Below are 51,749 nucleotides of genomic sequence, written 5' to 3' on the forward strand. Positions count from 1 at the left end.
GCACAACCTCTTTCTTGTTTCTGCGCGAAGACCTCTGTCATGCTTTGGTTTTCCAGACGTAGCGGGTCTTCGGACGGCCGGCGCGGCCGTAATCCGAACGGCGGGTTACCAATCCGTCGTCGGCCAGTTTCTCCAGGTAGCGCCATGCGGTGATCCGGGAGACCCCGATCGTGCTCGCGGTGTCCGCGGCGGTGATGCCCTCGGGGGCGGCTCGGACGGTGCGCGAGATTTCGTCGAGGGTTTGCGGCGCAACACCTTTGGGGGTGGTGGCGCGCTGGTCGGGGGTGCGGAGCGCGCTGAGGGCGCGGTCGATGTCGTGCTGGGAGACGGCGGTTTCGCCCGCCGGGAGGGCGGTGCGGAATTCGCGATAGCGGTCGAGTTTGTCGCGAAAAGCGGCGAAGGTGAACGGCTTCAAGAGATAGAGGACAACGCCGTGCGAGACGGCGGTGCGCACCATGGCCAGATCGCGGGCCGAGGTGATGGCGATGACGTCGGGCCGGGGCGCGAGGCCGGTCAGCGCCGCCGCGACATCGAGGCCGCTGGCATCGGGTAACCCGATGTCCATCAGCACCAGGTCGATCGGCGTGCCCTCGGCCGCGGCGTCGGCGGCGGCCCGCATCGCCTCGCGACCGGTGTGCGCCACCCCGACGGGCGTGAAGCCCTCGATGCGGTCCACATAGGCGCGGTGTGCCTCGGCGATGAGTGGTTCGTCCTCGACGATCAGCACTCGGATCACTGTGCGTCCTTTCGCGGAATCGTCACGGTTACCGCGCTTTCCGGATCTAGGTCGGTACGGATGGTCCCCCCGTGCCGGGCCACCAGCCGGTGGACCAGGGCGAGGCCGAGCCCGTGATGGTCGGCCTTGGTCGAATAACCCCGCTGCGACGCCCGCGCGAATGTCTGCTCCGACATCCCGGGCCCGCTGTCGGCGACGCGAACATACAACGCCGAATGTTGTTCCGCCGAAACAGCTTCGGCGTTTTCCCCGGCCGGCTCACCCTGGTGCCGCACGGTGACCTCCACCCAGCCCGACGGGCTGTCGGCGGCGGCGTCGATGGCGTTGTCGATCAGGTTGCCCACCAGCGTGACCGTCTCCTGCGGGGTGAGCGGCTCGATCGAGTCGAGCGCGGTGTCCTCGGTGATGGTCAACTCGATGCTGCGCTCGGCCGCCTGGTTCACCTTGCCGAGCAGCAGCGCGGCCAGCGCGGGCGAGCCGACCGCGCCGAGCAGCCGATCGATGAGTGCTTGGGACAGTTGCAGTTCCGAGGTGGCGAAGTCGACCGCCTCCGCGTAGCGGCCCAGCTCGACCATGGTGATCACGGTGTGCAGCCGGTTGGCCGACTCGTGCGCCTGCGCGTGCAGCGATTCGGCGAAGCTGCGCACCGAGTCGAGTTCGCCCATCACCGCCCGCAATTCGGTGTGGTCGCGGATGGTCATCACGGTGCCGATCGGCCGTCCCTCCCAGGTGACGATGTCCTGGTTGATGAGCAGGATCCGGTCACCGGTCACGTGCATCTCGTCGCGGACCACGCCCCAGCTCATCTGCCGCATCGAGGCAGGCAGGTCGCCGCGGCGCACCTCGCCGTCGGGCAGTTCGAGCAGCCTGCGCGCCTCGTCGTTGACCACCTCGGCGCGTTCGCCCGCCATGCCGAAGACCACGAGTCCCTCGTGAATCGAGTGCAGCACCGCGTCGTGCTGTTCGTACATGGCCCGCAACTCGTCGGGCGCGAGCCCGTGCGTCTGTCGGCGCAGCCTGCGGCTCAGCAGGAACGACCCGCTGCCCGAGACCATCAGGCCCGCCGCGGCGACACCGAGGATCAACGGCAGCTGGGTGGCGACCTGATCGCCGATCTTGGCCCTGGTCACCCCGGCGGACACCAGCGCGACCACCCGCCCACCGTCATAGACCGGCGTCACCGCGCGGATGGACGGGCCGAGGGTGCCGGTGAAGGTTTCGGTGAACGTCTCCCCGGCCAGCGCGCGGTCGATGTTCCCGCTGAACGGCTGCCCGATCATCGCCGTGTTGGTGTGCGTGTAGCGGGTGCGGTTCGGCGCCATGACGACGATGAAGTCCATACCGGTCGCGAGGCGGATCCGCTCGGTCACCGGTTGCAGTTGCGCCGTCGGATCGGTGGTGTAGATGGCACTCAGGGTGGACCGCGCCTCAGCCACGCTCACCGCGACATCCCGTACCTCGCGGGTGGTGGTCACGTCGCTGTGATGCCGTGCGTCGAGCACCGCCAGCACCGCGCCGACAGCGACCATCAGCGTCAACACGATCAGCTGTAGCGCGAAGGCCTGACCGGCCAGGGATAGCCGACCGCGTCTCACTGGCTGCCTTCCTCCGCTGAACGTAATGCACCAAACCGTGACCGGCGTCACCCGGACCGTCATCATTCTGCCTGGAAGGCGTGGGGCACCTCACGTCGGCACCACTTCGGAGGACATCACCACTTATGAGCGAAGCAACACCGGAAGCACCACCGCGCAAGCGTGACCGCACCCACTGGCTGTACCTGGCCGTCATCGTCGCGGTCATCGCGGGCATTCTCGTGGGGTGGCTCGCGCCCGGGTTCGGGCAATCCGTTGCTCCGCTCGGCACCATTTTCGTCAACCTGATCAAGATGATGATCGCGCCGGTCATCTTCTGCACCATCGTGCTCGGCATCGGGTCGATCCGGTCGGCGGCCACCGTCGGCAAGGTCGGCGGGCTCACCATTGCGTACTTCATGGTCATGTCGACCGTCGCGTTGGTTATCGGGCTTGTTGTAGGCAATCTGATTTCGCCCGGCACCGGGTTGAACCTCGGCAAGACGGTCAATGCGGGTAAGGATCTCGCGAAGACCGCGCACAGCGCTGGCGGCACCTGGGACTTCCTCACCAGCATCGTGCCGACGACCATGCTGTCGTCGTTGACGGCGGGCAGCACGCTGCAGGCGCTGTTCGTCGCGCTGCTGGTCGGTTTCGCGGTGCAGGCCATGGGCAAGACCGGCGAGCCGATCGTGCGTGGCGTCGCGTTGATCCAGAAGCTCGTGTTCCGGGTGCTGGTGATGATTCTGTGGCTGGCGCCGATCGGTGCGTTCGGCGCGATCGCCAATCTGGTCGGTAAGAGTGGTCTGGATGCCGTGCTGAAGTTGGCAACGTTGATGATCGCGTTCTACCTGACTTGCTTGATATTCGTGTTCGGCGTGCTCGGCGTGATGATGTGGGCCATCGCCCGGGTGTCGGTGTTCAAGCTGGTCCGCTATCTGGCCCGCGAGTACCTGTTGATCCTCGCGACCTCGTCGTCCGAGTCGGCACTGCCTCGGTTGATCGCGAAGATGGAACACCTGGGCGTCGAGCGGACGACCGTGGGTGTGGTTGTGCCGACCGGATATTCGTTCAATCTGGATGGCACAGCAATTTACCTGACAATGGCGTCGTTGTTCATCGCCGATGCGATGGGTAAGCCGCTCAACATCGGCGAGCAGATCGGCCTGCTGCTGTTCATGATCGTGGCATCCAAGGGCGCGGCCGGTGTCACCGGTGCCGGCCTGGCCACGCTGGCGGGCGGGCTGGAGAGTCATCGCCCCGAATTGCTGGACGGCGTCGGCCTGATCGTCGGCATCGACCGCTTCATGTCCGAGGCTCGCGCCCTCACCAACTTCTCCGGCAACGCGGTCGCCACCGTGCTCATCGGCACCTGGACGAAAACCATCGACGTCGACCGCACCCGCGAAGTGCTCGACCGCAAACTCCCCTTCGACGAACAAACCATGGTCGACAACGACCACGCCGCGCAGCCGCAGCAGGGGCCCGACACCAAGGACCTGGTCTCGGCCTAGCTGCCCTGTGAAACACGAAGGGCCCGCAGGATCTGCGGGCCCTTCGCGCTGTCCGGGGTCAGGCGCTGACGCCGACCCCGATGCGCTGCGGGGCGGCCTTGGTGGCCTGGCGGTGTTCGCGCAGGAGCACGCCGCCGGTGAGGAAGACGAGGGCGGCGGTGAGGCCGTGGATGCCGAAGGCGGCGGCGGGGGAGCCGTGCCAGCTGAGCACGGTGAGCATGTCGCCGACCGGGACCAGGCCGATGACCAGAGTGACGATGCCGAGGGCGTAGCGCTGCTTGGCGGCGAGCAGGACCAGGATGAGCAGGCCGAGGACGGTGTCGCGCACGCCCTTCAGATTCAGGAACGCGACGGCGTCGCCGGTGGGCCAGGCGGGCAGACCGAAACCGGGCGCGGTGCTTTCGGGGGTGAGCAGGTAGTTGAGGCCGATGTAGAGGATGAAGGCCGCGCCGATGAGGGAGAGGGCGGTGGCGATGCGCGAGGTGGTCATGGTGGCTGCTCCTTGGTGCGGTTTCTAGCGGTGCTAGGTTCACGAGCAACCATAATGGAGCTTCGATAGTTTGTCTAGCGCTGCTAGTATTTGGGCATGAGCCCCCAGACTCGCAAGGAACGCGAACGAGCCGAGCGTCACCAGCAGATCATCGATACCGCGCGTGAACTGGCGGAAACCCAGGGCTGGGAGGCGGTGACCGTGCGCAAGCTGGCCGAGCGGATCGAGTACAGCCAGCCGGTGCTGTACAGCCACTTCGCGGGCAAGTCGGCGATCGTCACAGCGGTGGCCCTGCAGGGCATCGCCGACCTGGCCGCCGTGCTGCATCAGGGGCACGAGGAGGCGAAGAGCCCGGCCGACGCGCTGTACCGCGTCACCCGCGCCTATCTGGATTTCGCAGCCGCGAACCCGGCCCGCTACGAGGCGATGTTCATGATGAACGTCGACCTCGTCTGGGGCCTCGACGCGCCGCAGCCGCTGGTCGACTGCTTCGCGGAACTGGAGGCCCTGTTTCGTCCGTTCGTCGACCCGGCTGACCTCGGCGCCCGGACCGAGGTGGCCTGGAGCGCGATGCACGGCCTCGCCACCCTCGACAGCCATGGCCGGCTCCGGCCGGAATTGCGCGAGCAGCGCATCGACATCCTGGTCGCCGAGTGGCTGGCCGCGGTCGGCGCGGATTCCGCCTGACCGCGCACCGCGGGCGAATCCTGTTCGCACGGACCGAATCGACCTCGGGTTGTCAGTGCGGGCCCGGTGTGATCGAACGCGCATTTCCCGAGCCGCGCAGTGCGGATCGGTAGCGTGGGGATATGCCTGATGTTGTGGTCGTCGGTTCCGGGCCGAATGGTCTCGCCGCCGCGGTGATCCTGGCGAAGGCCGGGCTCTCGGTGGAGGTGTACGAGGCCGAGTTCACGGCGGGCGGCGGTTCGCGCACGGCCGAACTGACCTTGCCGGGTTTCCAGCACGACGTGTGTGCCGGTGCGCATCCGATGGCGTTGGCATCCCCGTTCTTCCGTGCGTTCGATCTCGCGACGCACGGCGTCGAGTTGCTCACGCCGGAGGCGTCTTACGGTCATCCGATGGACGGCGGTACCGCCGGGATCGCCTGGCGCGACCTGGACCGGACCGTCGAGGGACTCGGCCGCGACGGTGCCACCTGGCGCTCCCTGTTCGAACCACTGGTGCGGCACTGGGAGTCGGTGGTCGACCTCGCGATGTCGGACCTGCGCCGCCCGCCCAAGGACCTGCTCACCGCCATCAGGTTCGGGCTGCGGACGCTCGAACAGGGATCGCCGTTGTGGAACACCAGGTTTCGCGACGACGCTGCGGCCGCCTTGCTCACCGGCGTGGCCACCCACGCGATCACCCCGCCGCGCCGGGTGCCCGCCGCGGGCGCCGGCCTGATGCTCGGCACGCTGGCGCACGCGGGCGGCTGGGTGATCCCACGGGGCGGCAGCCAGGCGATCCCGAACGCGCTGATCGCCGAGCTGGAACGGCTCGGCGGCCGGGTGCACACCGGCCACCGCATCGACTCGCTCGGGCAGTTCGACGACGCCCGCGCGGTCGTGCTCGATCTCGCGCCCGCGGAATTGCTCCGCATCGCGGGCCATCGGCTCCCGGACCGATATACCAAGCGGCTCAGCGCTTTCCGCTACGGTGGCGCCGCGTGCAAGGTCGACTTCGCGCTCTCCGGCCCGGTGCCCTGGCAGGCCGACGGCCTCGATCGTGCCGGAACCCTGCACCTGGTCGGCACCCGCGCCGAGGCGATGGCCGCCGAACGTGCCGTCGCCGCAGGTCAACACGCGGAGCGTCCGTACGTGCTGTCCATCCAGCCCGGCGTGGTCGACCCGACCCGTGCCCCGGCGGGGCAGCACACCTTCTACACCTACGCACACGTGCCGAACGGTTCCTCCCGCGACATCAGCGAGACGATCATCACTCAGGTCGAGCGCTTCGCTCCCGGCTTCCGCGACCTGATCCTCGCCAAGCACGTCTACACCGCCGCTGAAATGCCCGCGCACAACGCCAATTACATCGGCGGCGACATCTCGGCGGGCGCGATGACCCTGCGCCAGTTCGCCTTCCGCCCCACCGCGCGCTGGAACCCTTACGCCACACCGCTTCCCGGCGTGTACCTGTGCTCCTCGTCGACCCCACCCGGCCCCGGCGTGCACGGCATGTCCGGCCTGCACGCCGCCCGCCACGTGCTGCGCCAGCGGTTCGGCGTCACCGCCGACCCCCTGGAATTGCTGCGCAAGCCCTAGACGGACTCGGTGCGGTAGAGATCGGGTTCGAGGTACATGACCCGCGCCGCGGGCACTGCGGCCCGAACACGCGCTTCCGCGTCATCGATGGCTTCGGCCAGCTGAGCGACATCGAGACCGGGCACCGCGCCGATCTTGGCGGCCACCAAAAGCTCTTCGGGACCGAGGTATTGGGTCTTGAGGTGGATCACCCGATCGATGCGATCACCGTCGACCAGGTTCTCCCGGATGAGCCGGTCCTCGTCGGGGGTAGCGCCTTCGCCGATGAGTAAGCTCTGCATCTCCACGATCAGCACGATGGCGATGACGCCGAGCAGCAGGCCGATGGCGATGGTGCCGATGCCGTCCCACACCGCGTTGCCGGTGAGCATGGTCAGCCCGACGCCTGCGAAGGCGAACACCAGGCCGATCAGCGCGCCGGTATCCTCCAGCAGCACCACCGGCAGCTCCGGGCTGCGCGAGTTACGGATGAACCGCCACCAGCTCGCGTCGCCCTTGAGCGGCGCGGATTCCCGCATCGCGGTCCGGAAGCTGTAGGACTCCAGTGCGATCGCGATGAACAGGATGACGATCGCCACGATCGGCGAGCTCAGCTCCTCCGGGTGCTGGACCTTGTGCACGCCCTCGTAGAGCGCGTATCCGGAGCCGAGGGTGAACAACACCAGCGCGACGATGAACGAGTAGAAGTAGCGATTGCGCGCATACCCGAACGGGTGCAGCGCGTCGGCCTCCTGCGACGCGCGCTGCTGGCCGAGCAGCAGCAGGGCCTGGTTGCCGGTGTCGGCGACCGAGTGCACCGCCTCGGCGAGCATCGACCCGGAACCGGTGATCAGCGCACCGGCGAACTTCGCCACGGCGATCCCCGCGTTCGCCGACAACGCGGCGAGAATCGCCTTTTTGCCACCACCAGCCGACATGCCCTGGACGTCCTCTCTCCGAATTGCCCGATCCTGGCTAACTTAGCGTGTGCCGGCACCCGGAGGCCCGATGCCCGACCGATCACCGCGGTGGCGCGAATGCGCGCCGAATCAGACCTTGCCGACGCAGGCGCAGAACAGCTGGGCCGCGCCGTCGAGCGCGCGGGCGCGAATGTCGGTGTCGGCGGCCGAGATCCATGCGGCGGCGCCGCGCTCCAGCGTCAATTCGGACTCGTCCTGCAGTAGCCGCACCGACCCGGCCGTGCACAGCACGATGCCGGGACCCGCCGCGGTGAGCGGGACCTGGGCCGAACCCGCGGTGAGGTCGAAGCGGCGTAGCTGGAATTCCGGGGCGGGCGTGCGGTAGCGCACCGAGCCGTCGCCCGCCGGTTCGGGCAGCACGACGGGCAGGTTGATCGGCTCGAAGTCGAGCACCCGCAACAGTTCTGGCACGTCGACGTGTTTGGGGGTGAGGCCGCCGCGCAGCACGTTGTCGGAGTTGGCCATGATCTCCACGCCGAGTCCGCGCAGGTAGGCGTGCAGATTGCCGGCCGCGAGGAACAGGCCCTGGCCGGGTTCCAGCGTCAGCCGGTTCAGCAGCAGCGCCGCCAGCACACCGGCGTCGCCGGGGTAGGCCTCGGCGAGTTCGAGCGTGGTGCGCGCCTCAGGGGTGAACTCGCGCTTGCCTTTTCCGGACAGGTAGCGCACGCAGCCGTCGAGCACTTCGGGCAGCAGCGTGGCGAGCACGTGCTGGGGCAGCGTGATCCAGGTGGTGAACAGGGTGCGCAGCCCGTCGGAATCCGGTTGCGCGGCAAGCAGGTCGGCGAACGACCGGAGACCGTCGACCTGCAGTGCGCGCAGTAGTTCGACGGTGCGGTGCGGGTCGCGGAATCCGGCGAGCGCCTCGAATCGGTCCAGCGCGACAACGAGTTCCGGCTTGTGGTTGTCGTCGCGGTAGTTGCGCATCGGCGAGTCCAACGGCACCTTGGTGCGGTTCTCCCGCTCGAAACCGGCCCGCGCCTGCGCCGTGCTCGGGTGCGCCTGCAACGAGAGCGGCTCCTCGGCGGCCAGGATCTTCAGCAGGAACGGCAGCTTGCCGCCGAATTCCCGTGCGGCGGGGCCCAATTCGCGCTGCGGATCCTCGGCGACGAAGTCGAGCAGCGATCGGGAGTCGCCGTCGATCAGGACGTGCGCGGGATCGGCGGGATGCGCGCCGAACCACAGTTCGGCCTCCGGATGGGCGGACGGAACGGGTCGGCCGCACAGCTGAGCGAGCGCGGTGCGCGAGCCCCAGGCATACGAGCGCAGCGCACCAACGAGTTCGTGCACTAGTAACTTCCCCCGAACTGCCCTTGGTTGTCGGTCGCGGTGCCGCGGGTTCCGATCAGCCGTAGGTAGGCGGCGGCCATTTCCAGCCGCACCGCGAGCACGGCGAGCTGTTCGAGTTCACCGCCGGTACCGGGAGCGGGCTCCTCGGGACGCGGCGGGGCGGGTACGGACGGATCGATGAGCCCGGTGTGCAGCAGGTCGAGCTCGGCGTTCACCAGGTCGGCGTCGACCAGGCTGGAGCCGGTGCCGCCGAACACGGCGATCCGGCGCCGCGCGGCCGCCTGGTCGGCATCGGCACTGAGCACGAACACCCGGATGCGCTCCACCTGCACCGGTCCGTCGAGTTCCTCGTCGTGGAACAGCGGATCGAAGCCGGGCGCGGATTCGCCTGCGGCCTCGACCATTCGAGACTTGGCGGCCACCGCTTCGGCCAGATCCACCGCGGTGGCGACCCGGCCCGCCGACTGCAGCAGCACCTCGGCGCCGTGCTCGGCCAGCTCGGCCGCGGCGGGTGAGTCGCCGGCCAGCACGACCCCGCGCTGATGCATCCGCGAGGCGAGCGTCTTGGCCGGATTGCGGAAGACCTCGTTGGTCGGCCCGGCCCGCAACGCCTCGGCGTCGAGCACATCGGCCAGGTCGGTGAGGTCGGGCACGAACGCGCCGCTGCGTTGCGGGTCGACCGCGCGCAGCACGGCGATGCCGGCGGCCAGGAAGCGCAGCAGCCGGTTGTGGTCAAGCACTTGGACCCGAGGGGCCAGCACGGCGGCCCGGCCCGCCGCGACGGCGCGCATCGGTCCTTCGATGGGGGCGGCGACGACGACCTCGGCGCCGCGGCGCAGCGCGCGATCGACCGCGTCGGTCAGGCGTGGATCGCCCGCGTCGTCACCGGCGACCAGGACGACGTCGAGCGGGCCGACCCAGGGCGGCAATGCGGTGACGGGTACGACGGGCAGACCCGCGCGATCACCGAGCGCGGCGACGAGCAGGCCAGCGGCGCGCGCGGCCCGGCCGGAGCCGGAGACGAGCACCAAGCTGCGCGGTCGCAGTCCGTCCAGGCGCGCGAGCGCGTCCTCGCCGACGGCTGCCGCGGTGGCACGGACCTGAGCGCCGCCGGAGGCGGCCGAGCGCAGGGCGCCGCCGGTATCGGCCGCCTCCAGCGAAGCAGCGTCATCGAGGTCGAGTACAGGTGTTCCAGCGATCATCGGGCGTCCCACCTCCCCTCATCGCGCTGAGTCGTTTCCGCCCTCGCTCGCTCCCGGGTCAGCTGCCACGCCGGGCCCGAGTCGGGCGAATCCAAGGCCTGTGATTCCACTATTCCAGTCAGGAGCGGACGATGCTCAGAATCTCGGTTACGAGTGCGTCTACTTCCTCCGGCGATCGGGCTTCGACGTTCAGCCTGAGCAGCGGTTCGGTATTCGACGCGCGCAGATTGAACCAGGCGTCGTCGGCCAGCTGGATGGTCACGCCGTCCAGCCTATCCACCGAGACCGTCCGATCCCCGAATGCCTCCACCACAGCCATCGTCCGCTCCTTTGCGTCCGGCACTGTTGAATTGATCTCTCCGGAGGCCGCATACGTTTCATAGGCCGCCATCAGCTCCGACACCGGCCGGTCCTTCTCGCCGAGCGCGGCGAGCACGTGCAGCGCCGCGAGCATGCCGGAGTCGGCGCCCCAGAAGTCGCGGAAGTAGTAGTGCGCGGAGTGCTCGCCGCCGAACACCGCACCGGTCGAGGCCATCTGCTGCTTGATGAACGAGTGGCCGACCCTGGTGCGCACCGGGGTGCCGCCGAGCGCGGTGACCAGCTCGGGCACCGCGTGCGAGGTGATCAGGTTGTGGATGATGACCGCGCCCGGCTCCTTGACCAGCTCGCGCTCGGCCACCAGCGCGGTGATGGTGGACGGCGAGACCGGGTCGCCCTTCTCGTCCACCACGAAGCAGCGGTCGGCATCGCCGTCGAAGGCGAGTCCGATATCGGCGCCCGACTTCACCACCAGGTCTTGCAGATCGACCAGGTTCTTCGGATCGAGCGGGTTGGCCTCGTGGTTGGGGAACGAGCCGTCGAGCTCGAAGTACAGCGGGACGATGGTCACCTGCGGCAGCGCGTCGAACACGGCGGGCACGGTGTGGCCGCCCATGCCGTTGCCCGCGTCCACCGCGATGGTGAGCGGGCGGACCGCGGACAGGTCGACCAGGTTGCGCAGGAACGTCGCGTAGTCGGCGAGCAGGTCGACGGTGGTCGCGCTGCCCGCCGGTCCGTCGTAGCCGGGCACGCCCTCGGCGACCTCGGTCTTGATGGTGGCCAGACCCGTGTCTTGGCCTACCGGAATGGCTTTGGCGCGGCACATCTTGATGCCGTTGTAGCGGGCCGGGTTGTGGCTCGCGGTGAACATGGCGCCGGGGCAGTTCAGGCTGCCGGAGGCGAAGTACAGCTGGTCGGTGGACGCGAGCCCGATGTGCACCACGTCGAGGCCCTGGGCGAGCACGCCGTCGGCGAAGGCGTTGGACAGCTCGGGGGAGGAGTCGCGCATGTCGTGTCCGATGACGGCCCTCGTCGCGCCCTCGGCGCGCATCAGCCGCGCGAACGATGCGCCGATGTCCCTGACGAATTCGGCGTCGATCTGTTCACCGACCACACCGCGAACGTCGTAAGCCTTGATCACCGCGTTTACGAATTCGGCAGAGCGGGCGACTGTCATGCCCACCACCCTAATGGGTACCCGGCGCGGGTTTGACCCGGTCCTTGCTTTGTTCAGGAAGGCGGGTCGGGCAGTACCCGCAGATGACCACGGCGGCCGGTGCGGGTGGTGCGCTGCGGCGGCGGCGCGTAGTCGCGATAGCCGCGCTGGTCTTGTTCCGGCGGGCGGCGGCGCAGGCCTGCCTCGCGGACCGCTTCGGCGAGCGCGGTCAGGTCGTCGTCATCCGGTGTGCTGGAGGAGAATCCGCCTTCGTGGCGAACCATTTCCCAGCCCTTCGGGGCGGTGATGCGGGAGCCGTGTGTTTCGCAGAGATCCCAGGAGTGTGGTTCGGCGACGGTCGCGAGCGGTCCGACAACGGCGGTCGAGTCCGAGTACACATAGGTGAGCGTCGCGACGGCCGGATTCTTGCAACCTGGACGGCAGCAACGACGCATGGGGATCACGCCGATGAGAGTAACCCTCCCGGCGTGCCGATGTGGCTAGACACGCTCAGGATTCGGGCAAAAACTCCCGTCACGCGGCGGCTGCCGCGGGCCGGGCGAAGGGCCTCGGACCGGGGAATGGCACCCGAGGCCGGGTCGGTGCGCGGTCTGCGGGCCGCGCACGCGGTGTCGGTAATCAGTTATCGCTGCTCGCAACAACATTCGTTACCGAGGTGCGCGCGGCTTGGTGGATTTCTACTCGGGTTCGGGATCGATGATGTCCGGATCGACGCCGAGGTAGGTGGCGATCTGCTGGACCAGCACCTCGCGCAGCAGGTCGACCAGATCGTCGGGATCGCTGGCGCGCAACTCGAGTGGCTTGCGGAACAGCACCACCCGGGCGCGGGTCGCCGTGCCGTGCCGGTCGACGCCCGCCGGGATGAGCCGGGACAGCGGCACCGGTCCGTCGGCGACCACCTCGTCCGGCCAGGTGACCGAATCGGGGTGCAGCGGACGGATTTTCGGCACATCGTCGACCGCGATATCGAGTTTGGTGAGCCGGTCGTGCCAGCGAGTGTCCAGTGGCGCGAACGCCTCCAGCACCAGCCGGTCGAACTTCTGCCCCCGGGTGCGCCAGGCGGGCACCGTGGGCGGCAACATCGGCCCACGTACCCCGCGACCACGGCGGATCACCGACCGTGCGGTCGGCGGACGACGATTCCGGGAACGTGCCATGAGTAAAACCTAGTCAGCCCGCCCGGGGCCTGCGCACCCAGTGCTGCCCCAGTCGGTCGCGGTGCCTGCCGACGGACTGCGGGCGGGGGCTCGGGCGTACCCCCGGAGCTACCCGTGTCTCGCGAGAATCGTTGTCGCCGTGGCGACTTGTCGCGCTTGCGGATAACTCGGGGGCCAACCCAAGTCTTTTCTAGCCGATGCCACGCTTCAGGCGGCGGCGCTCGCGTTCGGAGAGGCCACCCCAGATGCCGAAGCGCTCATCGTGGGCGAGTGCGTATTCCAGGCACTCGTCGCGCACCTCGCAGCCCATGCAGATCCGTTTCGCCTCGCGAGTCGAGCCGCCCTTCTCTGGGAAGAACGCCTCCGGATCGGTCTGCGCGCACAGGGCACGCTCTTGCCACTGCTCTTCGATGGATTCGAACATCTCGTCGAAGCCCGTGACGACCAGGCTGAGGCGGGGCGTCGACGTTTCGTCGCCCGTGCTGTGCCCGGGCGTCAAGACTTCGTCACCCCCCTCACGTTCAATCCAGCCGTTGTCTGCGCAGACGCCACGTGCTGCGCCTGCTGTGGAATCGGTCGGCGAGACCATCTCGTTGGCCATCGCTCCGCCTCCTCACTGTGTGTTAGCGCAGAATGATTCGATCCGTCGGACCAACACGCTTACCGACGGCCATACCCCGCGACGTTGTCCCGCGGACGTCCCCGAGCTCGTCATCTCGATGCGAACATCTGTTCGAAAAGCCGTTCGCGCCTTGCACTCTCGCGCGAACCCGAAATGACATGACTGTGATTAGACACGCCGGACGTGTCGATGGTCAAGCGGCCGTCGCTATTCCGTTACTATCCGCGAACGCTTTCGAAGATGATCTTGAGTCGGAGTAGGGCAAATGACCAGCAACTATGGCCCGAACATCGCCCGGTCCGACAGCGCATAGGCTGTGCGGATGTGACTTCCCTTCAAGCGGACACCGAACCCGTCGGCGGGCCACGGATTGCCGTCCTGGTCGGGGGTGTCGGCGGCGCCCGCTTTCTCCAGGGCGTCCGGGAACTGCTGCCCGATGCCGATGTCTCCGCGATCGTGAACGTCGGTGACGACGTCTGGATGCATGGCCTCCGGATCTGTCCTGACCTTGATACCTGCATGTACACCCTTGGTGGCGGCATCGATACCGAGCGCGGCTGGGGCAGGCCCGCCGAGACCTGGCACGCCAAGGAAGAGCTGGCGAAGTACAACGCGCAGCCGGACTGGTTCGGCCTCGGCGATCGCGACCTCGCCACGCACCTGGTTCGAAGTGAAATGTTGCGTGCCGGGTACCCGCTGTCCGCAGTGACCGAGGCGCTCTGCAACCGGTGGCAGCCGGGCGTGAAACTGATCCCGGCAACCGACGATCGGTGTGAAACGCATGTGGTTGTGAGCGACCCGGACAACCCTGGCGAACGTAAGGCGATCCATTTCCAAGAGTGGTGGGTTCGCTATCGCGCGAACATCGAGACCCATGGATTCGCCACAATTGGGGCAGAGGACGCCAAACCCGGCCCAAATGTGATCGAGATCATAGAGTCGGCGGATGTGGTCTTGCTCGCTCCCTCGAACCCCGTGGTGAGCATCGGCGCGATCCTGGCGGTGCCCGGTATTCGCGGTGCGTTGCGTACCACCGCCGCCAAGGTGATCGGGATTTCGGGGGTGATCGACGGAAAACCGCTGCGCGGGATGGCCGACGAATGCCTGTCGGTGATCGGCGTAGAGACGACCGCCGAGGCGATCGGCCGTTACTACGGGGCCCGCTCGGCCACCGGCATTCTGGATGGTTGGCTTATCCACACCACCGATACCGCGGACGTGCCCGGTGTCGAAGTACGCAGCGTGCCGCTGCTGATGACCGATCCGCCGACCACCGCCGAGATGGTGCGGGAGGCGCTGGACCTCGCGGGAGTGAAACCGTAAATGACCATCGATCACGCGGCAGGCGAGCTGCGCATCCTGCCGATCACCGGACTACCCGAGTTCCGGCCCGGCGACGATCTCGCCCAGCACATCGCCGACCGCGCGCCCTGGCTGGCCGCCGGCGACGTGCTCGTGGTGACGAGCAAGATCGTCGCCAAGGTCGAGGGGCGCATCGTCGAGGCGCCGTTGGACCCGGAGGAGCGCGACACGATGCGCCGCGCGCTGGTCGAGCAGGAGGCGGTGCGGGTGCTCGCGCGCAAGGGCCGCACCCTGATCACCGAGAACAAGCTCGGCATCGTGCAGGCTGCGTCCGGCATCGACGGCTCCAATGTCGAACAGGGCGAACTGGTTTTGCTGCCCGCCGACCCCGACGCCAGCGCGAAGGCGTTGCGTTCGGCGCTGGCCGAGCGGCTCGGCATCCAGGTCGCCGTGGTCATCACCGACACCATGGGCCGGGCTTGGCGAAATGGCCAGACCGACACCGCGATCGGCTCCTCGGGCCTGCGCGTGCTGCACGACTACGCGGGCGCGGTGGACGGGCAGGGCAACGAGCTGCACGTCACCCAGGTGGCGATCGCGGACGAGCTGGCCGCCGCGGCGGATCTGGTGAAGGGCAAGCTCGGCGGCGTGCCGGTCGCGGTGGTGCGCGGGCTGCCGATCGCCGACGACGGGTCGAGCGCCGCGGATCTCTTGCGCGGCGGCGTCGACGACCTGTTCTGGCTCGGCACCGCCGAGGCGATCGAGCAGGGACGGCGCGAGGCGGTGCTGCTGCGCCGCTCGATCCGCCAGTTCGCCGACGCCCCGGTCGATCCCGAGCGCATCCGTGCCGCGGTCGCGGTGGCACTGACCGCGCCGGCGCCGCACCACACCCGTCCGGTGCGTTTCGTGTGGCTGCGCAAGACGGGCCTGCGTACTCGGCTGCTCGAGGCGATGGCGGACAAGTGGCGCGTCGATCTCACCGCCGACGGGCTCGAGCCCGAGCGGGTGGAGCGCCGAATCGCCCGTGGCCGAATCCTTTTCGACGCACCCGAGGTGATCATCCCGTTCTGTGTGCCGGACGGCGCGCACGACTATCCGGACGAGCGGCGGCGCGCGAACGAGCGCACCATGTTCAACGTCGCGGTCGGCGCGGCGGTGCAGGGTCTGCTCGTCGCGCTGGCCACCGAGGGGCTCGGCAGCTGCTGGATCGGCTCGACCATCTTCGCGCCGGAGATCACCCGCGACGTGCTCGGCCTCGATGATGATTGGAATCCGTTGGGCGCCATTGCCATCGGCCATCCGCTCGAGGAGCTCACGCCACGTCCGGTGCCCGGCTCGGGTTTCGGCCTGGTCGAATTGTGACCGCGGATTCGCTGCACGCGTCGGCCACGGTATTGCTCGAAACCTGGTCTCCTGCCGAAGGTTCCGACCAATCGCTGCGGCAGGCGATGCTCGCCTTCCTCGGGTCGGCGCCGCGCGGCTGCCTGCGCGAGCACGTGCCGGGGCACATCACCGCCTCGGCGGTGGTCTTCTCGCACGACGCGCGCGAGGTGCTGCTGACCCTGCATCCTCGGGTCGGCAGCTGGGTCCAGCTCGGCGGCCACTGCGAGGAGGGCGACGACACGGTGGCCGGGGCCGCGCTGCGCGAGGCGACCGAGGAGTCCGGCATCGACGGGCTCCGGCTGGAGCCGGAACTGTATGGCGCGCAGGCGCATCCGATCACCTGCTCGCTGGGCGTGCCGACCAGGCATCTCGATCTGCTGTTCCGGATCACCGCGCCCGCGGGCGCCGTCCCGGTGCGTAGCGCGGAGTCCACCGACCTGCGCTGGTGGCCGGTCGGCGCGCTGCCCGCGAACGCCGACGTGCTGCTGCGGTAACACCCCTCGACAACCGACACCCCGGTCCGGCGCTGCGCCGACCGGGGTGTTTGCGTCTGCGCCGCTCATATCGCTTTACAAATGAGCAGATTTGTCTAGACAAACGACAAATCGATCTCTATCGTCCATTTCAGAGGTAATGCACGTCACACGCGACGTGCCGCTTTTGGATTGGAGACAACGATGTCGACAGCAGCCGACACGTCCGCGCAGCCGGTGTCCACCCCGGACTGGCGCGATCGCAAGCGTTATATGTGGCTGTGGGGATTGTTCGCCCCGACCGGCCTTTTCACGATCGGCATCCCACTGATCCTGGCGCTCAACGCTATTGGCTGGCATCGGCTGGCCCAGGTGCCGTTCTGGCTCGGGCCTATTCTGGTGTACATCCTGATTCCGTTGGCGGACATCTTCTTTGGTCCCGACGGTGACAATCCACCGGACGAGGTGATGGAGTACCTGGAGCAGGACAGGTACTATCGCTATCTCACCTATCTGTATTTGCCGTTCCAGTACGCCTCGCTGATCATGGCCTGCTATTTGATCACCGCCGACCAGGTGAGCTGGCTGGGCTTCGACGGCGGCCTGCACTTGGTCGACAAGATCGGCCTGGCGATCACCGTCGGCATGCTCGGCGGCATCGGCATCAATACCGCACATGAATTGGGGCACAAGAAGGTTCAGCTGGAGCGCTGGCTGTCCCGGATCGCGCTGGCCCAGTCCTTCTACGGGCATTTCTATATCGAGCACAATCGCGGCCATCACGTACGCGTCGCGACGCCGGAGGATCCGGCGAGTTCTCGTGTCGGCGAAAGCTTCTGGGCCTTCTGGCCGCGCACCGTGTGGGGCAGCCTGACGTCATCGTTGCGGTTGGAGAAGACGCGCCTTGCGCGGCTGGACAAGAAATGGTGGAGTCCGAAAAATGAGGTGCTGAGCGCGTGGCTGATGTCGGCGGTGCTGTACGCGGTTCTGATCGCGGTATTCGGGATCGCCCTGCTGCCATACCTGGTGCTGCAGGCGGTGATCGGCTTCAGCCTGCTAGAGGCGGTCAACTACCTGGAGCACTACGGTCTTGTCCGGCAACGCACTTCGTCGGGCCGGTACGAGCGGCCCGCCCCGGTGCACAGCTGGAACAGTGACCACATCGTTACCAACATCTTCCTGTACCACCTGCAGCGGCACAGCGACCACCACGCCTACCCGACCCGGCGTTACCAGACGCTGCGCAGCTGGGACGGTGCGCCGAACCTGCCGAGCGGCTACGCCAGCATGATCCTGCTCGCCTACTTCCCGCCGCTGTGGCGCCGGGTGATGGACAAGCGGGTGCTCGCGCACTATCACGGGGACATCACGCGTGCGAACATCCACCCGGCCAAGCGGGACAAGGTCATTGCCCGCTACCGAGGCGGTGTCGTGACCGGCGAGGTGCAGGCATGAATAAGTTTCGCTGCCCCGTCTGTGATTACGTCTACGACGAGGCCAAAGGTGCGCCGCACGAGGGATTTCCCGCCGGAACGCCGTGGACGGAAATTCCGGACGACTGGGCCTGTCCGGACTGTGGTGTCCGGGAAAAGATCGACTTCGATCAGGTGGAAGCTGTCAAATGAAGAACGACTTCAAACTTTTTCAGTGTATTCAATGCGGTTTCGAATACGACGAGGCCAAGGGCTGGCCGGAGGACGGGATCGTGGCGGGTACCCGCTGGGACGATATCCCCGACGACTGGACCTGTCCGGACTGCGGCGCGGCCAAGGCCGACTTCTACATGGTCGAAATAGAACGGTCGTGAGGTTTTGACTGCGGGAACCGCCCGTGACAGTCTCGCCGGTATGCCGCGCTCCGGAACCCGCATCCCCTATCAGGAGGCGGCGCGTGAACTCTTGCGCGCCTCCGTCCTCGGGGCGATGCGCGACCTGCTCACCGAACGGGACTGGTCCAAGATCACCCTCGGTGATGTGGCGGCCAAGGCCGGGGTCAGCAGGCAAACGCTCTACAACGAGTTCGGTTCCCGCAGTGGCCTCGCGCAGTCCTACGCGCTGCGCCTGGCCGACGATCTGGTCGATCACGTGGACGCGGCCATCACCGGCAATGTCGGTGATGTGCGCGCGGCGTTCCGTGAGGGAATGACCAATTTCTTTGTTGACGCCGCCGCCGATCCCCTGGTGCAATCACTGCTCGCCGGTGAGGTGAAATTGGATCTGCTGCGGCTCATCACCCTCGATGCTGGGCCGTTGCTCGACCAAGCGACCGCTCGACTGTCACTGGCTTTTCAGCACAGCTGGGTGTCGGCGACCGCGGCCGAATCGGATGTCATCGCGCACGCGCTCGTCCGCATCGCGATGAGCTACATCCCCACGCCGCCGGATCCGGGACGCGACGCACCGGGTGACTTGAGTGCGTTGCTGAGTCCGTACGTCGAGGCGATTCTGGCGGCCCGGATCGATCACTGATCGAACTCCCAAGAAGGCCAGTCTGTTTGCACTAAGTAAGCCAGTACTTCAAGCACATGTGAGCCCGCTTAAAAACCAACTGCCATGGATGTAACCCTCATCACGTTTCGGCCTCCAAGTTCTGCGAATCGGCCGTACAGTCTGGAACTATTCTCGTACATCGGAGTTAGGGTTCCTATTTAGCGGGGCAAACGTGCAAACGGTTGGCAAACCGGCGGTATCTACAGATCCCAAACGTCACTTATGGGTTTTCGGCTTGATCGCTCCACTGAGCGCTCTCTTGCCCTCGCAACTCGTGTTGCAAACGGGCGCAAAGGTGTTCTGGTGGATCGGTCCGATCATCGTGTTGATCGTCATCCCGGTCCTGGACTGGGTTGTCGGCGAGGACGGCACCAATCCGCGCGATGAGGATTACGAGTTGCTGAGCAACGACCGGTACTACCGGTGGTGCACTTATCTTTTCCTTCCTGTTCAACTGCTCGGCCTGCTCATCGCCTGCGCCATGTGGGCCGGGCACGAGCTGAGCATCGTCGACAAGCTGGGCTTGGCGGCCACGCTCGGCTTCGTCAGCGGCATCGGCATCAACGCCGCGCACGAGCTCGGCCATCGCGTCGAGCATGCGGAGCGCTGGCTGGCCAAGGTCGCGCTGGCGCAGTCGTTCTATGGACATTTCTTCGTAGAGCACAACCGCGGACATCACGTGCGGGTGGCGACTCCGGAGGACCCGGCCAGCGGCCGGCTCGGCGAGACGCTGTGGGAGTTCCTGCCGCGCAGTGTGTTCGGCAGCTTCCGCTCGGCCATCGAGCTGGAGCGGGTGCGGCTGGAGCGAAAAGGCCTGCGCTGGTTCAGCGTGCACAACCACATCCTGCAGGCGTGGTCGATGAGCATCGTGCTGTTCGGCACGATGATGGCGATCTTCGGTATCAGCATCCTGCCCTGGCTGATACTGCAGGCCGTGATCGGCGCCTCGCTGCTGGAGACGGTGAACTTCATCGAGCACTACGGCTTGCTGCGGGCCAAGCGCCCGAACGGGAACTACGCGCGCTGCTCGCCGCGGGACAGCTGGAACAGCGATCGGTTGGTCACCAACATCTTCCTGTTCCATCTGCAGCGGCACAGCGATCACCACGCCAATCCCGGCCGCAGGTACCAGACGCTGCGCAGTTCGATGCAGGCGCCGCAGTTGCCCGCCGGGTACGCGACGATGATCCTGTTCGCGATCGTGCCGCCGGTGTGGCGGGCGATCATGGACCATCGGGTGCTCGAGCACTACGACGGCGATATCACCAAGGCGAATATCCATCCGCGCAAGCGCCGCCGCCTGCTGGAGCAGTACGGCACCGTCGCGACGCTGACGGCTGCGGCCCAGGCGAATGCGGCGCAGGCGAATGCGGCGCAGGCGGGTTCGGCCACCGCGCAGCACAATTCGGCCACAGCGCAGCAGGATTCGGCGGAGTCCGACGTGCCGGAGTCCGGCGCCGCGTAGCTCCCCGGCTGCCCCGGCTCAGCGGTGGTAGGCAGGAGGCAGGGGCAAACCCTTCTCCTGCAATACCTCCCGCATGCGGTCGGGGTAGTCGGTGATCACGCCGTCCACGCCGGCATCCAGCTGCGCGGCGATGGTGGCTTTGTCGTTCACCGTCCACGGGATCACCCGCAGGTCGAGCTCGTGCGCGCGCCCGACGTAAGCCTTGTCCGCGACCAAGCCGAAGCCGGGTTCGCCCGCCTTCTTGCCGTACGGGGCCGAGTAACCGGGCGAGGCGGCATTGGCGCCCAGCGCCTTCACCGCGCCGAGCGGATCGCTCGCGAAGTCCTCGTAGCGGATCGGGCCGAGCCACTTCGAGCCGGCGACGAACGTGGTGTCGTCATAGAGCGCCACCGTCGGGATCGCCGGATTCGCCTTGCGCACCAGCGGAAGTGACCGCCAGTCGAAGCTCTGGATATCGACATTGCCGGTCTCGCCCGCCGCGGCGACCGTGCTCAGGATGACGTCGACGAACTCCTGCGGCGTCGCCGACTGCTCGGGGTGTTCGGCCTCCACCTTGGTCTCGATGTTGTAGCGCAGGTGCGCGCCACGGTAGGTCTTCACCAGATCGAACAGCGCGGGCAGCGTGGCTATCCGGTTGCCGGGCACCGCCTGCTGGCCGGGGAAATCGGTGAGGGTCTTGCCGCAGTCCAGCGTCTGGGTCTGCGCGTAGGTCAGGTCGTGCACCAGCTTGCCCACGTAGGGGAACTGCGGATCGTCCGGCACTGCGGGCGCGGTGTCCGCGCACTTGGTCGCGAGCACGGTCGGGTCGTGCCAGATCATCGGCATTTTGTCCTTGGTGAGCACGATGTCCAGTTCCAGCGTGCTCACGCCGAGTTCGATCGCCTTGGTGAAGCCGGCCAGCGATTCCTCGACGGTGAGACCGCGTCCGCCGCGGTGCGCCTGCAGCTCCACCGTTCGCGGCGCGGTAGCCGGTGACGAGTCGGATCGGCTGTCGCAGGCGGCGCTCACACCGAGGACGAGGGACCCGGCGACAGCGGCCGTGACTATGGCGCGGAGGTTCGGCATCGCGCCAAGCTAGCAAGGGTGAGTACGGTGTACCCATCCGCCGCGCCAGCGATTAACCTTGCGTGTTGGTACCGACATTCCAGGAGAGGCAGACAGAGGCTATGACGACCTCAGAACTTGGCGCCCGAACTGAACTCACCGCCGATGTCCGTAATGGCATCGACTTCAAGGTGGCAGATCTGGCGTTGGCCGAATTCGGCCGCAAGGAGATCCGGCTCGCCGAGCACGAGATGCCCGGCCTGATGGCGCTGCGCCGCGAATACGCCGAGGTGCTGCCGCTACGCGGTGCCCGTATCTCCGGCTCGCTGCACATGACCGTGCAGACCGCCGTGCTGATCGAGACCCTGGTCGCACTCGGCGCCGAGGTCCGCTGGGCCTCGTGCAACATCTTCTCCACCCAGGATCACGCCGCGGCCGCCATCGTGATCGGCCCGCACGGCACCATCGACGAGCCCAAGGGCACCCCGGTCTTCGCCTGGAAGGGCGAGACCCTGGAGGAGTACTGGTGGGCCGCCGAGCAGATGCTCACCTGGCCGAACGAACCCGCCAACATGATCCTCGACGACGGCGGTGACGCCACCATGCTCGTGCTGCGCGGCGCGCAGTTCGAGAAGGCGGGCGTGGTGCCGCCGGCGGACGAGAGCCACTCGGCCGAGTACACGGTGTTCCTGAACCTGCTGCGCGAGCGCTTCGAGTCTGACAAGGGCAAGTGGAGCGCCATCGCCGATTCGGTGCAGGGCGTCACCGAGGAGACCACCACCGGCGTGCTGCGGCTGTACCAGTTCGCCGCCGCGGGTGAGCTGGTGTTCCCGGCGATCAACGTCAACGACTCGGTCACCAAGTCCAAGTTCGACAACAAGTACGGCACCCGCCACTCGCTGATCGACGGCATCAACCGCGGCACCGATGTGCTCATCGGCGGCAAGAAGGTGCTGATCTGTGGCTACGGCGACGTCGGCAAGGGCTGTGCGGAATCGCTTGCCGGACAGGGCGCCCGGGTGCAGGTCACCGAGATCGACCCGATCAACGCGCTGCAGGCGCTGATGGACGGCTACGACGTGGTCACCGTGGACGGCGCGATCGCCGACGCCGACATCGTCATCACCTCCACCGGCAACAAGGACATCATCACCCTCGACCACATGAAGGCGATGAAGGATCACTCGATCCTCGGCAATATCGGTCACTTCGACAACGAGATCGACATGGCCGGCCTGGAGCGCTCCGGCGCGACCCGGATCAACATCAAGCCGCAGGTCGACGAGTGGACCTTCAAGGAGTCCGGCAAGTCGATCATCGTGCTGTCCGAGGGGCGCCTGCTGAACCTGGGCAACGCCACCGGACACCCGTCGTTCGTGATGTCCAACAGCTTCTCCAACCAGGTGATCGCGCAGATCGAACTGTGGACCAAGCCGGACGAATACGACAACGAGGTCTACCGCCTGCCCAAGCACCTCGATGAGAAGGTCGCCAAGATCCACGTCGAGGCGCTCGGCGGCGAGCTGACCAAGCTCACCAAGGATCAGGCCGAGTACATCGGCGTCGACGTCGACGGCCCGTACAAGCCGGAGCACTACCGCTACTGAGACCTGTTGTCCTGCCGGTCCTTTCGGACCGGCAGGACGGTCTTATCGGCTGAGGTCAGAGCTGGCAGGTCGGGCTCGGGTGCAGCAGCCAGCACAGGATCGAACCGGGGTAGGCCGACCCGCTCGCGCTACCGCTGTCGGCGACGGCGGCCGAACCCGCGCACCGGCTCGCGGCGATCGGCCACTAACCTGCTGCGCATGGGTGCATTGGTTGCGGTGGAGGGCCTCGATGGCGCAGGCAAGCGCACGCTGATCGATGCGGCCGCCGGCGAATTACGCACGCGCGGATTGCGTGTGCAAACGATGGCCTTTCCGCGTTATGGACAATCCGTGCATGCCGATCTGGCGGCCGAGGCGCTGCGCGGCGGTCACGGCGATCTGGCCGAGTCGGTCAACGGCATGGCCCTGATGTTCGCACTCGATCGGGCGGGGGCCGGCGACGAGCTGTCGAAGCTCTTGGCCGACAACGACATCGTGGTGCTCGACCGCTATGTCGCGTCCAATGCGGCGTATTCGGCGGCTCGGCTCGAACAATCGGACGACGGCGAAATCGTGCGCTGGGTGGGGGAATTGGAATTCGGGCGGTTCGCACTGCCGGTGCCCGCGCTGCAGGTGTTGCTCGACGTGCCGACCGAGGTCGCGGCCGAGCGGGCGCGCCGGCGCGGTGAACTCGACGACAGCCGGGCACTCGACGCGTACGAACGCGACGGCGGACTGCAGCACCGCACCGGCGCGGTGTACCGTGGGCTCGCTCAACGGAACTGGTATGGGCCGTGGTGGATATTCCGATCCGGTGACGATCCAGCCACGCTGGCTGCGCGATTGGCCGATTTGATTACCCGCTAGGGTTAGATGTGCGGCGGGTTCACACCAGTGTTGGCGTGGCAGCCCGATCCTGGCCTGGGAGATGACAACATAGTAATTATGAAGCCGAAGATTCTGGTCGTCGACGACGATATGGCACTCGCAGAGATGCTCACGATCGTCTTGCGCGGGGAAGGGTTCGACCCGCATGTGGTCGGCGACGGCACACAGGCCCTGGCGGCGGTTCGCGAGATCCGCCCCGATCTGGTGCTGCTGGACCTGATGCTGCCCGGCATGAACGGCATCGATGTATGCCGCGTGCTGCGGGCCGATTCCGGGGTACCGATCGTGATGCTCACCGCGAAGACCGACACGGTCGACGTGGTGCTCGGACTCGAGTCAGGTGCCGACGATTACATCGTCAAACCGTTCAAGCCGAAGGAACTCGTCGCGAGGGTGCGCGCTCGATTGCGCCGCACCGAGGACGAGCCCGCCGAGCTGTTGTCCATCGCCGACATCGTGATCGATGTGCCCGCGCACAAGGTGACTCGTGGCGGCGCGCAGATCTCGCTGACGCCGCTCGAGTTCGATCTGCTTGTCGCGCTGGCGCGTAAGCCGCGTCAGGTGTTCACCCGCGAGGTGCTGCTCGAACAGGTCTGGGGCTACCGGCATGCCGCCGATACCCGACTGGTGAACGTGCATGTGCAGCGGCTGCGCGCCAAGGTCGAGAAGGATCCCGAGAATCCGGAGATCGTGTTGACCGTGCGCGGCGTCGGTTACAAGGCCGGACCGCCGTGATCGGTCGCGGTGCGCGACTCGTGGCAGCGTTCGTGCGGACGGAGGCATCGAGCGCCGACGAGGCGTGGCAGTGACCGATCGCTCCAGAAATCAACTGGAGCGGCGACTGGCCGCGGTGGGGGCCCGGTTCACCGAACTGGGCACGCTGCTCGGCCACCTGTGGCAGCGGTCGCTGCAACTGCGGGTCGCGGTCTCGACGATCACCCTGTCGTTGATCGTGATCACGATTCTCGGTGTGGTGCTGACCGATCAGATCACCAACCGGATGCTGGACACCAAGATCAACGCGGCGGTCGAGGAGATGGGCCGCGCGCGCAACGCGGTGCATCAGCAACTGGTCGGCTCGCACGACACCAGCGCCCAACTGAAAGAGGCGCGCAACGCGTTGTCCAGCGACGGCAGCCCGCAGACCGGCGTCGCGGGCAGTTACGACGTGGCGCTGGTGATGATGGGCAGCGGCCAGACGGAGCTCAACGCGGGCCCGATTCAGGACGTGCCCAACGAGCTGCGCAACTTCGTCCGGCGCGGACAGGTCAGCCGCCAGTTCACCACCGTCTCGGACTCGAGCGGGTATCACGGGCCCGCCTTGATCATCGGCAGCCCGAGCACCGAAGTGCCCACGCTGGAGATCTATCTCATCTTCCCGCTGGCCAGCGAGGCGCGCAGTCTGTCGCTGATGCGCGGCACCATGCTGATCGGCGGCATCGTGCTGCTCGTTCTGCTTGCCGCCATCACCGCGCTGGTGACGCGGCAGGTGGTGCTGCCGATTCGGTCGGCGGCGCGGATCGCCGGTCGTTTCGCCGACGGCAGGCTCAAGGAACGCATGCTGGTGCGCGGCGAGGACGACATGGCGCGGCTGGCGCAGGCGTTCAACGAGATGGCCGAGAGCCTGTCCAACCAGATCACCCAGCTGGAGGAATTCGGAAACCTGCAGCGCCGGTTCACCTCTGACGTCAGCCACGAGCTGCGCACCCCGTTGACCACCGTGCGAATGGCCGCGGACCTGATCCACGGCAGCAGTGACGATCTGGATCCGGCGCTGGCCCGCAGCGCGGAACTGTTGGTCAACGAGCTGGACCGGTTCGAGGGCCTGCTCAACGACCTGCTCGAGATCAGCCGCCACGACGCGGGCGTCGCCGAGCTGCAGGTCGAATCGCTGGACGTGCGGATGTGCGCGCGTGCGGCCATCTCGACGGTGCGCCACCTGGCCAAGGACGCCGGTGTCGAGGTCGTCATCGATCTGCCGGAGGACCCGCTGGTCGCCGAGGTCGATCCGCGCCGGGTCGAGCGGGTGCTGCGGAATCTGCTCGCCAACGCCATCGATCACAGCGAGGGCAAGCCGGTGCTGATCCGGATGCGCGGCGACGGCGACGCCAACGCGGTGTCCGTGGTGGTGCGCGACCAGGGCGTCGGCCTGCGGCCCGGCGAGGAGAAGCTGGTGTTCAACCGGTTCTGGCGCTCCGATCCGTCCCGGATGCGCCGTTCCGGCGGCACCGGCCTCGGTCTGTCGATCAGCGTGGAGGACGCGAACCTGCACGAAGGCAGGCTGGAAGCCTGGGGCGAGGTCGGTATCGGTGCGAGCTTCCGGCTGACGCTGCCGCTGGTGCGCGGCAAGAAGCTCGGCGCGAGCCCGCTCTCGCTGGAACCCATTCGCAAGCAGGCCGTCGTCCGGCAGGTCGAACTGGAGGTCGTGCCGAATTCGGCTGAGCCGGAACCGGATACGACGCCGGGCGACGGCGCGGCGGCACCGGCGAACGGGAACGGGTCGTCGGCGGGCACGCCGTCGCAGGCGGGTGCCGACGCGGTGCCGAAATCGGGAGACGTACCGTCATGAGTCGGCGTCACCCGCCCGGCCAGCGCCAATCCGATGCGCAGCTCCGACGGGGCGCCGCGTCCCGGGGAAGGGGTTTCATGAGCAGGCGTGCCGGTTCGGCGACGAGGCAGCGGCTGTTCGCGTGCGGCGCGGCGGCCCTCGCGGCGCTGGTCGTGCTCTCCGGGTGCGCGAGCCTGCCGGAATCCTCGGCGCCGCAGGCGCTCGGCACCATCAACCGCGAGCCGACCTCGGAGGGACCGCCCGCCCCCATCCAGGGACGCGATCCCGATCTGCTGCTGCGCGACTTCCTGCTGGCCACCGCCGACCCGACCAATCGGCACCTGGCGGCCCGCCAGTACATGACCCCGTCGGCCGCCGCGCAGTGGGACGATTCCGCGGGCACCACGATCGTGGAGAAGCCGGATACCTTGCGCGAGTCGCGCACCGGCGACAAGGCGACCTATCGGATCCGGGCGCGCAAGGTCGCCGACCTGGACAGCAACGGCGCGTACCGGGCCTCGGCCGACCCGCCGCTGGAAAACAAGATCGAGATGACCAAGGTCAACGACGAATGGCGCATCGACGAGCTGCCCGACGGTGTGGTGATGGACGCGATCGCGTTCGGCAAGTCGTACCGGCGCTATGTGCTCTACTTCGTCGATCCGACCAGTAGCGTCGTCGTCCCGGACCTGCGCTGGGCCGCCGTGCCCAAGGCACAGCTGACCCAGCGGCTGCTCGGCATGCTCGGCGAGGGCACCCAGCCCGCGCTCGCCCCGGTGCTGCGCAACGAGCTGGCCGCGCCGATCACCCTGCGCGGCCCCATCACCAAGGCCAACGGCGATCCGGACGAGGTCGGCGTCGGGCTCGGCGGGGTGAAGATCGACTTCGCCGGCGCCTCGGCGCTCAACCCGCACGATCGCGAGTTACTCGCCGCGCAGGTGGTGCTCACCCTGGCGGGCGCGGACGTGCCCGGCCCGTATGTGCTGCTCGCCGACGGCAAACCGTTCGACGATCGGTTCACCGGCAGCGGCTGGTCGGTCGCCGACGTGCAGCAGTACAGCCAGCCGACGCTGGGCAACACTCAGGTCGGCCTGCACGCGCTGCGCGGTGGCGCGCTGGTGCAGGTGCCGGAGAACAACGCGCCCATCGCGCCCGCACCCGGTTACTTCGGGACCGTGAACAACCTGCTGTCCGCGGCGCTTTCGCCGGACAGTCAGCTGGTCGCCGGCGTCGCCGATACCGGACGGCCTGCGGAACCGCCGCGCACCCTGATGATCGGCACCTACGGCGGCAACGCGATTCCGGTGCTGGCGGGCAACAGCATCACCCGGCCGTCCTGGAACATCGACGGCACTGCCGCGTGGGCGGTCATCGATGGCGAGCGGGTGATCCGTGCGGTCAACGATCGGACTACCAACACCGTCTCGATACAAGATGTGGACACCTCGGCGCTCACCGCCGCCGGATCGGGCTCGACCTTCCGTGCGCCCATCACCGAGCTGCGGATCTCCCGTACCGGCGTGCGGGCCGCGTTGATCGCCGACGGGAAAGTTTATGTCGCGGTGGTCATTCCGAAGCCGGGCGGCGGTTTCGCGCTGGCCTCGCCGCTGCCGGTCGGCGTCAATTCGAGTGCGGCCGCCGTGTCGTTGTCGTGGTTCGGCAGCGACCGGTTGATCATCTCCAGGGAGGGCAATGTCGACCCGGTCGGCACCGTGTCGATCGACGGCTCGCAGCCGATCCCGCAGACCAGCCGGAACCTGACGGCGCCGGTGCGCCAGGTCAGTGCCACCCCCGAACATCAGTACGCCGCCGATTCTCGTGCGGTGCTGGAGCTGACCAGTAATCCGGACGGCGGCGAGCCGTACTGGCGTGAGGTGCCGGGGCTCGGCGCGAACGCCGTCCCGGTGCTGCCGGGCTGAGTCCGTTCGGACAGTGTAAATCGTTCTGCTGCAACGGAATCAGAGGTTTGCCGGGTTGCGTCCGCTGACCTTGTCGGTGGGTGCGCGCACACTCGGGCGATGCGGACCCTGCTGGATCTGATCCTGCCCGCCGCCTGTGCGGGCTGCCGCGGCGCCGGTACCGGCTGGTGCGCCGAATGCGCGGCGGCACTCGCGGGTCCGCCGACGCGAGTGTGGCCGCGGACCGATCCGGGGGTGCCGTGCTGGGCGCTCGGGCCGTACGCAGGGCCGGGGCGGCGGGCGGTGCTCGCCGCCAAGGAGGACGGGCGCCGCGATCTGGCCGAGCCGCTCGGGCTGGCGCTCGCCGGTGCACTCGCGCGTTTACGGGCCGGGGATCGGCCACTCCTGCTGGTGCCCGCGCCGAGCCGGAAGGTCGCGGCGCGCAGGCGCGGCGGCGATCCGGTGCTGCGGATGGCGCGGGTAGCCGCGAGTTGGCTGCCTGATAGCCAGGTGGTATCTCTGTTGCGGGTGTGGTGGGGTGTGCGTGATTCGGTGGGCTTGACGTCCGGTGAGCGGGCTCACAATCTTGGTGGTCGTGTCACCACACTACCCGGCCGCGGAGCCGGGCCGCGGATGCCGGAAAACGCCGAGGTAGTGCTGGTCGACGACGTGCTGACAACCGGTGCGACGGCCCGCGAGTCGGTGCGCGCGCTGGCTCGGATCGGCCTGCGGCCACACGCCGTACTGGTTACCTGTGCTGCTTGACTCCGGGAAATTTGCGTGAACACTGGCGCACTCCCCGATGTCGTACTAGCGTCGCGATCACACACCCGAACCGGGAGTTTGGAGGTGGCGCCTCGGACATCATGTGCCGAGAGATCGTCGATCGGCACGGCTCATTCCCGCCGCACGCACGTTGTCTGTGCGGCCATATTCGGGAGGTACGCGTGACGACTTCTTCACGACCTTCAGTGCAAGACGCCGCTCCTTCGGTGTTGGATGACAGCACCTTGGACGTGACCGAACAATCCCTTGCGGACCAGACCAAGACGCCCCGCGCGGACGTCGTGGTCAAGGGTCGCAATGTCGAAGTTCCGGATCATTTTCGAATCTATGTCGCGGAGAAACTCTCCCGGCTCGAACGTTTCGATCCGTCCATATTCATTTTCGACGTAGAGCTGTTCCACGAGCGAAATCGTCGGCAGCGCAAGAGTTGTCAGCGGGTGGAGATCACCGCGCGCGGCAAGGGCCCGATCGTCCGGGCCGAGGCCTGCGCCGACAGTTTCTACGCCGCGCTCGAGTCGGTGACGGCGAAGCTGGAGAGCCGCCTGCGCCGCACCAAGGATCGCCGCAAGGTGCACTACGGAGACAAGACCCCGGTATCCGTGGCCCAGGCGACCGCTGATCTGGTGGACGACTCGCTCTTCGTCGAGCCGAACGGAAACGGCGCGGGCACCGCGCACGACCACCCGGACGGCGACGCGCGCCGCCGCCCCGACGAACTGCTGGAAAACTCCGAATACGCGGCCGGACCCGGCCATATCGTTCGCACCAAGGTGCACACCGCCACCCCGATGTCCGTCGACGACGCCCTCTACCAGATGGAACTCGTCGGCCATGACTTCTTCCTCTTCCAAGACCGAGAGACCGACCGACCGTCGGTTGTCTATCGTCGGCACGCCTTCGACTACGGCCTCATCCGGCTCGCATAGTCCAGGGTTCCCACCCCATCCGCCGCTCCGGGCAGTCAACGCTCGAGTTGGGTGCCCGGAGACCTGCTTCGGTCGAAGTGATCAATTCACCGCCTAGGCACGGCTTCGTCGCGAATTACGTAAGACCCGTTGTCGCCGTGGATGTTTCGCGTTTGGACCAAGCCCGTGCGAGGTCGAGCAGGCGACGTATGTCCGAGTCGATATCGCTCGACGGTGCGCCGAAGCGATCGGCGACACGCGATGCCGTGGCCGGTGTGACGCCGTTGCGTTTGGCCGTGATGGCCTGCCGCAGCTGCCTGGCGTAGCGCGCACTGCTCGGCGGTCCGGGTTCCGCCGGATGATCAGCGGGTAGGTACCGGTGCAGCTGCATCAGTGCGTCGCGGATCTCGACGGTCATCCGGAGCAGGCGGGCGTCCGGCGGGACCGAACCCGTTGCGGGAAGCACGATTTCGGGCACCGCCGCGGTGAGATCGCGCCACAGCGGCCGCAGTCGGCGGCAGTGCCGCCCGGCTCGGTCCCAGCCGGTGCGCGCCGACAACAGCTCGGCCAGCGGGACGGCCAGCATCGCCGCCAGCACGAACACCGTGCCGAAATTCGGTGCGGCCCAACGGGTCAGGTGCGGATCCTCGGCTTGCCAATGCCCGGTGTGCCGGGCGATCGAGCTGACCAGGCCGGCGGCCGCGATGAACGGCGCGGCCAGCAGGGCGGAGAAGACGACGCGTTCATACCGCGTCACGTCGCCGCCGCGCAGTTCGCGCAGGCCGACCCGCCAGACCAGCGTGCCCACCGCGAGCAGCGGAATCCACATCACCGCCGACACCACGAACTCCTGCCAGCTACTGTCCTGGCCGAGCAGCGTCCCGGCCCGCCGATAGGGCGTACCGATGATCAGGATCAGCAGCACGGATGCGGCGGCGGCCAGGTCGAGATAGCGCTGGCGGCGCGTGGCACGGCGCGGGTCCGTGCCGGCCCACCGCATCGCGGCGCCGCAGAGGCTCGCGATGGCGAGCATGGTGGCGCCCATCGACAGCTGATGCAGCAGACTGCCGAACCGCGGCGCGATGCCCCGCTCGAGCAGCACCAGTGACAGCGCGGTCCAGGCCAGCGTGCGGTTGAGCAGGCGGTCGATCGCGGTGCGGTTGAGCAGCGCGACGCGTCCGAGGACCACCGCCACGACGAAGACGATCACCGGCACCGCGAGCAGCGCGGGGACGGGCGAGCTCACCGACGGCGGTCGCGGAAGAAGGTCCGGTGTAGCAACGAGTCTCGGCGCGGTGGCCGCATGGCGTGCAGCATGACCATGTCGGCGAAGGTTTCGGCATCGCGTTCGCGGGTGGTGCCGTAGTCGGTGCGGCCGAGGACGTGCGCGATGGATTCCGGCGAGATCGACGGCAGCAGTTCGGCGACCGCGGCCACCGTCGGCGTGCTCGGCGCGGGGTCGCCGTCGGTCGGCTGCTCCGGGCCGTGACCGAGCAGCATGTGGCCGAGCTCGTGCACGATGATGTGCTCGGCGTGCCACTCGGTGGTGTCCGCGCCGTAGACGATGACATCGCTGTCCTGCTTGGCGATCCACAGTCCGCTGCCGGTGCCGCATCCGGTGCCCGCGAGCAGCGCGGTATCGATCGGCAGCAGGGTGATGCTCCGGCCGCGATACTGCGCGACGTCGTCGAGATAGCTCGACAGATCCCACGGGTGCGGAATCGGTACGTCCCGGGTCAGGTTCCGGAACCGGGCCTGCATGGCCATGCGATCGATCTCCTACAGCAAGCTCGTTGCCCCCGTGTAGGTAGCGATATTACCGACTCGGCGGTACGGGGCGATCGGTGCTCTCGATGATCCTGGCGAGAATCGACTGATCGATGTTGGAACCGCGCAGCGCGATGCTGGAGACATTGGCATCGCGCATGGTCGCGAGCAGCTCGAGCTCGCGGTCGATGGCCGCGGCCGCCGGTCCCGTGGTGGTGAGGTAGTCGGCGGCCACCCCGAAGGTCTGCGCGATGGCCGCGAGCAGCTCCGGTTCGACTGCGCCAGCGGCGTTCTCGCCGTCGAATTCGCCGCTGCGTAGTCGCTCGAGCTGGCTGGCCGGGACGGTCCGGCGTAGGTAGTCGCTCGCCAGTTCGGCCACCGTCGCATTGCTGCGCTCCGGCGCGGAGCGTGGATGCATCACCGCGAAGAGCCGGTTGATCTTGTGACTCAGCGTGAGTTTCCCGTTGGCCCGCGCGTCCTCTGCCATCTCGGTCACCTCAGTGCCCACCGTTTCGGCTCGCGGTCGTCGCCAGGTTGGCAGCCAGCCAGCGTGCCTGGAATTGACCTTCTGTCGCAGCATCCACGTCCTCCGAGCGTCCCGCCAGCCAGCGCCGGTAGCGCCGTTCCTGTAGTTCGGTCGCGTCGCTGGCTTCGGCGGGCACCTCGAGCAGGTGCGCGAACGCCATTTCGACGAGGGGGTGCAGCACTCGGCCCGGGCCGCCGTTGCGTTCCAGCATGGTGGTCGCGTAACGCGCGGACAGGGTGGAGACCACCCGGTTGAGTTCGCCGATCGCGGCGACCAGTTGCGGATCGGTCGCGTTGCCCTTTTCGACGGCGTCGTTGAGCCGGCCCGCGGTCGCGAGAAGGCCGGTGAGGTCGGCGATTTCGAAGCGGATCGAGTCGGGACCGGCCACGACGGACTCGCCGGGGTGGCGGGCGGGCGGCGCGGGGTCGGCGACCGCGGGGGTGCCGCCCGCATAGGTTCGCGCGGCACTGCCCGGCAGCCAGCGCAGCGGCGCGTCGAGTTTGTTCAGCGTGGTCGTGCTGATCGCTGCGTCGCCGTCCTCGATCTTGCGAATCGTCGGTGCCGATGGCCCGCCGAGATCGCCGATCTGTAACTGCGTGAGTCCGAGCTCGTCCCGGCGCTCCTTGATGATTCGGCCGAATCTCTTCTGGCGCCGCGACAGCTCCGAAGGGCTATGCATAGTGCACTCAAGGGTAGGCGCGACCAGGGGCAAAGGCAAACCAATAGAAAGTGTTTGAAAAATTAGTAGCAATATTGCTACTGTTCTGATGCGCCGAGTCGCCGCCGACTTCGGTTTCTGGAGAGCGTTCCGAGACGGGCAGGGGCGTTCGTCGGGACGGGCGCCTCCGGTCTGTTGCGCAACGGCGCGTGACAGGCCGGAACCAGCGACGATGGAGGGGATCGCCGCTGCGCACGGGATCACCGTCGGCGAAGGGGGTCGACGGTGAACTTACTATGGAGTAAGTTTGGTGGTCATAGATCTCTCGAAAGGAAATCGCATGGCCACCAAGGCTGCTCGCCGTGCCGTTATCGTGTCCGGTGCGCGTACGCCGTTCGTGCGTGCGTTCACCGGATACACGCGGATGGATTCCATCGCGCTCGCCGATGCCGCGGTCCGTGGCCTGCTGGAGCGGGCCGGGCTGCCCGGCGCGCAGGTGCAGGCGATCGTGTGGGGCGGGGTCATCCTGCCGAGCGCGGCGCCGAACATCGCCAGGGAGATCGCCCTCGACCTCCGGCTCGATCCGGGTTGCGAGGGATACACGGTGACCAGGGCCTGCGCCTCCGGCCTGCAGGCGGTGACCTCCGCCGCGGCCGCGATCGAGCGCGGCGAATACGACGTCATGATCGCGGGCGGTAGCGATTCCACCTCCAACGCCGAGGTGAAACTGCCGCAGAAGGTGGTGCATGCCGCGGCGCCGCTGGCCCTGGGCAAGCCGAAACCGAAGGACTACCTGTCCGCGGTCGCGCAGCTCGCGCCGTTCACCGATCTGCTGCCGAGCAGGCCGAAGATCGCCGAGCGCACCACCGGCGAGGTAATGGGGGAGTCGGCCGAGAAGATGGCCCGCATCCACGGCATCAGCCGCGCCGATCAGGACGAGTTCGCCGCCCGCTCGCATCATCGCGCGGCCGCGGCCATCGATTCGGGCCGATTCGACGACGAGGTGCTGCGGGTGCGCACCCCCGAGGGCACCGAGATCGACCGCGACGGATTGGTACGCGGCAACACCAGCATCGAAAAACTATCGAAACTCAAGCCGGTATTCGCCGAAAACGGCACGGTGACCGCGGGCAACGCGAGCCCGCTCACCGACGGCGCTTCCGCAGTGCTGCTGATGAGCGAGGAGAAGGCGCTGGAGCTCGGTTATCGGCCGCTCGCCGCCTTCCGCTCCTGGAGCTACGTCAGCGTCGATCCGACCGATCAGGTGCTCATCGGCCCGGCCATCTCCATGCCGCGTGCACTGGACAAGGCCGGAATGTCGTTGAGCGACATCGATTTCGTCGACATCCACGAGGCCTTCGCCGCCCAAACACTATCCGTGCTCGCCGCACTCGCCAGCACCGAATGGGCCAAGTCCCGCCTCGACCGCGACACCCCCGTCGGCGACATCAACATCGACACCCTCAACATCCACGGCGGCTCCGTCTCCCTCGGCCACCCCTTCGGCGCCACCGGCGCCCGAATGGTCACGACCATGGCAAACGAACTCGCCCGCACCGGCAAAAACGCCGCCCTGCTTGGCATCTGCGCCGCAGGCGGCATCGGAGCCTCCGCAGTACTCGAGCGCATCTGACGCCCTGACCCGCCAGCCACCCACCCAAATCCCTCGGCCGCACACGAATTCGCCTGCCGCGAATGAATTCGCTTGCCGCGCATGAATCAGCTGGCGATTTCGTGCGCGGCAGGGTGAAACGCGCGCGTCAGAGGCTGTTCTCTCTCGCGCACGGATTGGCTTGCCGCGCACGAGTTTGCCTGTCGTGCAAGGGTTTGCCTGTGGTGCGCGAATCGGCTGGCGATTTTGTGCGCGGCTGGACGAAACATGGGCGGCGCAGGAGCTTTCGACTCAGCCTGGCTGGGTGGGCCGGGCTGGGTGGAGTGGCGTTACTGCGCGCGTTGCGGGCGGTCCGGGGGGATCACCGGGATTGTGCCGTCTGCGGTGGGGCGGATGCCGTAGCCGGAGTATGTGCGGCGGGCGGGTTGGGGTTTGCGGCCTTCGCTGGCGATGATTCGGAGGCAGGTGTCGTGGTTGGTTTCGCCGGGGAGGGCTTCTCGGCGGAGGCGGAGCATGGCGGACGCGAGATCGATGCCGAGCTCATTCGACAGCCGTACGGCGTCGACATTGGCCATGGCAAACCTCCTGAGCCTGAAGAACATGCGTCCGAAAAGAATTCATTGTCCGAGATGGATCCGTCCTTGACGTACCCACTCGCTCAGCCGGCGAATCCTCGCCTTTCCTGCCGAATAGAAATACATCCCGTGATCTGCCGCACACCGCAGCGTAGGCGAAAACGTGTGCGGGACACCGAGAAGTGTGCGTCAGGCGCGGTAGGTCTCGTGGTGGACGGCTTCGTGCAGCGGACGACCGGTGCGCCAGCCGAATCGTTCCAGGTCGGGAACCTGCTGGAATTCGTGGACGGGACCGACACACAACCAGGCGACCGGGTGGATACCCTCGGGCAGGCCGACGAGGTCGGTGAGGAATTCGGGGTCGTAGAAGGAGACCCAGCCGACGCCGATACCCTCCGCGGTGGCGGCCAGCCAGAGGTTCTGGATCGCGAGCACGGCGGAGTAGACACCGGTTTCGGGAACGGTGGCACGGCCGAGCACCTGCGGCCCGCCGCGACTGTGGTCGTAGCTGACCACGATGCCGGTGCCGCTCTCGACGATGCCCTCGATCTTGATCGGCTCGAAGGTGGCTGCACGCTCCGGCGGCAGCCCGGAACGAAACTCGATCCGCTTGTCCGCCACATGATCAGCGAACTTGCCCAGTGTGCCCGGATCCCGCACCACCACGAAATCCCACGGCTGCGAATTCCCCACGCTCGGCGCCCGATGCGCCGCCTCGAGAATCCGCCACAGCGTCACGTCATCCACCAACTCCCCGGTGAACTCCGCCCGCACATCGCGCCGCACCCGAATAGCCTCGTAAACACTCAACCCGTCAGCACCCACCCACTAACTCAACCACCCACCCCTCGGCAAGCATTCGAGGGGAGTCATATGGTCGCTAAACGATCTTCATGAGCAACCATATGACTCTGCTCGATGACGCCAGCAACCATATGACTCTGCTCGATCACGCCAACAACCATTCGACTCTGCTCGACTCGATGACGCCAGCACCCACGCGACTCGCCTCGTTTCCCCAGCATCTTTGAACCGGACCACAGCCAGTCTTCACGCTGGAACACAAGCGTTGCCCATCACAAGCCGCGGAAGAGCAGGTCGGGTACCCCACCTGACGTGCCCAGCACTACTCCGGTCATCTGATGAACCAGTCGACAACCTTTGAGCCAGCACACCACCGGAGTTCTCTGTGCGTATACCAACCCGGGCCAGTACACAAAAAGACCCTCGGAAAGGTGCACTTATCCGGGCAAGTGCTTCTTAGGGACTCCAGGCGATGACCTGTCCAGTGAGCTGAAGACCTGATCCCATGTTTTCTTGTGAGTAGTGCTGGGCGCGTCGTGTGCCGTACCCGGCTTTAGGTGTGCGTCAGGTGCGTGGTGTCGCGTTTCCGAGGTGGTCATCTGGCTGTGGTTGCGTCACAAGCGCTTTGGATAAGAGCGGGGTGGTCGGCGGCGGTTTCGGTGCGCGATCAACCCCGTCAAACTGGCGGCGGTTTCGGTGCGCGATCAACCTCACCAAGCGGTCCGCGGCGGTTTCGGTGCGCGATCAACCCCACCAGGTGCACTCCGCCCCTGGCATGCCCGAGATCTGCACTCTGTCTCGGGATCGGCACTGGGAATAGGGCCCTAAAGCCGGTGCAGGTCCCGAGAGGGTGCGCAGATTCTGGGTTCGGCGGGGTGAGGTGGGGGCCAGGCGCTCGTGGCGGGGTGCGTACCCGGTTTCGAGCACCGATCCGCACCGTCTCTCGGAACCCGTCCGGCAGTAGGGCCCTGATTCGGGTGTGCGATCCCGACACAGGGTGCCGATTCCGCTGCCCGCGTAGCGAATTGGAAGGTGCTCACCCTTTGTCTAATGCTCACACCGGGTATAGCGGGTGTGCAGGTTTAACAAGGGGTGAGCGGTTCAGCGCCAGTCGTGCGGTACCCAGTTTCACCACAGAATCCGCACTCTCACTTGGGATCAGCACTCGGAATAGGGCCCTAAAGTCGGTGCCGATCCCGAGTGAGGGTGCGGATTTTGCTGCGCGCGGGGGGTGTTGGAGGGTGCTCGCCGTTTGTGTAACCCGCGCAACCCGCACCGGTGTGCGGGTTGCGCAAAGGGTGAGCGGTTCAATGTGGGCCGCTGACTGGTTTGCGGGTGGTTTCGAGATCAGCAGAGTCGGATGGTTGCTGTTGGAGATCCATTGGCGACCATTTGGCTCGACTCGATGAGGTTTGGTGGGGGCCGGAGGCCGAGGGGTTACTTGGTGAGTTGGAGTGTGGGCTTGGTGGGGGTGGGGCGGCGGGTGAGGCGTTTTCTGCCTTCGGCCAGGGCGGTGCGTAGGCCGCGGCGTTTGCCGGTTTCTGGGTCGATGATGGGGCCTGGGGTGCCGGCGAATTTGCGTTCCGAGGCGGTTTCGGGTGCGTCGTCGGCGGTGTCGCGGAGGTACTTGTTGGGCAGTGACAGCTTGAGGATGGTGCGCCAGGCCTTGAAGTACTGCACCGGCAGTGAGCCGGTGGTGTAGGGGAGGTCGTATTTTTCGGCCAGTTCCCTGACCTTCACCGCGATGTCGGCGTACCGGTTGCTCGGCAGGTCGGGGAAGAGGTGGTGTTCGATCTGGTGGCTGAGGTTGCCGGTCATGAAGTGGGTGAGCGGGCCGCCGGAGATGTTGGCGCTGCCGAGCATCTGGCGCAGGTACCACTGGCCCTTGGTTTCGCCGTCGATGTCGGCCTTGGTGAACTTCTCGGCGCCGTCGGGGAAGTGGCCGCAGAAGATCACCGCGTTGGACCAGACGTTGCGGATCGCGTTCGCGGCGAGGTTGGCGGTGAGCGTGGAGAAGAACGCGGGGCCGGTGAGCGCCGGGAAGATCACGTAGTCCTTGACCACCTGCTTGCCCATCTTGGTGAGCGCCTCGGTGCGCTTGCGCTCGAAATCTTCGCGCTCCGGCGTGCCCGGCTTGAACCGGCCTGCGGCCAGCTTGCCGAGCTCCATGTGCTGGATCGCGACGCCGTATTCGAAAAGCAGCTGCAGCACCAGGTTGTAGACCGGATTGCCCAGGTTGAACGGCTTCCACCGCTGATCGCGGGTGACCCGGAGCAGACCGTAGCCGATGTCGTCGTCCATGCCGAGCACGTTGGTGTACTTGTGGTGCAGGTAGTTGTGCGTGTGCTTCCAGTGCTTGGCCGCGCCCGCGTTGTCCCATTCCCAGGTGCTGGAGTGGATTTCCGGATCGTTCATCCAGTCCCACTGCCCGTGCATGGCGTTGTGCCCGATCTCCATGTTCTCGATGATCTTGGCGGTGCTGAGCAGGGCGACGCCGGCCAGCCAGGCGGGCGGTAAGAAGCTGGCGAAAAGCACGCCGCGGCCGCTGATCTCGAGTGCGCGCTGCAGACGGATCACGTTGCGGATGTACCGAGCGTCGCGCGCACCGCGCGAGGCTTCGATATCCCGCCGGATCGCGTCGAATTCCGCGCCGAGTGCTTCCACGTCGGCCTCGGTGAGATGTGCGTATTCCTTGACATCCGAGATCGCCATGGCGGTTACAGTACCGTAAGTTACGAGAGCGTAGGTTACGAGGACCTGAACGCGGATGTGGCAAATCCCCCATTGCGAAGCCGGGTATTTGATGCTAGGCCGGTCGCCTCGACGTTACGGCGTAAAGCCTTCTCTCACAGGGAATTCCGCGCAGCGAAGCCTGCCCGTTCGGTGCTTGATACTGCTCCGTCGAGCGGGTTCGCGCAACTCGTAGCGGCCTCCTCGCGCGCAACCGGCGGCTCAGCTCCCCACTTGCCCTGGAGATATCCGGCCAACCAGCCACTTTGTCGAACTTTTGCCAACCAGACATGTGTCGTTCCGAATATTCACCTAACTTCCAGCGTCCCTGACGAATGGAGTTCGACAATGCGATTATCCAAGGCGTTGCTCACGGCTGTTCTGCTGGCGAGCACCGCACTGGCAGGCGCCGCGCCGCTGGCGCACGCCGACGACCACGAGCGAGTGCGCGTGCTGACCTGGAACATCCTGCACGGTGGCCGTGAGCCCACGCCGGACAATCTGAACGACCTGATCGATCAGGTGATCGACATCAAGCCGGACGTGTTCTTCGCCGTGGAGACCTACGGCTCCGGCGAAACCATCACCGATGCGCTGACTCGCCGCGCGCACAACGGCCGCTACACCGGGGTGAAGATCACCGACCGCCCCGCCGGGTCGGACAACCTGTGGATCTTCACCAAGTACGAGGTCGTCGCGACCTACCCGAAGCCGCAGGGCGGCCCGGTGAGCGACTTCAATCTCGGCGGCGTGCGGGTGCGGGTGCCGCACGACGGCGAGCTGAATCTGTTCGCGACCTGGCTCACCTACACCGATCCGTGGGACGGCTATCTGATCGACGAGAACGCGATCGACCGCCGCGACGGTCGCGAACCGCGGCACTCCGTCGCCACCGTCGTGCAGGCGGAACGTGCACAGACGCAATACATCACCGATATCGTGCACAACCAGATCCCGAGGATGCTCGGCGGCAATACCGCACCGGTGCTGATGGGCGGTGACTTCAACACGCTGCCCGGCGCGGATTGGACGCCGAGCCAGGCGAACTGTCCCAACCACTTCGGGCTGAGCTATCCGCTGACCGCCACCAAGGCCGTCACCGACGCGGGGTTCGTCGACACGTTCCGCGCGGCCAACCCGGATGTCTGTGCCGTCCCCGGCCGCACCTGGAGCCCGCTCCCCACCGAGAAGCTGCTCACCGATCAGCGGATCGATTTCCTCTTCGCCAAGGGCAAGGTCGAAACGCGCGGGGCCCGCGTGGTGGACCAGCGCATGCGGCGGCACGGTCCCGGAGTGTTCTACTCCGATCATGCCGCCGTCGTCAGCGACCTGAAGGTGCGCTGGTGATTTCCTGACGGCGAGGGCCGGTACTCCGCCCGAGTACCGGCCCTCGACTGTTCAGTTCACTGACGACGGCGTGTGCGCCGCAACGAGGCCCGCTGCCGCACGGCCTTGCGGCGCAGCGAAGCCTGCTCGGTGCGCGCCCGTTCCTGCAGCGCCACGGTGGCCTCGCGCAGCGCCTCCTTCTCGTGCTCGGCCTTCTCGCGCAGCGCGCGCTTGGCCTCGCGCAGCATTTCCTTCTCCTGCCGCGCCTTCTCCTTGAGCACCACCTTGGCCTCGCGCATCGCCGAGCGCAGGCCGCGCCGCTGCCCGGTTTCCGGATCGACGCCGAGCCAGCTCGCGGTGTCCGAACTCGGCAGCGACGGCAGGGTGATGCCGGCGAACTTGCGTTCCGAGGAGGTCTCGGGCGCGTTGTCGGCGGTGGCCTTCAGGAAACGGTCCGGCAGGGCGAGCTTGTGGATGGTCCGGAAGGCGAGCAGGTACTGCTTGCCGAGCGAGCCGGTGGTGTAGGGCAGGTCGTACTTGTCGCACAGTTCGCGTACCCGCACCGCGATCTCCGGGTACCGGTTGCTCGGCAGGTCCGGGAACAGGTGGTGTTCGATCTGGTAGCAGAGGTTGCCGCTCATGAACGCCATCGCGGGCCCGGCCTTGAAGTTGGCGCTGCCGAGCATCTGCCGCAGGTACCACTCGCCGCTGGTCTCGCCCTCGAGCTGCTCGATGGTGAATTTCTCGGCGCCGTCGGGAAAGTGACCGCAGAAGATCACCGCGTAGGCCCACAGGTTGCGGGCCAGGTTGGCGGTCGCGTTCGCCTTCAGCGTCGACATGAACGCCGGGCCGGTGAGCGCCGGATAGAACAGGAAGTCCTTGCCCACCTGGCGGGTGATCTTGCGGCCGAACTCGCGGTTCGGCTCCGACTTCCACCCGGGTGGAGTTCCCGCGAGCTCCTTCTCGATGCTCCAGTCGTGCAGCGCGATGCCCCACTCGAAGGTGGCGGCCAGCACCAGGTTGGCCAGCGGCTGCACCAGGTGGATCGGGCGCCATGTCTCGTCGCGGGTCATCCGCAGGATGCCGAAGCCGAGGTCCTCGTCCTTGCCGAGCACGTTGGTATAGGTGTGATGGGAGTAGTTGTGCGCCCGCCGCCATTGCGACGACGGCCCGGTCTGATCCCACTCCCAGGTGCTGGAGTGGATCTCCGGATCGTTCATCCAGTCCCACTGCCCGTGGCTGATGTTGTGCCCGAGCTCCATGTTCTCGACGATCTTGGCGACGGACAGCATCGCGGTACCGGTGAGCCAGGCCCAGCGATTGCGGCTGCCGAACAGCACCGCCCGCCCGGCCATCTCGAGTGCGCGTTGCGCGGCGATGGTGCGTCGAATGTATTTCGCGTCACGCTCGCCGCGTGACTGCTCCACCGAGCGGCGGATCGAATCGAGCTCCTGCCCCAGTGTTTCGATGTCTGCCGCAGTCAGGTGGGCGAACGCCTGAATATCGGTGATTGCCACCGGGTGTCCTTTCGCTGCTCAATTTGATTTGAGGGTACCCAAAGAACGTCGGCGCCGTCCCGAGCCGAGGCCCGGGGCACGCTCAGACGTCAAGGGTGCAGTCGCCCGCCGCGGCGGAAATGCAGGTCTGCACCTTGTCGCCCTCGCGATGCTCGTCACCGTTGCGCAGGTCACGTACGTGCCCGGAACTCAGTGTCACGACACAGGTTTGGCAGATGCCCATCCGGCAACCGAACGGCATCTGCACGCCCGCCGACTCGCCCGCCTCCAGCAGGCTGGTCGCGCCGTCGACCTCGGTGCTGCGGCCGGTCTTGCCGAAGGTGACCGTGCCGCCCTCGCCGACCGCGGATCGCGCGATCTCGAACCGCTCCACGTGCAGCCGGTCCGCGACGCCCGCGTCGCGCCAGTGGTGTTCGATCTCGTCCAGCATCGCGGCCGGTCCGCAGGCCCAGGTCTGCCGCTCGCGCCAGTCGGGGAACTTCTCGTCGAGCCCGGCCAGCGCGAACTTGCCGTGCTCGCCGGTGAGGTTCAGGTGCGAGGTGAAACTCGGATGCCGATCGTGCAGGTCGCGCAGCTCGGCGCCGAACATCACGTCCTCGGCGGTGCGCGCGGAATGCAGGTGCTGCACATCAGTGACCATGTCGCGCCGGTCCATCGACCGCAGCATCGCCAGCACCGGGGTGATGCCGCTGCCCGCGGTGAGGAACAGCACCTTCTCCGGCGGCGGGTAGGGCAGCACGAATCCGCCCTGCGGCGCGGCCAGCCGCACCACGGTGCCGACCGGGACACCGCTGACCAGGTGGCTGGACAGGAAGCCCTCCGGCATCGCCTTCACCGCGATGGAGATGACGCGCTTGCCGCCCGCCTCCGGGTCCGACCAGTTCGGCGGACAGGTCAGCGAGTAGGACCGCCAGTGCCAGCGGCCGTCGATCAGCACGCCGATGCCGATGTATTGGCCCGGCTCGTATTTGAAGTCGAAGCCCCAGCCCGGCTTGATCACCAGGGTGGCCGAATCCGCGGTCTCCTTGCGCACGTCGACGATGCGACCGCGCAGCTCGCGGGCCGACCACAGCGGGTTGGCCAAATGCAGATAGTCATCCGGCAGCAGGGGAGTGGTGACGCGTGCCACGGCCCCGCGCAGCACGTTCAGTCTGCCGCCGCGCTCGGCGACAGCGGCGGCCGGAGCCTCCAGCCACTCTCGCACGCCCCGCACGGAGAATCCCCCAGTTTTCGAGCTCATCGCTGCCGTTCGTCTTCCTGTTGGTCGGATGCGCTGCCCACGCAACAGCCAGGTTACGGCATCGTAGGTTAGCTGACGTGTCGTGGCCGTCACCCTTATCATCCCGGCTGATCGGCCGGCCGTCACTAGGCCCGTGCGATAAGGGAACGTCAGAGCAGTTCGAGCAGGAACGGCAATTCCTGCGCGGCGTACCAGGCCAGCTGGTGATCCTCGGCGTCGCCGAGCACGAACTCGGCGTCGGTGTCGCCGAGGTCGGCGGCGTCCACCACGTCGACGGCCTTGGCCACCTCGGGCTCGGCCTCCGCCAGGTCGACGTGCACGCAGCCGATCTGGTCGTAGCTGATCGGTCCGGCCAGCTTGACGACGGCGTCGTCGAGGTCGGGGCGCAGCTTCGCCCCGGTCACGTCGGCGGCGATCACCGCGCGCCGATACACCGGCCGGCCGGACGCGGCCGGCTCGGCGTCGTCGGCCGGTTCGTCGGTCCCGTCGCGTTCGGCGGCGAGCAGGCGCAGCGAGGCGCGTGCGGCCTCGCCCATCGCGACCTCGGCGAGCTCCTCGTCGTCGCCGGAGGCATAGGCCTCGCGCAGCGCCGGGGTCACCGCGAACGCGGTGCCGCCGAGCGGGTGCAGCTCCCGGTTGGTGACGAGCTCGCGCAGCATCGGCACCGTCGCGGGGATATAGACCCGCAGGCGCGGAGCCTGCGGAGCGCCCCGAGGGCGCAAGTTCTCCTGATCAGACGCAGGCACCGAGCATCTCCTCCATGGAATCGCGCACCGACGCGGCCAGCACGCCGATGTCGGCCATCGCGTCGCGGTCGGCGTTGAGTCCGTAGAAAACCCGTCCGTCATAGGACGTGATCCCGATGCTCGAGGCCTGATTGCGCAGCAGCGGCGACACCGGATACATCTCCAGCATCCGCGCGCCGCCGATGAACATCGGAGTCTGCGGACCTGGTGCGTTGGTGATCACCAGATTGAAAGTGTGTTCTGCGAAGGTACTCGCCGCACGCACGCTCATGGCATGCAGGCTCGCCGGAGCGAACCCGGCCAGATGCACCAGCGTGCGCGCGCGAACGCCGCGATGCTGCCTGCCGTTGGCCTCGGTGGCGTGCGCGATATGCGAAAGACGCATCACCGGATTGGGCTCGCCGACCGGCAGATCGATCAGGAACGAGGACACCTCGCTCGCCGGTTTCAGCTGATCCCCGTCCGCCCCTTCGACATACACCGACATCGGCACCACCGCGCGCAGCGTGGTCGACTCGGTGAGGCCCTCGCCGCGCGAGAGCAGCCAGTTGCGCAGCGCGCCGGAGACCACCGCGAGGATGACGTCGTTGATCGAGCAGTTGAAGCGCTTGCGGATCTTGCGGTAGTCCTCCAGGTCGGTACTCACCACGTCGAAGCGGCGATTGCGCGAGGTGCGCGCGTTCAACGGGCTGTCCGGCGCGCCGGTCGTCGCGGCGCGTACGGCGGAGACCACCGAGTCCATCGCCCGGCCCGCGGCGCCGATCACCGCGAAGGCGTGCCCGCTCGCATGCCTGGCCACCTCCAGGGCTTCGCGCGGCTGGGCGGCCAGGTGTGTCAAGGCCCCAACGAGCAATTCCAGCTCGTTGGGTTCGCGCGGCGCGAGCCACGCGTCGTCGGCGAGCTCGCGCGGCGACGGGCCGGTATCGAGGATCACGTGGCCGATCTCCAGCGCGGTGTCCCCGTCGACCAGGGCCGAATGCGTCTTGGTGAAGATCGCGCAGCGGTCGTCGGACAGGCCCTCGATCAGGTACATCTCCCACAGCGGCCTGGTCTGATCCAGCGGCCGGGAGGCCAGCCTGGCCACCAGTTCGTGCAGTTGCTCATCGGTGCCCGGAGTGGGCAGGGCGGAGCGGCGGATGTGATAGGTGATGTCGAAGTGGCTGTCCTCCACCCACACCGGGCGGCCGAGGGCGAACGGGATCTCGCGCACCTTACGGCGATAGCGGGGGACCAGCGAGAGCCTGGCGTCGACCAGATCGACCAGGCGGTCGTAGTCGAGCACCGGTTCGGCGATGCCGCTGCCCGGCTCGGTGTTCCGGAGGATGGCGAGGGAGCCGATGTGGATCGGATTGCTGCTCGACTCGAGCCGATAGAACGACGCGTCCTGCGGCGTCAGTCTCGTGATCACGCTGCCCGGTGCTCCTTTTCGATGCCGCCTCACGCCCATTGTGCTGTTGCCACCGGGATTCAGCTGCTCCGTTGTGGCGTATCCGGTGAAATCGGCGATCCCCTTTACCCACCCCGGCTCGGCGTGGCAAGCTGTTCGACTCGAGCACGGGGAACTCGATTCGATCACAGGGGGACACCGGATGCACAGTCGACGACCATCGCTTTCGCCCGCGCCGCGGCTCGAGCCGCCGCTGGATGGTGATCGGCCGGGTCGCGGTCGGTCGGAGGCGTTGTCGCCGCGAGCCGCGCTGCCCTGCCGTCGCATGCCGTCACATAGCGGGCCGACCGATCGGGTGGCCCAGCGACGCGCCCGGCACGACGGACGTCTTACATCGTACGGCACCGACGGTGAAACAGGTTCCGCGGCAAGTCGATTCGCTGAAAGTTCGCTGCGGCTGGTGCTGGAGGTGCTGGACGGCAAGCGCTCGGTGGTGCAACTGCGCAGGCTCGCCGCACCGTCGGTGCTCGCCGCCATCGAGACGCTCGCGCGCACCGCGCCACCGGGGCACGGACTCGGTCCGGCGCATCTGACCAAACTGGGGATCGAGCTGACCGGCCCCAACTCCGCCGAGGTGTACGGCAGCTACCAGCGCGGACCCCGGGTGTTCGCGGTCGCCGCGTGCGTGGTGCTGCACCGGGCGGGCTGGCAGCTGACCGCGTTCCGCGTACTGTGAGTACCAGGGCGGACGACACGGCCACGCGCTGATCCGGCCGAACGGCGCTGCTCGTCGGCACCTACGATCGGCACCGCATTACCATGGGGCGTGCAGCGGATTCCGCACTCGGAGCGCGAACCCGCACGCCGGCCGTGAGTCCCACCCCGCGGCCCGGCGCCGACGACACGAAATGACACACCGACCAGAGGACTGACGAGACCCGTGCCTGCGCTGACACTGACGAGGTTGCTACGGATTGGTGAAGGTCGCATGGTCAAGCGGCTCGCCAACTTCGCCGATCAGGTTCTCGACCTCGAGTCGGAGTACGAGCTACTCACCGACGACGAACTGCGCGGCAAGACCGACGAGTTCCGCGAGCGGTACTCGGACATGGTCGAGGAGGGGCACGCGGACCCGCTCGGCGCGCTGATGGCCGAGGCGTTCGCGGTGGCCCGCGAGGCGTCCTGGCGCGTGCTGAACCAGAAGCACTACAAGGTGCAGATCATGGGCGGCGCCGCGCTGCACACCGGCAACATCGCCGAGATGAAGACCGGTGAGGGCAAGACGCTCACCTCGGTGCTGCCCGCCTACCTGAACGCGATCAGCGGCGACGGCGTGCACATCGTCACCACCAACGACTACCTGGCCAAGCGCGACTCCGAGTGGATGGGCCGCGTGCACCGCTTCCTCGGGCTCGAGATCGGCGCGATCCTCGGCGGCATGACGCCCGCGCAGCGCCGGGTGGCCTACGGCGCCGACATCACCTACGGCACCAACAACGAGTTCGGCTTCGACTACCTGCGCGACAACATGACGCACTCGCTGGACGATCTGGTGCAGCGCGGGCACAACTTCGCCGTGGTCGACGAGGTCGACTCCATCCTGATCGACGAGGCGCGCACGCCGCTGATCATCTCCGGCCCGGCCGACGCCTCCAGCAAGTGGTACGCCGAATTCGCGCGTATCGCACCGCTGTTGAAGAAGGACCTGCACTACGAGGTCGACATCAAGAAGCGCACCATCGGCGTGCACGAGGCGGGCGTCGAGTTCATCGAGGATCAGCTCGGCATCGACAACCTCTACGAGGCCGCCAACTCGCCGCTGGTCAGTTACGTGAACAACGCGATCAAGGCCAAGGAGCTGTACTCGCGCGACAAGGACTACATCGTCCGCGACGGCGAGGTCATCATCGTCGACGAGTTCACCGGCCGCATCCTGGTCGGGCGTCGCTACAACGAGGGCATGCACCAGGCGATCGAGGCCAAGGAAGGGGTGGAGATCCAGCCGGAGAACCAGACCCTGGCCACCATCACCCTGCAGAACTACTTCCGCCTCTACGACAAGCTGTCCGGCATGACCGGTACCGCCGAGACCGAGGCGGCCGAGCTGCACCAGATCTACAGCCTGGGCGTGGTGCCGATCCCGACGAACAAGCCGATGATCCGCGCGGACCAGTCCGACCTGATCTACAAGACCGAAGAGGCCAAGTTCGCGGCCGTGGTCGACGACGTCACCGAGCGGCACGAGCGGGACCAGCCGGTGCTGATCGGTACCACCAGCGTCGAGCGCTCGGAGTACCTGTCCAAGCAGTTCACCAAGCGCGGCATCGCGCACACCGTGTTGAACGCGAAGTTCCACGAGAAGGAAGCCGAGATCATCGCCGAGGCCGGTCGGCCGGGCGCGGTGACCGTGGCGACCAACATGGCCGGTCGTGGTACCGACGTCGTGCTCGGCGGCAACCCGGACATCATCGCCGACATCATCCTGCGCCGCGAGGGCCTCGATCCGGTCGAGACGCCGGACGCCTACCAGCAGGCCTGGCTGCCGACGCTGGAGCAGGTCAAGGCGCAGACGTCGGCGGACGCGGAGATCGTTCGCGACGCCGGTGGTCTCTACGTGCTCGGCACCGAGCGGCACGAGTCGCGTCGTATCGACAACCAGCTGCGTGGTCGTTCCGGCCGTCAGGGCGACCCGGGCGAGTCCCGGTTCTACCTGTCGCTGGGTGACGAGCTGATGCGCCGCTTCAACGGCGCCGCGCTCGAGTCGATCATGACCAGACTCAACCTGCCCGACGATGTGCCGATCGAGGCCAAGATGGTCTCCAAGGCGATCAAGAGCGCGCAGACCCAGGTCGAGCAGCAGAACTTCGAGATCCGCAAGAACGTGCTCAAGTACGACGAGGTGATGAACCAGCAGCGCACCATCATCTACGGCGAGCGCAACCGGATCCTGCGTGGCGAGGACATGGAGGGCCAGGTCCAGAGCATGATCACCGACGTGGTCACCGCCTACGTCAACGGCGCGACCGCCGAGGGCTACGTCGAGGACTGGGATCTGGACAAGCTGTGGACGGCGCTCAAGACGCTGTACCCGGTCAAGGTCAGTTACAAGGAACTGACCGGTGAGACCGCGGTCGGCGAGGCGGGTGACCTGGGCCGCGAGGAGCTGCTCGAGGCGCTGCTCGACGACGCGCACGAGGCCTACGAGCGGCGCGAGGCCGAGATCGACGGGCTGGCCGGCGAGGGCAGCATGCGCAATCTCGAACGGCAGGTGCTGCTTTCGGTGCTCGACCGCAAGTGGCGCGAGCACCTCTACGAGATGGACTACCTCAAGGAGGGCATCGGCCTGCGGGCGATGGCGCAGCGCGACCCACTGGTCGAGTACCAGCGTGAGGGCTTCGACATGTTCGCGGCGATGCTCGAGGGCCTGAAGGAGGAGTCGGTCGGCTTCCTGTTCAACCTGCAGGTCGAGGTGCAGCAGCCGCAGCCCGAAGGCGTCGCGGTCGATCCGGGCCTGCGTTCGCCGGTCGGCGCGATGGCCGCGCCGCGTCCGCTGCCCACCGACGAGGCCCCGCTGCCCAACGGCAACGGCGCCCCGGCGGCGTTGCGCGCCAAGGGCATCGACTCCGGCAGCCAGCGTGGCCTGAGCTACTCGGGCCCCGACGAGGGTGGGCACCGCGAGGTGCACAGCGACGCCGAGGAGTACGGCGACGGCACCACCCGCCGCGAGCGCCGCGAGGCCGCCCGCGCGCAGGACAAGACGAGGCGCGCCCCCAAGCCGCGTCGCCGCCACTGATTGAACGCAAAGGCGCCCAGGGACTCCGGTCCCTGGGCGCCTTTGCGTTCCTGGACAGGACGGCCGGTAGGGCCACCTTTGCGCTGGAACCCGCCCGTAGCCTGTCGAACAGGCGTAGTTTCGGCGCTCGTGGACCGAAGCACAGTTGAGGCATGGGTCGGCGAATACGAACGGGCCTGGCGATCGCCGGGGACCGAGCAACTCGGCGACCTCTTCGCCCCCGACATCGGATACCAGGTCTCCCCCTGGGCGGAACCGCTCACGGGGTTACCGGCGCTGGCGAAATTCTGGGAAACCGGACGCGACAGCCCGAATGAGTCGTTCACCATCGAGCCCGAAGTCGTTGCCGTGGAAGGACTTACCGCAGTAGTCCGGGCGGAGGTCGAGTACCCCGATCAACCCGCCCGCTGGCGCGATCTATGGGTGCTGCGCTTCGATCAGGACGGGCGCTGCACGTGGTTCGAAGAGTGGCCCTTCGCTCCCGGCCAGCCCGACGGACAGGAACAATCCAGCGCGGCGCTGTCCGGCTGAGTGAGGTTGGGGAACGTCCTCACCTGTGTCGAAGCCGTGATCCGGCCGCTAGTCGACCGGCCGCGGAGCATTGTTGGTCTGCCAGTGGTCGTTGGCGTTCAGCGCGGTGAGCAGCAGGCGGATGGCGGCCACCCGGCGCTCTTTGCCGGGCAGTTTGTCCAGTGCGCACTCGGGGTCGGCGGGCGGGCCGAGGTGGGTGCAGCCGCGCGGGCAGTCCTCGATGGCGGCGGCGAGGTCGCTGAAGGCGGCGACCACGTCGTCGGGGGTGATGTGGGCCAGGCCGAAGGAGCGGATGCCCGGAGTGTCGATGACCCAGCCGCCGCCGGGCAGCGGCAGGGCGACGGACTGGGTGGACGTGTGCTTGCCCTTGCCGACGCCGGACACCTCGCCGACGGCCCGATACGCGTCTGGCACAAGGCGATTCACCAACGTGGACTTGCCGACGCCGGAGTGACCGATGAACGCGGTGAGGCGACCGGTGAGCAGCTCGAGCACCGGCTGCAGCGGGTCGTCGACGCCGCCGTAAACGATGGTGAGGTCGAGATCCTCGAAGGCGGAAGCGAATTCGGACTCGGCGGCCAGATCGTGCTTGGTCAGGCACAGCACCGGGTGCAGCCCGCCGGCATACGCGGCCACCATGCAGCGCTCGACGAATCCGGTGCGCGGCGGCGGGTCGGCCAGGGCGACGACCATGAACAGCTGCTCGGCGTTGCCGACGACGATCCGCTCGAACGGATCGGTGTCATCGGCGGTGCGCCGCAACACCGTTCGGCGTTCGGTGACCCGCACGATGCGGGCCAGCGAATCGGGCCGGCCGGACAGATCGCCGACCACATCCACCTCGTCGCCGACCACGATGGGCGTGCGGCCGAGCTCCCTGGCGCGCATGGCGACGATGTGCTTGCTCGGATCGCCGCCGAGTACGCAACCCCAGCGGCCGCGGTCCACCGAGACCACCATGGCGGATTCCGCATCACTGTGCTGCGGACGGGTTTTCGTGCGCGGACGCGAACTCTTGCCCGGGCGTACCCGGACGTCGGATTCGTCGTACTCGCGCTTCCTCAGTGCGCCGCTCCTTGATCGGAGATCGTCGGATCGAGCAGGTGTTCCCACAGCGCAACAAAATTCGGCAAAGTCTTGGCCGTTGTGCCGATGTCCTCGATCTCGATCCCGGGCACCCGCAGCCCGAGAATCGCTCCGGCCGTTGCCATTCGGTGGTCGGCGTAGGAATGCCAACGGCCACCGTGCAATTCGGCGGGCACGATCTCGAGCCCGTCCTCGGTCTCGGTGACCTTGCCGCCGAGCCGGTTGATCTCGGTGGACAGCGCGGCGAGCCGGTCGGTCTCGTGGCCGCGCAGATGCGCGATGCCGCGCAGGTGCGACGGGGAGTCGGCCAGCGCGGCCAGCGCCGCGACCGTCGGCGTCAGTTCGCCTACATCGTGCAGGTCGATGTCGATGCCCGCCAGGCGATCGGGACCGTGCACGGTCAGCACGCCGTCGAAAACGCGCGCTTCGGCGCCCATCCGCACCAGGATTTCGCGGATCACGTCGCCGGGCTGGGTGGTGAGCCGCGGCCAGTGCGGGATCTTGACCTCGCCGCCGGTGACCGCGGCGGCCGCCAGGAACGGCGTCGCGTTGGACAGATCCGGCTCCACGTCCCAATCCACCGCGCGGATCGGGCCCGGCGCCACCTGCCAGGTCTGCGCGAGGCGGCTGTGTTCGGGCGCCTGCACCTGCACATCGGCGCGGCGCAGCATCTCCACGGTCATCTCGATGTGCGGCATCGAGGGCAGCGCCTTGCCGTCGTGATGCACGATCAGGCCCTCGTCGAACCGCGCCGCCGACAGCAGCAGGCCGGAAACGAACTGCGAGGACCCGGAAGCGTCGATGGTCACCGTGCCGCCGCGCAGCGCGCCCTTGCCGTGCACGGTGAACGGCAGCGTGTTGCCGTCGATATCGGCACCGAGGCTGCGCAGCGCGTCCAAGATGGTGCTGAGCGGGCGAACCCTGGCCTGCGCGTCACCGTCGAAGGCGACATCGCCCGCGGCGAGCGCGGCCACCGACGGCAGGAAGCGCATCACGGTGCCCGCGAGTCCGCAGTCGACGCTGGCACCTTGCAGCGGAGCGGGGGTCACGGTCAGCGTGTCCGCATCACCCTCGATGCTTGTGCCGAGCGCCCGCAACGCGGCGATCATCAGATTCGTATCGCGGCTGCGCAACGCACCGGACAGCGTCGAAGGACCGTCGGCCAAGGCGGCCAAGATCAATGCCCGGTTCGTGATCGACTTCGATCCAGGCAGGGTCACGGTCGCGTGCACCGGGACATCGACATAGGGCGCTGGCCAGAAACTCACGAGGCTAGCTTAATTGGCCGCGTGGCCGCGGCGTGGTTCGCGGCCCCTTAGTCTCGCGTCCGAGCGGTCGAGACTCGCGCCTGCGGCGCATGCGCTTCGACCTGTCTCTTATACAC

The 51,749-nt window shown here is 67.3% G+C and carries 47 protein-coding genes; 23 read left to right on the forward strand and 24 right to left on the reverse strand.

Translation table 11 applies throughout. The features are described from left to right. Window positions 1–37: 37 nt before the first annotated feature. A complete protein-coding gene (locus tag ACFWF1_RS42255) occupies window positions 38–736 on the reverse strand; it encodes a response regulator (protein WP_357380854.1) in 699 nt (232 codons plus the stop codon). Beyond that, window positions 733–2,331, reverse strand: a complete 1,599-nt coding sequence (locus tag ACFWF1_RS42260; RefSeq protein WP_379285646.1) for an ATP-binding protein — start codon at window positions 2,329–2,331, stop codon at window positions 733–735. Before ACFWF1_RS42260 ends, ACFWF1_RS42255 begins: the two co-directional genes overlap by 4 nt. 125 nt (window positions 2,332–2,456) lie before the next feature. Between ACFWF1_RS42260 and ACFWF1_RS42265 the strand changes: the two genes are divergently transcribed. After that, window positions 2,457–3,824: a cation:dicarboxylate symporter family transporter gene (locus ACFWF1_RS42265; RefSeq protein WP_379285644.1), complete on the forward strand. Its 1,368-nt coding sequence runs from the start codon at window positions 2,457–2,459 to the stop codon at window positions 3,822–3,824. 58 nt (window positions 3,825–3,882) lie between these two features. On the opposite strand, the gene ACFWF1_RS42270 is transcribed toward ACFWF1_RS42265, so the two are convergent. Continuing rightward, entirely contained in the window at window positions 3,883–4,314 is a 432-nt protein-coding gene (locus ACFWF1_RS42270) for a DUF4267 domain-containing protein (protein WP_379285643.1), read from the reverse strand. 96 nt (window positions 4,315–4,410) lie between these two features. Here ACFWF1_RS42270 and ACFWF1_RS42275 point away from each other — a divergent pair, with 96 nt between their 5' ends. Together ACFWF1_RS42275 and ACFWF1_RS42280 are read left to right on the forward strand one after the other, a co-directional pair. Next, window positions 4,411–5,001 carry a TetR/AcrR family transcriptional regulator gene (locus ACFWF1_RS42275; RefSeq protein WP_379285642.1) on the forward strand — a complete coding sequence of 197 codons (591 nt, stop codon included), beginning with the start codon at window positions 4,411–4,413 and terminating at the stop codon, window positions 4,999–5,001. Window positions 5,002–5,123: 122 nt separating this feature from the next. Further along, window positions 5,124–6,578, forward strand: a complete 1,455-nt coding sequence (locus ACFWF1_RS42280) for a phytoene desaturase family protein (protein WP_379285640.1) — start codon at window positions 5,124–5,126, stop codon at window positions 6,576–6,578. Here ACFWF1_RS42280 and ACFWF1_RS42285 read toward each other — a convergent pair. The 7 genes from ACFWF1_RS42285 to ACFWF1_RS42315 form a co-directional block, all read right to left on the reverse strand. Continuing rightward, a complete protein-coding gene (locus ACFWF1_RS42285) occupies window positions 6,575–7,495 on the reverse strand; it encodes a cation diffusion facilitator family transporter (RefSeq protein ID WP_379285639.1) in 921 nt (306 codons plus the stop codon). The genes ACFWF1_RS42280 and ACFWF1_RS42285 overlap by 4 nt on opposite strands. Before the next feature lie 111 nt (window positions 7,496–7,606). Then, window positions 7,607–8,824, reverse strand: a complete 1,218-nt coding sequence (gene manA / locus ACFWF1_RS42290) for a mannose-6-phosphate isomerase, class I (RefSeq protein ID WP_379285637.1) — start codon at window positions 8,822–8,824, stop codon at window positions 7,607–7,609. Beyond that, window positions 8,824–10,026, reverse strand: a complete 1,203-nt coding sequence (locus ACFWF1_RS42295) for a tobH protein (protein ID WP_379285635.1) — start codon at window positions 10,024–10,026, stop codon at window positions 8,824–8,826. Before ACFWF1_RS42295 ends, manA begins: the two co-directional genes overlap by 1 nt. A 118-nt stretch (window positions 10,027–10,144) precedes the next feature. Beyond that, window positions 10,145–11,521, reverse strand: a complete 1,377-nt coding sequence (locus ACFWF1_RS42300) for a phosphomannomutase/phosphoglucomutase (RefSeq protein ID WP_379285634.1) — start codon at window positions 11,519–11,521, stop codon at window positions 10,145–10,147. A 53-nt stretch (window positions 11,522–11,574) separates the two neighbouring features. Then, the gene (locus ACFWF1_RS42305) at window positions 11,575–11,955 is read right to left on the reverse strand and encodes a DUF3499 domain-containing protein (RefSeq protein ID WP_150402868.1); all 381 of its coding nucleotides are present in this window, start codon (window positions 11,953–11,955) and stop codon (window positions 11,575–11,577) included. Window positions 11,956–12,198: 243 nt separating this feature from the next. Beyond that, entirely contained in the window at window positions 12,199–12,678 is a 480-nt protein-coding gene (locus ACFWF1_RS42310) for a metallopeptidase family protein (RefSeq protein WP_167768837.1), read from the reverse strand. Window positions 12,679–12,868: 190 nt separating this feature from the next. Continuing rightward, on the reverse strand, window positions 12,869–13,102 hold the full coding sequence (locus tag ACFWF1_RS42315; protein WP_029901515.1) for a WhiB family transcriptional regulator: 234 nt from the start codon (window positions 13,100–13,102) through the stop codon (window positions 12,869–12,871). A 381-nt stretch (window positions 13,103–13,483) separates the two neighbouring features. On the opposite strand from ACFWF1_RS42315, the gene cofD reads away from it, so the two are divergent. The 8 genes from cofD to ACFWF1_RS42355 all read left to right on the forward strand — a co-directional run bounded on the left by cofD (window position 13,484) and on the right by ACFWF1_RS42355 (window position 20,412). Then, the gene (gene cofD, locus ACFWF1_RS42320) at window positions 13,484–14,623 is read left to right on the forward strand and encodes a 2-phospho-L-lactate transferase (protein WP_379285632.1); all 1,140 of its coding nucleotides are present in this window, start codon (window positions 13,484–13,486) and stop codon (window positions 14,621–14,623) included. After that, window positions 14,624–15,964, forward strand: coding sequence for a coenzyme F420-0:L-glutamate ligase (locus tag ACFWF1_RS42325; RefSeq protein ID WP_379285630.1), 1,341 nt, complete (start codon window positions 14,624–14,626; stop codon window positions 15,962–15,964). It begins immediately after the preceding gene. Next, window positions 15,961–16,479 (forward strand): NUDIX hydrolase, encoded by a 519-nt coding sequence (locus tag ACFWF1_RS42330; RefSeq protein WP_379285628.1) that lies wholly within the window; start codon window positions 15,961–15,963, stop codon window positions 16,477–16,479. The genes ACFWF1_RS42325 and ACFWF1_RS42330 overlap by 4 nt, the downstream gene beginning before the upstream one ends. A 183-nt stretch (window positions 16,480–16,662) precedes the next feature. Further along, a complete protein-coding gene (locus ACFWF1_RS42335) occupies window positions 16,663–17,913 on the forward strand; it encodes an alkane 1-monooxygenase (RefSeq protein ID WP_379285627.1) in 1,251 nt (416 codons plus the stop codon). Beyond that, on the forward strand, window positions 17,910–18,083 hold the full coding sequence (locus tag ACFWF1_RS42340; protein WP_379285625.1) for a rubredoxin: 174 nt from the start codon (window positions 17,910–17,912) through the stop codon (window positions 18,081–18,083). The genes ACFWF1_RS42335 and ACFWF1_RS42340 overlap by 4 nt, the downstream gene beginning before the upstream one ends. After that, window positions 18,080–18,265 carry a rubredoxin gene (locus tag ACFWF1_RS42345; protein ID WP_379285624.1) on the forward strand — a complete coding sequence of 62 codons (186 nt, stop codon included), beginning with the start codon at window positions 18,080–18,082 and terminating at the stop codon, window positions 18,263–18,265. The genes ACFWF1_RS42340 and ACFWF1_RS42345 overlap by 4 nt, the downstream gene beginning before the upstream one ends. A 40-nt stretch (window positions 18,266–18,305) precedes the next feature. Beyond that, window positions 18,306–18,926, forward strand: coding sequence for a TetR/AcrR family transcriptional regulator (locus ACFWF1_RS42350; RefSeq protein ID WP_379285622.1), 621 nt, complete (start codon window positions 18,306–18,308; stop codon window positions 18,924–18,926). Between the two features lie 295 nt (window positions 18,927–19,221). Continuing rightward, complete coding sequence (locus tag ACFWF1_RS42355) at window positions 19,222–20,412, forward strand: alkane 1-monooxygenase (protein ID WP_379285620.1); 1,191 nt, start codon at window positions 19,222–19,224, stop codon at window positions 20,410–20,412. 18 nt (window positions 20,413–20,430) lie between these two features. Here ACFWF1_RS42355 and ACFWF1_RS42360 read toward each other — a convergent pair whose 3' ends face one another. Then, window positions 20,431–21,477: a glycerophosphodiester phosphodiesterase family protein gene (locus ACFWF1_RS42360; RefSeq protein WP_379285619.1), complete on the reverse strand. Its 1,047-nt coding sequence runs from the start codon at window positions 21,475–21,477 to the stop codon at window positions 20,431–20,433. A 101-nt stretch (window positions 21,478–21,578) separates the two neighbouring features. On the opposite strand from ACFWF1_RS42360, the gene ahcY reads away from it, so the two are divergent. From ahcY to hpf, 7 genes are all read left to right on the forward strand, one after another. Next, a complete protein-coding gene (ahcY, locus tag ACFWF1_RS42365; protein ID WP_379285617.1) occupies window positions 21,579–23,063 on the forward strand; it encodes an adenosylhomocysteinase in 1,485 nt (494 codons plus the stop codon). Window positions 23,064–23,261: 198 nt separating this feature from the next. Continuing rightward, window positions 23,262–23,909: a dTMP kinase gene (locus tag ACFWF1_RS42370; RefSeq protein WP_379285616.1), complete on the forward strand. Its 648-nt coding sequence runs from the start codon at window positions 23,262–23,264 to the stop codon at window positions 23,907–23,909. 78 nt (window positions 23,910–23,987) lie between these two features. Next, window positions 23,988–24,665, forward strand: coding sequence for an MtrAB system response regulator MtrA (gene mtrA / locus ACFWF1_RS42375; RefSeq protein ID WP_069163595.1), 678 nt, complete (start codon window positions 23,988–23,990; stop codon window positions 24,663–24,665). A 64-nt stretch (window positions 24,666–24,729) separates the two neighbouring features. Further along, window positions 24,730–26,499, forward strand: coding sequence for an MtrAB system histidine kinase MtrB (gene mtrB / locus ACFWF1_RS42380; RefSeq protein ID WP_379285615.1), 1,770 nt, complete (start codon window positions 24,730–24,732; stop codon window positions 26,497–26,499). A gap of 77 nt (window positions 26,500–26,576) precedes the next feature. Further along, entirely contained in the window at window positions 26,577–28,397 is a 1,821-nt protein-coding gene (gene lpqB / locus ACFWF1_RS42385; protein WP_379285614.1) for an MtrAB system accessory lipoprotein LpqB, read from the forward strand. Between the two features lie 99 nt (window positions 28,398–28,496). Next, window positions 28,497–29,141, forward strand: coding sequence for a ComF family protein (locus ACFWF1_RS42390; RefSeq protein ID WP_379285613.1), 645 nt, complete (start codon window positions 28,497–28,499; stop codon window positions 29,139–29,141). Window positions 29,142–29,323: 182 nt separating this feature from the next. Then, window positions 29,324–30,088 carry a ribosome hibernation-promoting factor, HPF/YfiA family gene (gene hpf, locus ACFWF1_RS42395; RefSeq protein WP_379285612.1) on the forward strand — a complete coding sequence of 255 codons (765 nt, stop codon included), beginning with the start codon at window positions 29,324–29,326 and terminating at the stop codon, window positions 30,086–30,088. 115 nt (window positions 30,089–30,203) lie between these two features. On the opposite strand, the gene ACFWF1_RS42400 is transcribed toward hpf, so the two are convergent. From ACFWF1_RS42400 to ACFWF1_RS42415, 4 genes are read right to left on the reverse strand one after another with little or no spacing between them, the layout of a single operon-like run. Then, complete coding sequence (locus ACFWF1_RS42400) at window positions 30,204–31,313, reverse strand: MAB_1171c family putative transporter (protein WP_379285610.1); 1,110 nt, start codon at window positions 31,311–31,313, stop codon at window positions 30,204–30,206. Next, window positions 31,310–31,834, reverse strand: a complete 525-nt coding sequence (locus ACFWF1_RS42405) for a hypothetical protein (protein WP_379285609.1) — start codon at window positions 31,832–31,834, stop codon at window positions 31,310–31,312. Before ACFWF1_RS42405 ends, ACFWF1_RS42400 begins: the two co-directional genes overlap by 4 nt. Window positions 31,835–31,883: 49 nt before the next feature. Continuing rightward, window positions 31,884–32,321 carry a hypothetical protein gene (locus tag ACFWF1_RS42410; RefSeq protein WP_379285607.1) on the reverse strand — a complete coding sequence of 146 codons (438 nt, stop codon included), beginning with the start codon at window positions 32,319–32,321 and terminating at the stop codon, window positions 31,884–31,886. 10 nt (window positions 32,322–32,331) lie between these two features. Next, window positions 32,332–33,039, reverse strand: coding sequence for a helix-turn-helix domain-containing protein (locus ACFWF1_RS42415; protein WP_379285605.1), 708 nt, complete (start codon window positions 33,037–33,039; stop codon window positions 32,332–32,334). A gap of 319 nt (window positions 33,040–33,358) precedes the next feature. Here ACFWF1_RS42415 and ACFWF1_RS42420 point away from each other — a divergent pair, with 319 nt between their 5' ends. Then, entirely contained in the window at window positions 33,359–34,651 is a 1,293-nt protein-coding gene (locus tag ACFWF1_RS42420) for an acetyl-CoA C-acyltransferase (RefSeq protein WP_379285604.1), read from the forward strand. Between the two features lie 308 nt (window positions 34,652–34,959). Here the strand turns inward: ACFWF1_RS42420 and ACFWF1_RS42425 are convergent, their stop codons facing one another. The 3 genes from ACFWF1_RS42425 to ACFWF1_RS42435 form a co-directional block, all read right to left on the reverse strand. Next, complete coding sequence (locus ACFWF1_RS42425; protein WP_379285602.1) at window positions 34,960–35,205, reverse strand: hypothetical protein; 246 nt, start codon at window positions 35,203–35,205, stop codon at window positions 34,960–34,962. Between the two features lie 189 nt (window positions 35,206–35,394). Next, complete coding sequence (gene bluB / locus ACFWF1_RS42430) at window positions 35,395–36,015, reverse strand: 5,6-dimethylbenzimidazole synthase (RefSeq protein WP_379285600.1); 621 nt, start codon at window positions 36,013–36,015, stop codon at window positions 35,395–35,397. A 1,431-nt stretch (window positions 36,016–37,446) separates the two neighbouring features. Next, complete coding sequence (locus ACFWF1_RS42435) at window positions 37,447–38,721, reverse strand: fatty acid desaturase family protein (protein WP_379285598.1); 1,275 nt, start codon at window positions 38,719–38,721, stop codon at window positions 37,447–37,449. Window positions 38,722–39,087: 366 nt separating this feature from the next. Here ACFWF1_RS42435 and ACFWF1_RS42440 point away from each other — a divergent pair, with 366 nt between their 5' ends. Further along, the gene (locus ACFWF1_RS42440; protein WP_379285596.1) at window positions 39,088–40,086 is read left to right on the forward strand and encodes an endonuclease/exonuclease/phosphatase family protein; all 999 of its coding nucleotides are present in this window, start codon (window positions 39,088–39,090) and stop codon (window positions 40,084–40,086) included. Window positions 40,087–40,142: 56 nt separating this feature from the next. Here the strand turns inward: ACFWF1_RS42440 and ACFWF1_RS42445 are convergent, their stop codons facing one another. The 4 genes from ACFWF1_RS42445 to ACFWF1_RS42460 all read right to left on the reverse strand — a co-directional run bounded on the left by ACFWF1_RS42445 (window position 40,143) and on the right by ACFWF1_RS42460 (window position 44,976). After that, entirely contained in the window at window positions 40,143–41,582 is a 1,440-nt protein-coding gene (locus tag ACFWF1_RS42445) for a fatty acid desaturase (protein ID WP_379285595.1), read from the reverse strand. Window positions 41,583–41,664: 82 nt separating this feature from the next. Beyond that, window positions 41,665–42,822, reverse strand: a complete 1,158-nt coding sequence (locus ACFWF1_RS42450; RefSeq protein WP_379285593.1) for a ferredoxin reductase — start codon at window positions 42,820–42,822, stop codon at window positions 41,665–41,667. A 149-nt stretch (window positions 42,823–42,971) separates the two neighbouring features. Next, the gene (locus ACFWF1_RS42455) at window positions 42,972–43,481 is read right to left on the reverse strand and encodes a DUF6912 family protein (protein ID WP_379285755.1); all 510 of its coding nucleotides are present in this window, start codon (window positions 43,479–43,481) and stop codon (window positions 42,972–42,974) included. Between the two features lie 73 nt (window positions 43,482–43,554). After that, window positions 43,555–44,976, reverse strand: coding sequence for a wax ester/triacylglycerol synthase family O-acyltransferase (locus ACFWF1_RS42460; RefSeq protein WP_379285592.1), 1,422 nt, complete (start codon window positions 44,974–44,976; stop codon window positions 43,555–43,557). Between the two features lie 304 nt (window positions 44,977–45,280). Here ACFWF1_RS42460 and ACFWF1_RS42465 point away from each other — a divergent pair, with 304 nt between their 5' ends. The 3 genes from ACFWF1_RS42465 (at window position 45,281) to ACFWF1_RS42475 (ending at window position 49,279) form a co-directional block, all read left to right on the forward strand. After that, on the forward strand, window positions 45,281–45,691 hold the full coding sequence (locus ACFWF1_RS42465) for an Rv3235 family protein (RefSeq protein WP_379285590.1): 411 nt from the start codon (window positions 45,281–45,283) through the stop codon (window positions 45,689–45,691). 204 nt (window positions 45,692–45,895) lie between these two features. Beyond that, complete coding sequence (secA, locus tag ACFWF1_RS42470) at window positions 45,896–48,748, forward strand: preprotein translocase subunit SecA (protein ID WP_379285588.1); 2,853 nt, start codon at window positions 45,896–45,898, stop codon at window positions 48,746–48,748. A 129-nt stretch (window positions 48,749–48,877) separates the two neighbouring features. Further along, window positions 48,878–49,279: a YybH family protein gene (locus tag ACFWF1_RS42475; RefSeq protein ID WP_379285587.1), complete on the forward strand. Its 402-nt coding sequence runs from the start codon at window positions 48,878–48,880 to the stop codon at window positions 49,277–49,279. A 48-nt stretch (window positions 49,280–49,327) separates the two neighbouring features. On the opposite strand, the gene rsgA is transcribed toward ACFWF1_RS42475, so the two are convergent. Together rsgA and aroA are read right to left on the reverse strand one after the other, a co-directional pair. After that, window positions 49,328–50,344 carry a ribosome small subunit-dependent GTPase A gene (rsgA, locus tag ACFWF1_RS42480; protein WP_379285753.1) on the reverse strand — a complete coding sequence of 339 codons (1,017 nt, stop codon included), beginning with the start codon at window positions 50,342–50,344 and terminating at the stop codon, window positions 49,328–49,330. Next, window positions 50,341–51,633, reverse strand: coding sequence for a 3-phosphoshikimate 1-carboxyvinyltransferase (gene aroA, locus ACFWF1_RS42485; protein ID WP_379285585.1), 1,293 nt, complete (start codon window positions 51,631–51,633; stop codon window positions 50,341–50,343). Before aroA ends, rsgA begins: the two co-directional genes overlap by 4 nt. Between the last annotated feature and the right edge of the window lie 116 nt (window positions 51,634–51,749).

Source organism: Nocardia sp. NPDC060255, from assembly GCF_042727395.1.
In the GTDB taxonomy this organism is placed as follows: Bacteria; Actinomycetota; Actinomycetes; order Mycobacteriales; family Mycobacteriaceae; genus Nocardia.

Excerpts from the sequence above, each read along its gene's own strand:
- ACFWF1_RS42265 (WP_379285644.1), top strand. The coding sequence starts at position 2,457 with ATGAGCGAAGCAACACCGGAAGCACCACCGCGCAAGCGTGACCGCACC.
- ACFWF1_RS42270 (WP_379285643.1), bottom strand. The coding sequence starts at position 4,314 with ATGACCACCTCGCGCATCGCCACCGCCCTCTCCCTCATCGGCGCGGCC.
- ACFWF1_RS42275 (WP_379285642.1), top strand. The coding sequence starts at position 4,411 with ATGAGCCCCCAGACTCGCAAGGAACGCGAACGAGCCGAGCGTCACCAG.
- ACFWF1_RS42280 (WP_379285640.1), top strand. The coding sequence starts at position 5,124 with ATGCCTGATGTTGTGGTCGTCGGTTCCGGGCCGAATGGTCTCGCCGCC.
- ACFWF1_RS42285 (WP_379285639.1), bottom strand. The coding sequence starts at position 7,495 with ATGTCGGCTGGTGGTGGCAAAAAGGCGATTCTCGCCGCGTTGTCGGCG.
- ACFWF1_RS42295 (WP_379285635.1), bottom strand. The coding sequence starts at position 10,026 with ATGATCGCTGGAACACCTGTACTCGACCTCGATGACGCTGCTTCGCTG.
- ACFWF1_RS42300 (WP_379285634.1), bottom strand. The coding sequence starts at position 11,521 with ATGACAGTCGCCCGCTCTGCCGAATTCGTAAACGCGGTGATCAAGGCT.
- ACFWF1_RS42305 (WP_150402868.1), bottom strand. The coding sequence starts at position 11,955 with ATGCGTCGTTGCTGCCGTCCAGGTTGCAAGAATCCGGCCGTCGCGACG.
- ACFWF1_RS42310 (WP_167768837.1), bottom strand. The coding sequence starts at position 12,678 with ATGGCACGTTCCCGGAATCGTCGTCCGCCGACCGCACGGTCGGTGATC.
- ACFWF1_RS42315 (WP_029901515.1), bottom strand. The coding sequence starts at position 13,102 with ATGTTCGAATCCATCGAAGAGCAGTGGCAAGAGCGTGCCCTGTGCGCG.
- ACFWF1_RS42325 (WP_379285630.1), top strand. The coding sequence starts at position 14,624 with ATGACCATCGATCACGCGGCAGGCGAGCTGCGCATCCTGCCGATCACC.
- ACFWF1_RS42335 (WP_379285627.1), top strand. The coding sequence starts at position 16,663 with ATGTCGACAGCAGCCGACACGTCCGCGCAGCCGGTGTCCACCCCGGAC.
- ACFWF1_RS42340 (WP_379285625.1), top strand. The coding sequence starts at position 17,910 with ATGAATAAGTTTCGCTGCCCCGTCTGTGATTACGTCTACGACGAGGCC.
- ACFWF1_RS42345 (WP_379285624.1), top strand. The coding sequence starts at position 18,080 with ATGAAGAACGACTTCAAACTTTTTCAGTGTATTCAATGCGGTTTCGAA.
- ACFWF1_RS42350 (WP_379285622.1), top strand. The coding sequence starts at position 18,306 with ATGCCGCGCTCCGGAACCCGCATCCCCTATCAGGAGGCGGCGCGTGAA.
- ACFWF1_RS42360 (WP_379285619.1), bottom strand. The coding sequence starts at position 21,477 with ATGCCGAACCTCCGCGCCATAGTCACGGCCGCTGTCGCCGGGTCCCTC.
- ahcY (WP_379285617.1), top strand. The coding sequence starts at position 21,579 with ATGACGACCTCAGAACTTGGCGCCCGAACTGAACTCACCGCCGATGTC.
- ACFWF1_RS42370 (WP_379285616.1), top strand. The coding sequence starts at position 23,262 with ATGGGTGCATTGGTTGCGGTGGAGGGCCTCGATGGCGCAGGCAAGCGC.
- mtrA (WP_069163595.1), top strand. The coding sequence starts at position 23,988 with ATGAAGCCGAAGATTCTGGTCGTCGACGACGATATGGCACTCGCAGAG.
- lpqB (WP_379285614.1), top strand. The coding sequence starts at position 26,577 with ATGAGCAGGCGTGCCGGTTCGGCGACGAGGCAGCGGCTGTTCGCGTGC.
- ACFWF1_RS42390 (WP_379285613.1), top strand. The coding sequence starts at position 28,497 with ATGCGGACCCTGCTGGATCTGATCCTGCCCGCCGCCTGTGCGGGCTGC.
- ACFWF1_RS42405 (WP_379285609.1), bottom strand. The coding sequence starts at position 31,834 with ATGGCCATGCAGGCCCGGTTCCGGAACCTGACCCGGGACGTACCGATT.
- ACFWF1_RS42410 (WP_379285607.1), bottom strand. The coding sequence starts at position 32,321 with ATGGCAGAGGACGCGCGGGCCAACGGGAAACTCACGCTGAGTCACAAG.
- ACFWF1_RS42415 (WP_379285605.1), bottom strand. The coding sequence starts at position 33,039 with ATGCATAGCCCTTCGGAGCTGTCGCGGCGCCAGAAGAGATTCGGCCGA.
- ACFWF1_RS42420 (WP_379285604.1), top strand. The coding sequence starts at position 33,359 with ATGGCCACCAAGGCTGCTCGCCGTGCCGTTATCGTGTCCGGTGCGCGT.
- ACFWF1_RS42425 (WP_379285602.1), bottom strand. The coding sequence starts at position 35,205 with ATGGCCAATGTCGACGCCGTACGGCTGTCGAATGAGCTCGGCATCGAT.
- ACFWF1_RS42435 (WP_379285598.1), bottom strand. The coding sequence starts at position 38,721 with ATGGCGATCTCGGATGTCAAGGAATACGCACATCTCACCGAGGCCGAC.
- ACFWF1_RS42440 (WP_379285596.1), top strand. The coding sequence starts at position 39,088 with ATGCGATTATCCAAGGCGTTGCTCACGGCTGTTCTGCTGGCGAGCACC.
- ACFWF1_RS42450 (WP_379285593.1), bottom strand. The coding sequence starts at position 42,822 with ATGAGCTCGAAAACTGGGGGATTCTCCGTGCGGGGCGTGCGAGAGTGG.
- ACFWF1_RS42455 (WP_379285755.1), bottom strand. The coding sequence starts at position 43,481 with ATGCTGCGCGAGCTCGTCACCAACCGGGAGCTGCACCCGCTCGGCGGC.
- ACFWF1_RS42465 (WP_379285590.1), top strand. The coding sequence starts at position 45,281 with ATGCCGTCACATAGCGGGCCGACCGATCGGGTGGCCCAGCGACGCGCC.